At 72.0% G+C, this 55,990-nt stretch carries 53 protein-coding genes and 2 riboswitches (2 of these 55 cut by a window edge); of the genes, 21 read left to right on the top strand and 32 right to left on the bottom strand.

The features are described from left to right. Positions 1-1,142, bottom strand: partial view of an NAD(P)/FAD-dependent oxidoreductase gene (locus tag Sco07f_RS04880; protein WP_054103351.1) — the 5' portion only. Its footprint begins 136 nt before the window's first position; only the first 1,142 of its 1,278 coding nucleotides appear in the window; it begins with the start codon at positions 1,140-1,142; the stop codon falls past the left edge of the window. Positions 1,143-1,174: 32 nt separating this feature from the next. Further along, the gene (locus tag Sco07f_RS04875; RefSeq protein WP_054103350.1) at positions 1,175-1,525 is read right to left on the bottom strand and encodes an avidin-fold protein; all 351 of its coding nucleotides are present in this window, start codon (positions 1,523-1,525) and stop codon (positions 1,175-1,177) included. 52 nt (positions 1,526-1,577) lie between these two features. Further along, a riboswitch (TPP riboswitch) is annotated at positions 1,578-1,689 on the top strand. On the opposite strand from Sco07f_RS04875, the gene thiO reads away from it, so the two are divergent. The 5 genes from thiO (at position 1,687) to Sco07f_RS04850 (ending at position 7,060) form a co-directional block, all read left to right on the top strand. Then, positions 1,687-2,931 (top strand): glycine oxidase ThiO, encoded by a 1,245-nt coding sequence (gene thiO, locus Sco07f_RS04870; RefSeq protein ID WP_108987035.1) that lies wholly within the window; start codon positions 1,687-1,689, stop codon positions 2,929-2,931. It overlaps the preceding riboswitch by 3 nt. Next, positions 2,928-3,137 (top strand): sulfur carrier protein ThiS, encoded by a 210-nt coding sequence (thiS, locus tag Sco07f_RS04865; protein ID WP_007448519.1) that lies wholly within the window; start codon positions 2,928-2,930, stop codon positions 3,135-3,137. The genes thiO and thiS overlap by 4 nt, the downstream gene beginning before the upstream one ends. Positions 3,138-3,139: 2 nt before the next feature. Next, on the top strand, positions 3,140-3,934 hold the full coding sequence (locus Sco07f_RS04860; RefSeq protein ID WP_108987034.1) for a thiazole synthase: 795 nt from the start codon (positions 3,140-3,142) through the stop codon (positions 3,932-3,934). Between the two features lie 221 nt (positions 3,935-4,155). After that, positions 4,156-6,108 (top strand): Stk1 family PASTA domain-containing Ser/Thr kinase, encoded by a 1,953-nt coding sequence (gene pknB, locus Sco07f_RS04855; protein ID WP_167468011.1) that lies wholly within the window; start codon positions 4,156-4,158, stop codon positions 6,106-6,108. Between the two features lie 34 nt (positions 6,109-6,142). Further along, positions 6,143-7,060 carry a deoxyribonuclease IV gene (locus Sco07f_RS04850; protein WP_054103346.1) on the top strand — a complete coding sequence of 306 codons (918 nt, stop codon included), beginning with the start codon at positions 6,143-6,145 and terminating at the stop codon, positions 7,058-7,060. Between the two features lie 22 nt (positions 7,061-7,082). Here the strand turns inward: Sco07f_RS04850 and Sco07f_RS04845 are convergent, their stop codons facing one another. Next, complete coding sequence (locus Sco07f_RS04845; RefSeq protein WP_007448508.1) at positions 7,083-7,730, bottom strand: sulfite oxidase-like oxidoreductase; 648 nt, start codon at positions 7,728-7,730, stop codon at positions 7,083-7,085. A gap of 192 nt (positions 7,731-7,922) precedes the next feature. Here Sco07f_RS04845 and bfr point away from each other — a divergent pair, with 192 nt between their 5' ends. Next, positions 7,923-8,426: a bacterioferritin gene (gene bfr / locus Sco07f_RS04840; RefSeq protein WP_007448529.1), complete on the top strand. Its 504-nt coding sequence runs from the start codon at positions 7,923-7,925 to the stop codon at positions 8,424-8,426. A gap of 8 nt (positions 8,427-8,434) precedes the next feature. Here the strand turns inward: bfr and Sco07f_RS04835 are convergent, their stop codons facing one another. Both Sco07f_RS04835 and Sco07f_RS04830 read right to left on the bottom strand, forming a co-directional pair. Next, on the bottom strand, positions 8,435-8,668 hold the full coding sequence (locus Sco07f_RS04835) for a (2Fe-2S)-binding protein (RefSeq protein ID WP_030869393.1): 234 nt from the start codon (positions 8,666-8,668) through the stop codon (positions 8,435-8,437). 164 nt (positions 8,669-8,832) lie between these two features. Further along, positions 8,833-10,185, bottom strand: a complete 1,353-nt coding sequence (locus Sco07f_RS04830; RefSeq protein ID WP_042825976.1) for a class II 3-deoxy-7-phosphoheptulonate synthase — start codon at positions 10,183-10,185, stop codon at positions 8,833-8,835. Between the two features lie 169 nt (positions 10,186-10,354). Between Sco07f_RS04830 and Sco07f_RS04825 the strand changes: the two genes are divergently transcribed. The 3 genes from Sco07f_RS04825 to Sco07f_RS04815 all read left to right on the top strand — a co-directional run bounded on the left by Sco07f_RS04825 (position 10,355) and on the right by Sco07f_RS04815 (position 15,292). Then, positions 10,355-13,183 (top strand): N-acetylmuramoyl-L-alanine amidase, encoded by a 2,829-nt coding sequence (locus Sco07f_RS04825; protein ID WP_108987032.1) that lies wholly within the window; start codon positions 10,355-10,357, stop codon positions 13,181-13,183. 45 nt (positions 13,184-13,228) lie between these two features. Beyond that, on the top strand, positions 13,229-13,285 hold the full coding sequence (locus Sco07f_RS41220) for a trp operon leader peptide (RefSeq protein WP_071528813.1): 57 nt from the start codon (positions 13,229-13,231) through the stop codon (positions 13,283-13,285). Between the two features lie 102 nt (positions 13,286-13,387). Next, a complete protein-coding gene (locus tag Sco07f_RS04815) occupies positions 13,388-15,292 on the top strand; it encodes an anthranilate synthase family protein (RefSeq protein WP_108987031.1) in 1,905 nt (634 codons plus the stop codon). On the opposite strand, the gene Sco07f_RS04810 is transcribed toward Sco07f_RS04815, so the two are convergent. The 5 genes from Sco07f_RS04810 to Sco07f_RS04790 all read right to left on the bottom strand — a co-directional run bounded on the left by Sco07f_RS04810 (position 15,244) and on the right by Sco07f_RS04790 (position 20,220). Further along, entirely contained in the window at positions 15,244-16,239 is a 996-nt protein-coding gene (locus tag Sco07f_RS04810) for a 2-hydroxyacid dehydrogenase (protein ID WP_108987030.1), read from the bottom strand. The two genes, Sco07f_RS04815 and Sco07f_RS04810, sit on opposite strands and share 49 nt — an antisense overlap. A 96-nt stretch (positions 16,240-16,335) precedes the next feature. Further along, positions 16,336-17,364, bottom strand: coding sequence for a 6-phosphofructokinase (locus tag Sco07f_RS04805; RefSeq protein ID WP_108987029.1), 1,029 nt, complete (start codon positions 17,362-17,364; stop codon positions 16,336-16,338). A gap of 51 nt (positions 17,365-17,415) precedes the next feature. Continuing rightward, positions 17,416-18,063, bottom strand: coding sequence for a response regulator (locus tag Sco07f_RS04800; protein ID WP_054103423.1), 648 nt, complete (start codon positions 18,061-18,063; stop codon positions 17,416-17,418). A gap of 127 nt (positions 18,064-18,190) precedes the next feature. After that, positions 18,191-19,450: a MacS family sensor histidine kinase gene (gene macS, locus Sco07f_RS04795; protein WP_007448609.1), complete on the bottom strand. Its 1,260-nt coding sequence runs from the start codon at positions 19,448-19,450 to the stop codon at positions 18,191-18,193. Positions 19,451-19,476: 26 nt separating this feature from the next. Then, positions 19,477-20,220, bottom strand: coding sequence for a lysophospholipid acyltransferase family protein (locus tag Sco07f_RS04790; RefSeq protein ID WP_054103343.1), 744 nt, complete (start codon positions 20,218-20,220; stop codon positions 19,477-19,479). Positions 20,221-20,360: 140 nt separating this feature from the next. Between Sco07f_RS04790 and Sco07f_RS04785 the strand changes: the two genes are divergently transcribed. Continuing rightward, positions 20,361-21,164 (top strand): alpha/beta hydrolase, encoded by an 804-nt coding sequence (locus Sco07f_RS04785; RefSeq protein ID WP_108987027.1) that lies wholly within the window; start codon positions 20,361-20,363, stop codon positions 21,162-21,164. Then, complete coding sequence (locus tag Sco07f_RS04780) at positions 21,157-21,774, top strand: hypothetical protein (RefSeq protein WP_087791357.1); 618 nt, start codon at positions 21,157-21,159, stop codon at positions 21,772-21,774. Before Sco07f_RS04785 ends, Sco07f_RS04780 begins: the two co-directional genes overlap by 8 nt. A 14-nt stretch (positions 21,775-21,788) precedes the next feature. On the opposite strand, the gene Sco07f_RS04775 is transcribed toward Sco07f_RS04780, so the two are convergent. The 6 genes from Sco07f_RS04775 to Sco07f_RS04745 all read right to left on the bottom strand — a co-directional run bounded on the left by Sco07f_RS04775 (position 21,789) and on the right by Sco07f_RS04745 (position 27,172). Continuing rightward, positions 21,789-22,541 (bottom strand): endonuclease/exonuclease/phosphatase family protein, encoded by a 753-nt coding sequence (locus tag Sco07f_RS04775; RefSeq protein ID WP_108987092.1) that lies wholly within the window; start codon positions 22,539-22,541, stop codon positions 21,789-21,791. Positions 22,542-22,694: 153 nt separating this feature from the next. Continuing rightward, positions 22,695-23,648 carry an ROK family glucokinase gene (locus Sco07f_RS04770; protein ID WP_019327958.1) on the bottom strand — a complete coding sequence of 318 codons (954 nt, stop codon included), beginning with the start codon at positions 23,646-23,648 and terminating at the stop codon, positions 22,695-22,697. A 54-nt stretch (positions 23,649-23,702) separates the two neighbouring features. Beyond that, the gene (locus Sco07f_RS04765; RefSeq protein ID WP_108987026.1) at positions 23,703-24,311 is read right to left on the bottom strand and encodes a DUF5304 domain-containing protein; all 609 of its coding nucleotides are present in this window, start codon (positions 24,309-24,311) and stop codon (positions 23,703-23,705) included. Positions 24,312-24,374: 63 nt separating this feature from the next. Beyond that, positions 24,375-25,547, bottom strand: a complete 1,173-nt coding sequence (locus tag Sco07f_RS04760) for an ArsA family ATPase (RefSeq protein ID WP_054103338.1) — start codon at positions 25,545-25,547, stop codon at positions 24,375-24,377. Positions 25,548-25,793: 246 nt separating this feature from the next. Further along, a complete protein-coding gene (locus Sco07f_RS04750) occupies positions 25,794-26,234 on the bottom strand; it encodes an SRPBCC family protein (RefSeq protein WP_087791354.1) in 441 nt (146 codons plus the stop codon). Between the two features lie 140 nt (positions 26,235-26,374). Further along, entirely contained in the window at positions 26,375-27,172 is a 798-nt protein-coding gene (locus tag Sco07f_RS04745) for a metallophosphoesterase family protein (protein ID WP_063739968.1), read from the bottom strand. Between the two features lie 309 nt (positions 27,173-27,481). Here Sco07f_RS04745 and Sco07f_RS04740 point away from each other — a divergent pair, with 309 nt between their 5' ends. Next, entirely contained in the window at positions 27,482-29,278 is a 1,797-nt protein-coding gene (locus Sco07f_RS04740; RefSeq protein WP_087791352.1) for an AMP-dependent synthetase/ligase, read from the top strand. Positions 29,279-29,421: 143 nt separating this feature from the next. Here Sco07f_RS04740 and Sco07f_RS04735 read toward each other — a convergent pair whose 3' ends face one another. Next, on the bottom strand, positions 29,422-30,564 hold the full coding sequence (locus Sco07f_RS04735) for a glycosyltransferase family 4 protein (protein ID WP_108987024.1): 1,143 nt from the start codon (positions 30,562-30,564) through the stop codon (positions 29,422-29,424). Positions 30,565-30,695: 131 nt separating this feature from the next. On the opposite strand from Sco07f_RS04735, the gene Sco07f_RS04730 reads away from it, so the two are divergent. Further along, positions 30,696-31,964, top strand: a complete 1,269-nt coding sequence (locus Sco07f_RS04730; RefSeq protein ID WP_087793036.1) for a glycosyltransferase 87 family protein — start codon at positions 30,696-30,698, stop codon at positions 31,962-31,964. Here Sco07f_RS04730 and Sco07f_RS04725 read toward each other — a convergent pair. From Sco07f_RS04725 to Sco07f_RS04705, 5 genes are all read right to left on the bottom strand, one after another. After that, positions 31,921-33,114, bottom strand: a complete 1,194-nt coding sequence (locus tag Sco07f_RS04725) for a hypothetical protein (RefSeq protein WP_244941982.1) — start codon at positions 33,112-33,114, stop codon at positions 31,921-31,923. The genes Sco07f_RS04730 and Sco07f_RS04725 overlap by 44 nt on opposite strands. 310 nt (positions 33,115-33,424) lie before the next feature. Further along, positions 33,425-34,441, bottom strand: a complete 1,017-nt coding sequence (locus Sco07f_RS04720) for a C40 family peptidase (RefSeq protein ID WP_007448749.1) — start codon at positions 34,439-34,441, stop codon at positions 33,425-33,427. A 258-nt stretch (positions 34,442-34,699) separates the two neighbouring features. Next, complete coding sequence (locus Sco07f_RS04715; protein WP_007448751.1) at positions 34,700-35,743, bottom strand: C40 family peptidase; 1,044 nt, start codon at positions 35,741-35,743, stop codon at positions 34,700-34,702. Between the two features lie 231 nt (positions 35,744-35,974). Next, positions 35,975-37,318: an NYN domain-containing protein gene (locus tag Sco07f_RS04710; RefSeq protein ID WP_054103335.1), complete on the bottom strand. Its 1,344-nt coding sequence runs from the start codon at positions 37,316-37,318 to the stop codon at positions 35,975-35,977. Positions 37,319-37,380: 62 nt separating this feature from the next. Then, a complete protein-coding gene (locus Sco07f_RS04705; protein WP_007448755.1) occupies positions 37,381-37,620 on the bottom strand; it encodes a hypothetical protein in 240 nt (79 codons plus the stop codon). A 156-nt stretch (positions 37,621-37,776) separates the two neighbouring features. Between Sco07f_RS04705 and Sco07f_RS04700 the strand changes: the two genes are divergently transcribed. The 7 genes from Sco07f_RS04700 (at position 37,777) to Sco07f_RS04670 (ending at position 44,136) form a co-directional block, all read left to right on the top strand. Then, entirely contained in the window at positions 37,777-38,547 is a 771-nt protein-coding gene (locus Sco07f_RS04700; RefSeq protein WP_087791348.1) for a rhomboid family intramembrane serine protease, read from the top strand. Next, positions 38,544-38,825, top strand: coding sequence for an Lrp/AsnC family transcriptional regulator (locus Sco07f_RS04695; protein WP_007448778.1), 282 nt, complete (start codon positions 38,544-38,546; stop codon positions 38,823-38,825). The genes Sco07f_RS04700 and Sco07f_RS04695 overlap by 4 nt, the downstream gene beginning before the upstream one ends. Positions 38,826-38,978: 153 nt before the next feature. Next, positions 38,979-39,263: a hypothetical protein gene (locus Sco07f_RS04690; RefSeq protein ID WP_007448779.1), complete on the top strand. Its 285-nt coding sequence runs from the start codon at positions 38,979-38,981 to the stop codon at positions 39,261-39,263. Positions 39,264-39,321: 58 nt separating this feature from the next. Continuing rightward, on the top strand, positions 39,322-40,686 hold the full coding sequence (locus Sco07f_RS04685) for a sensor histidine kinase (RefSeq protein WP_108987091.1): 1,365 nt from the start codon (positions 39,322-39,324) through the stop codon (positions 40,684-40,686). Then, positions 40,683-41,345, top strand: coding sequence for a response regulator transcription factor (locus Sco07f_RS04680; protein WP_054103333.1), 663 nt, complete (start codon positions 40,683-40,685; stop codon positions 41,343-41,345). Before Sco07f_RS04685 ends, Sco07f_RS04680 begins: the two co-directional genes overlap by 4 nt. 84 nt (positions 41,346-41,429) lie before the next feature. Further along, positions 41,430-42,845, top strand: coding sequence for an SLC13 family permease (locus Sco07f_RS04675; RefSeq protein WP_167468010.1), 1,416 nt, complete (start codon positions 41,430-41,432; stop codon positions 42,843-42,845). A gap of 10 nt (positions 42,846-42,855) precedes the next feature. Then, positions 42,856-44,136, top strand: coding sequence for a glycerate kinase (locus Sco07f_RS04670; protein WP_108987022.1), 1,281 nt, complete (start codon positions 42,856-42,858; stop codon positions 44,134-44,136). On the opposite strand, the gene Sco07f_RS04665 is transcribed toward Sco07f_RS04670, so the two are convergent. The 6 genes from Sco07f_RS04665 to ctaE all read right to left on the bottom strand — a co-directional run bounded on the left by Sco07f_RS04665 (position 44,031) and on the right by ctaE (position 51,187). Further along, positions 44,031-45,458, bottom strand: coding sequence for an aminotransferase class V-fold PLP-dependent enzyme (locus Sco07f_RS04665; RefSeq protein WP_108987021.1), 1,428 nt, complete (start codon positions 45,456-45,458; stop codon positions 44,031-44,033). The two genes, Sco07f_RS04670 and Sco07f_RS04665, sit on opposite strands and share 106 nt — an antisense overlap. Positions 45,459-45,604: 146 nt before the next feature. After that, positions 45,605-45,721: riboswitch (SAM riboswitch) on the bottom strand. A 77-nt stretch (positions 45,722-45,798) separates the two neighbouring features. Next, entirely contained in the window at positions 45,799-46,863 is a 1,065-nt protein-coding gene (gene trpD / locus Sco07f_RS04660) for an anthranilate phosphoribosyltransferase (protein ID WP_007448760.1), read from the bottom strand. Between the two features lie 142 nt (positions 46,864-47,005). Further along, the gene (qcrB, locus tag Sco07f_RS04655) at positions 47,006-48,643 is read right to left on the bottom strand and encodes a cytochrome bc1 complex cytochrome b subunit (RefSeq protein WP_007448762.1); all 1,638 of its coding nucleotides are present in this window, start codon (positions 48,641-48,643) and stop codon (positions 47,006-47,008) included. After that, positions 48,640-49,695: a cytochrome bc1 complex Rieske iron-sulfur subunit gene (gene qcrA, locus Sco07f_RS04650; protein ID WP_108987020.1), complete on the bottom strand. Its 1,056-nt coding sequence runs from the start codon at positions 49,693-49,695 to the stop codon at positions 48,640-48,642. Before qcrA ends, qcrB begins: the two co-directional genes overlap by 4 nt. Beyond that, positions 49,692-50,501: a cytochrome bc1 complex diheme cytochrome c subunit gene (gene qcrC, locus Sco07f_RS04645; protein WP_108987019.1), complete on the bottom strand. Its 810-nt coding sequence runs from the start codon at positions 50,499-50,501 to the stop codon at positions 49,692-49,694. The genes qcrA and qcrC overlap by 4 nt, the downstream gene beginning before the upstream one ends. 65 nt (positions 50,502-50,566) lie before the next feature. Beyond that, complete coding sequence (gene ctaE / locus Sco07f_RS04640; RefSeq protein WP_108987018.1) at positions 50,567-51,187, bottom strand: aa3-type cytochrome oxidase subunit III; 621 nt, start codon at positions 51,185-51,187, stop codon at positions 50,567-50,569. 209 nt (positions 51,188-51,396) lie between these two features. On the opposite strand from ctaE, the gene Sco07f_RS04635 reads away from it, so the two are divergent. Beyond that, positions 51,397-51,798, top strand: coding sequence for a response regulator (locus Sco07f_RS04635; protein ID WP_108987017.1), 402 nt, complete (start codon positions 51,397-51,399; stop codon positions 51,796-51,798). 106 nt (positions 51,799-51,904) lie between these two features. On the opposite strand, the gene Sco07f_RS04630 is transcribed toward Sco07f_RS04635, so the two are convergent. The 4 genes from Sco07f_RS04630 to ctaC all read right to left on the bottom strand — a co-directional run. After that, positions 51,905-53,182 carry a L,D-transpeptidase gene (locus Sco07f_RS04630; RefSeq protein ID WP_108987016.1) on the bottom strand — a complete coding sequence of 426 codons (1,278 nt, stop codon included), beginning with the start codon at positions 53,180-53,182 and terminating at the stop codon, positions 51,905-51,907. Positions 53,183-53,312: 130 nt separating this feature from the next. Beyond that, positions 53,313-53,711 (bottom strand): cytochrome c oxidase subunit 4, encoded by a 399-nt coding sequence (locus Sco07f_RS04625; protein WP_108987015.1) that lies wholly within the window; start codon positions 53,709-53,711, stop codon positions 53,313-53,315. Next, positions 53,708-55,444 carry an aa3-type cytochrome oxidase subunit I gene (ctaD, locus tag Sco07f_RS04620; protein ID WP_108987014.1) on the bottom strand — a complete coding sequence of 579 codons (1,737 nt, stop codon included), beginning with the start codon at positions 55,442-55,444 and terminating at the stop codon, positions 53,708-53,710. The genes Sco07f_RS04625 and ctaD overlap by 4 nt, the downstream gene beginning before the upstream one ends. Then, positions 55,441-55,990: the 3' portion of an aa3-type cytochrome oxidase subunit II gene (gene ctaC / locus Sco07f_RS04615; protein ID WP_108987013.1), read on the bottom strand. The gene runs 410 nt beyond the window's last position; 550 of the gene's 960 nt are visible here — the last part of the coding sequence; its start codon lies beyond the right edge, outside the window — the gene reads right to left on this strand; the stop codon is at positions 55,441-55,443. The genes ctaD and ctaC overlap by 4 nt, the downstream gene beginning before the upstream one ends.

The raw sequence follows: 55,990 nt of genomic DNA, 5'->3' as shown, positions 1-55,990 counted from the left end.
AGGCGGCCCTCGCGCAGCCAGCAGACCGTCCAGGCCGGGCTCGCGGGATCGCCGCGCCACAGGGTGGTGTCGGCGGCCGTGTGGTGACCGGCGTACTGGACGAAGCGGCCGAACTGCTCGGACCAGAAGTACGGCACCGGGTCGTAGGCCGCCGGGGCCTCGCCGCCCGGGGTGCCGACGATGTCGGCGGCGACCGTGCGCGGTCCCTGGAGGGCGTTGTCCCAGTGGTGCACCAACAGCCGCTCGCCGTAGCGCGCGGAGGGGAAGGAGGCGCAGTCGCCCACCGCGTGGACGTCCGGCGCGGAGGTGCGCAGGCGGTCGTCGGCCAGGACCTCGCCGTGTGCGCCCAGGGCGATGCCGGAGCCGGCGAGCCAGCCGGTGGCCGGGCGGGCGCCGATGCCGACGACGACCGCGTCGGCGGGCAGCCGGGTGCCGTCGTCCAGGAGGACCCGGGCGGGCTCGCCCGGACCGCCCGGCTCGACGCGCTCCACGCGCGCGCGGGTGCGCAGTTCGGCGCCCGCGTCGGCGTACCAGGCGGTCATCGGCGCGGCCACCTCGGCGGGCAGCGCGTCGGCCAGCGGCCGGTCGGCGGCCTCCACCACGGTCACCGCGCAGCCCGCCTCGCGCGCGGCGGTGGCGAACTCGGCGCCGATCCAGCCCGCGCCCACGACCACGACGTCGTGCTGCCGGGCGAGCACCGGGCGCAGCCGTTCGGCGTCGTCCAGGGTGCGCAGCAGGTGCACGCCGGGCACGCCGTCGGCGCCGGGGAGCCGGACGGGTTCGGCACCGGTCGCCAGGACGAGGCGGTCGTACGGCACGGGGCCCCCGGAGGTGTCCAGGACGTGGTCGCCGGGACGGACGCCCAGGGCCTCGCAGCCCAGCCGCAGGGTGATGCGGAGGGCCTCGAAGTCGACGTCGAAGGCGGAGCCCTCGGCGGTGCCGAGCAGGACGGCCTTGGACAGCGGGGGGCGGTCGTACGGCTGGTGCGGCTCCGCGCCGATCAGGGTCACCGGGCCGGTGAAGCCCTGTTCCCGCAGGGCGACCGCGGTCTGCACGCCCGCCATCCCGGCGCCCACCACGACCACCCGGCGTTCCGCGTCCGCCGCCGGCCCCTGTCCCCGTTCCCGCGTCTGCTCACTCACCTGATCACCATAGACACCCGGCGTTCCGCCGGTCAGTGCCCGTGCTCGGTGAGCTGCTCCACAACGCTCGTACCGCTGCCCGGCCGCGACTCCCACTCCCAGGTCTCGTCCAGGCGCACCCGCCCGTCCGGCAGGTCCACGACGACCGACACGCAGTGCCCCGACGACGTGCTGCCGTCGGTCCCCAGCTGCACGTACCGGAAGTCGAGGCGGTCGCCCTCCCTGGTGCCCACCAGCCGGCCGCGGACGACGTCGCCGCCCGCGTACTCGGCCCACACGGCGCCGTCCTGCTCGTGGTAGGTGAACCGGGTGCGGGCGCCCACCTGGCCGGGCGCCTGGTCGGCAACGGGCGCGAGGACCAGACCGTCGACCGAACGTGCCATGGGTACGGGCTCCCTTACAGGTGCGAAGCTCTGCGGGCTAGGGTGGCCAACGTAAGGCACTCGCGGGAGCCCGGACGCACCGGGCTGAGAGGGAGGCTGGCGGCCTCCGACCGTACGAACCTGATCCGGGTCATGCCGGCGAAGGGAGGGGCTGGACGCCCATGTCGTCTCCACCGCACACGCCTCCGCACACGCCTCGTACGTCTCGAGCACCCGACGTCCTCGTCGTCGGCGGCGGGATCATCGGGCTCGTCACCGCCTGGCGGGCCGCGCGGCGCGGGCTGGTCACCGCCCTCGTGGACCCCGAGCCGGGCGGCGGCGCGGCCCAGGTGGCGGCCGGGATGCTGGCCGCCGTGACGGAGCTGCACTACGGCGAGGAGACGCTGCTCGCCCTGAACCTCGCCTCGGCCCGCCGCTACCCGGAGTTCGCGGCCGAGCTGACCGAGGCGACCGGCCAGGACCTCGGGTACCGGCGCTGCGGCACGCTCGCCGTCGCGCTGGACGCCGACGACCGCGCCCACCTGCGCGAGCTGCACGCGCTCCAGCAGCGCTGCGGCCTGGAGTCGGAGTGGCTGTCGGGGCGCGAGTGCCGGCGTCTGGAGCCGATGCTCGCGCCGGGGGTGCGCGGGGGGCTGCGGGTGGACGGCGACCACCAGATCGACCCCCGCCGCCTCGCCCGCGCGCTGGTGACCGCCTGCGAACGGGCTGGCGTCGTCTTCCACCGGGTGTGGGCCGCCCGGCTCGGCGTCGGGCGCGGCGGCGAGCGGGCCACGGGCGTCGTCACGGCCGACGGCACCGTGCTGGAGGCCGGGCGGGTGGTGCTGGCCGGGGGCAGCCTGAGCGGGCGGCTCGCCGGCGTGCCGGAGGCCGTACTGCCGCCGGTGCGGCCCGTGAAGGGGCAGGTGCTGCGGCTGACGATGCCGGGGGCGCACGGACCGCTGCTGAACCGGACCGTGCGCGCCGTGGTGCGCGGCAACCACGTCTACCTGGTGCCCCGGGAGAGCGGCGAGCTGGTCGTCGGCGCCACCAGCGAGGAGCTGGGCTGGGACACGACGGTCACCGCGGGCGGCGTCTACGAGCTGCTGCGCGACGCCCACGAGCTGGTTCCCGGCATCACGGAACTGCCGCTGACGGAGACCCGCGCGGGTCTGCGCCCGGGCTCCCCGGACAACGCCCCGCTGCTCGGCCCGACCGCTCTGGACGGCCTGCTGCTGGCCACCGGCCACTACCGCAACGGCGTCCTGCTCACCCCCGTCACCGGCGACGTCATGGCGCACGCCCTGACCACCGGGGAGCTGCCGGACGAGGCCCGCCCCTTCACCCCGCGCCGCTTCGGCGCCGCCCCCGCGGTACCGGAACTCCCGGACCCCCCGGCACCCTCGGATCTTTCGGAGCAGCCCGTATGAGTCCTGTCACCGTCTCCGTCAACGGCGAGCCGCGCGAGGTGGCTCCCGGCACGGCCCTGGACGCGCTGGTGGGCACGCTCACCGCGGCACCGTCCGGAGTGGCCGCCGCCCTCAACGAAACCGTCGTCCCGCGCGCGCGATGGGCCGGCACCCTCCTGACCGACGGCGACCGCGTCGAGGTCCTCACCGCTGTCCAAGGAGGCTGACCATGGCCGACGATCCCTTCGTCCTCGGCGGTACGTCGTACGGGTCCCGCCTGATCATGGGTACGGGCGGGGCGCCCAGCCTGGACGTGCTGGAGCGCGCGCTGCTGGCCTCCGGAACGGAGCTGACGACCGTCGCGATGCGGCGGGTGAACGCCTCGGTGCACGGCTCCGTGCTGTCCGTGCTGGAGCGGCTCGGCATCCGGGTGCTGCCGAACACGGCCGGTTGCTTCACCGCCGGGGAGGCCGTCCTCACCGCGCGGCTGGCGCGGGAGGCGCTCGGTACGGACCTGGTCAAGCTGGAGGTCATCGCCGACGAGCGCACGCTGCTGCCGGACCCGGTCGAGCTGCTGGACGCGGCGGAGACGCTGGTCGACGACGGCTTCACGGTGCTGCCGTACACGAACGACGACCCGGTGCTCGCGCGGAAGCTGGAGGACGTCGGGTGTGCGGCGGTCATGCCGCTGGGCTCGCCGATCGGGTCCGGGCTCGGGATCCGCAACCCGCACAACTTCCAGCTGATCGTGGAGCACGCGCGCGTGCCGGTGATTCTGGACGCGGGGGCCGGTACGGCGTCGGACGTGGCGCTGGCGATGGAGCTGGGGTGTGCGGGTGTGATGCTCGCCTCGGCGGTGACGCGCGCGCAGGAGCCGGTGCTGATGGCTTCCGCGATGCGCTCCGCGGCGGAGGCGGGGCGGCTGGCGCGGCGGGCGGGGCGGATTCCCCGGCGGCACTTCGCCGAGGCGTCGTCTCCTGCGGAGGGCCTGGCGGTGCTGGATCCGGAGCGGCCCGCCTTCTAGGCACCGGCGTCGCAGAGGGCCCGGGGGGGGTGGGCACGCAGCCCGGCGTAGCGGGGTGCCGCTGCGCCCACCCGTGCCGCCCTGGGGGTACCTCCCAGGCCGTTCAGGCACTGGGGGAGGCACGACTGCCCGCAGCTATGTACGTCACAGATGCGCTTCAGTACCGGCCCGAATCCGCTCGGCGACTTGGGGTGTCGGTGGCGGCTCGTAGACTCGCCTGCGTGGACACGACCCTTCAGGACCCTCTCGTCGGGCAGGTGCTCGACGGCCGGTACCGCGTCGAGGCGCGGATCGCGGTCGGCGGGATGGCCACGGTCTACCGGGCCGTGGACACCCGCCTGGACCGCGTGCTCGCGCTGAAGGTGATGCACCCGACGCTCGCGACCGACGCCACCTTCGTCGAGCGGTTCATCCGCGAGGCCAAGTCGGTGGCCCGGCTCGACCACCCCAATGTCGTCCAGGTCTTCGACCAGGGGGCCGAGGGGGCGTACGTCTACCTGGCGATGGAGTACATCGCGGGCTGCACCCTGCGGGACGTGCTGCGCGAGCGCGGGGCGCTCAGGCCGCGGGCCGCGCTGGACATCCTGGAGCCGGTCCTCGCCGCGCTCGGTGCCGCGCACCGGGCGGGCTTCGTGCACCGGGACATGAAGCCGGAGAACGTGCTGATAGGGGACGACGGCCGGGTCAAGGTCGCCGACTTCGGCCTGGTCCGCGCCGTGAACACCGTGACCAGCACCACCGGCGCCGTCCTCGGCACCGTCTCCTACCTGGCGCCCGAGCAGATCGAGCACGGCACCGCCGACCCGAGGGTCGACGTCTACGCGTGCGGTGTCCTGCTCTACGAGATGCTGACCGGCGACAAGCCGCACGACGGCGACTCGCCCGCCGCGGTGCTCTACAAGCATCTGCACGAGGACGTGCCGCCGCCGTCGGCCGCCGTGCCGGAGATGGCCTTCGAGCTGGACGAGCTGGTCGCCGCCGCCACGGCGCGCAACCCGGAGATCCGGCCGCACGACGCCGTGGCGCTGCTCTCGCGGGCCCGCGAGGCGCGCGAGGCGCTGAGCGCGGACCAGCTGGACGCGGCGCCGCCGCAGGCGCTCGCCGCGGAGCACGACAACGCCGAGGACCGCACCAGCGTGATCCCGCGCGCGCTGACGATGCCCCGTCCGCTGCCCGTCAACGAGGACGAGGGCGACGGCGCGCACGACGGCTTCCCCGCGGACGGCGTCCACCGCACCAGCCGGCTGACGGCTCCCCCGCCGGCCCCGCCCCGCTCCCGCCTGCCCCGCCCGCGCCGCGGTCCGCTGGCGATCGTGGTGGCCGTCCTGCTGGTGCTCGGGGTCGGCACGGGCGTCTGGTACATCAACTCCGGCCAGTTCACCAAGGTGCCTCCGCTGCTGTCCAAGACCGAGGCGCAGGCCCGGGACCGGCTGGACGACGCCGGTCTCGACGTCGGCAAGGTGAAGCACGCCTACAGCGACACGGTGGAGCGCGGCAAGGTCATCAGCACCGACCCCGGGGTGGGCGACCGCATCCGGAAGAACGACTCGGTGTCGCTCACGGTCTCCGACGGCCCCGACACCGTGAAGCTGCCGGACGTGTCGGGATACCGGCTGGACAAGGCACGGACGCTGCTGGAGGACGAGGGGCTGGAGCCCGGCATGGTGACCCGGGCGTTCAGCGGCGAGGTGGCCAAGGGCTTCGTGATCTCCACCAAGCCCGGATCGGGCACCACGGTGCGCGCGGGTTCCGCGGTCGCCCTGGTGGTCAGCAAGGGCAGCCCGGTCGACGTCCCGGACGTCACCGGCGACGACCTGGAGGACGCGAAGGCGGAGCTGACGGAGGCCGGCCTGGAGGTGAAGGTCGCCGACGGGCGGGTGAACTCGGAGTACGACAGCGGCCGGGTGGCCCGGCAGACGCCGGACCCGGGCGGCCGGGCGGCCGAGGGCGACACGGTGACGCTGACGCTGTCCAAGGGCCCCCGGATGATCGAGGTCCCGGACGTGGTCGGCGACAGCGTGGACGACGCCAAGCGGAAGCTCGAGGACGCGGGCTTCGACGTGGACGAGGACCGCGGGCTGCTCGGGCTGTTCGGCGACACCGTCAAGAAGCAGTCCGTGGACGGCGGGGACACGGCTCCGGAGGGGTCCACCATCAAGATCACCATCAGGTGACGGGGCACCGCCGGCCGCATGACACCCTGGATGGGTGAAGAGTCAACAGTCCGCCCCCTCCCCCACGGCCCCGTCACCCGCCGTCCGGACCGGCCTCCCCCGCAACCCCGTCGGCGGCCACGTCCCGGTGGCCGGCGGACTGCACTCCGTGGGGCTGTCCTACGCCCGTGAGCTGCGGGCGGAGACCGTGCAGGTCTTCGTCGCCAATCCGCGCGGCTGGGCCACCCCGGCCGGCAACCCGAAGCAGGACGAGGCCTTCCGCGAGGCCTGCGCGGCCGGGTCGATCCCGGCGTACGTGCACGCCCCGTACCTGATCAACTTCGGCTCGCACACCGGGGCGACGGTGGAGCGGTCGGTGGAGTCGCTGCGGCACTCGCTGCGGCGCGGGCGGGCCATCGGGGCGCTGGGCGTGGTCGTGCACACCGGGAGCGCCACCGGCGGGCGGGACCGGTCGGTGGCGCTGAAGCAGGTGCGGGAGCACATGCTGCCCCTGCTCGACGAGCTGACCCACGACGACGACCCGTACCTGCTGCTGGAGTCGACGGCGGGGCAGGGCGCCTCCCTGTGCTCGCGGACCTGGGACTTCGGGCCGTACTTCGAGGCGCTGGACGCCCACCCGAAGCTGGGCGTGTGCCTGGACACGTGCCACATCTTCGCGGCGGGCCACGACCTGACCGGCCCTTCCGGCATGCACCAGACCCTCGACCTGCTGGTGGACACAGTCGGCGAGGGCCGGCTGAAGCTGATCCACGCCAACGACTCCAAGGACGTGGCGGGGGCGCACAAGGACCGGCACGAGAACATCGGCGCCGGTCACATCGGTGAGGACCCCTTCCGGGCGCTGATGACGCACCCCGCGACCGAGGGCGTGCCGCTGGTCATCGAGACGCCCGGCGGCAAGGAGGGGCACGCGGCGGACGTGGAGCGGCTGAAGAAGCTGCGCGACGGCTGACCCCCGAGGGCGCCGCGACGGGTCACAGCTCGGGGCCGTCCCCGGGCTCCTCCTGGTAGGAGTAGCGCTGCTCGCGCCACGGGTCGCCGATGTTGTGGTAGCCGCGCTCCTCCCAGAAACCGCGCCGGTCGGCGGTCATGTACTCGATGCCGCGGACCCATTTGGGGCCCTTCCACGCGTACCGGTGCGGGACGATCAGCCGCAGCGGGAAGCCGTGCTCGGCAGTGAGCAGCTCGCCGTCCTTGTGGGTGGCGAAGAGGGTGCGCTCGGCGGCGAAGTCGGACAGCGTGAGGTTGGAGCTGAAGCCGTACTCGGCCCACACCATCACGTGGGTGACGGCGGGCGCGGGCGGGGCGAGGCCGAGGATGGTGGTGGCCGGGACGCCGCCCCATTCCGAGCCGAGCATGCTGAACTTCGTGACGCAGTGCAGGTCGGCGACGACCGTGGTGTACGGCAGGGCGGTGAACTCGTCGTGCGTCCAGGCGTGCTTCTCGTCGTCGGTGGTGGCCCCGAAGACCCGGAACTCCCAGCGCTCCGGCCGGAACTTGGGGACCGGGCCGTAGTGCGTGACCGGCCAACCGCGCTGGAGCCGCTGCCCCGGCGGGAGCTCGAACCGCGACGCTCCTTGCGAACCGTCTTCTCCCGATCCGTGTTCCACCGGCTGACCCATGCCTCCATCCTGACAGACCCGGACCGATGCCCCTGACCCGCCCCACTTACATTCGGGCAAACCGTCATCCATCACAACCAAAGCGACTAAGCCTGTACTTACTTACTAAGTCAACACTTACTGGACGATCTTCGAAGCCGGTGCAATCATGCCGCGCAACACGCCTGTTCCCGTTCGAAGGAGCGTCAAGCGATGCAGGGCGACCCGGAAGTCATCGAGTTCCTCAATGAGCAGCTGACCGCCGAGCTCACGGCCATCAACCAGTACTTCCTGCACGCGAAGCTGCAGGACCACAAGGGCTGGACCAAGCTCGCGAAGTACACGCGCGCGGAGTCCTTCGACGAGATGCGCCACGCGGAGGTGCTCACCGACCGCATCCTGCTCCTGGACGGCCTGCCGAACTACCAGCGGCTCTTCCACGTGCGGGTCGGCCAGAGCGTGACCGAGATGTTCCAGGCCGACCGGGAGATCGAGCTGGAGGCGATCGACCGGCTGCGCCGGGGCATCGAGGTGATGCGGGCCAAGCACGACATCACGTCGGCCAACGTCTTCGAGGCGATCCTCGCCGACGAGGAGCACCACATCGACTACCTGGAGACCCAGCTCGACCTGATCGAGAAGCTGGGCGAGTCGCTGTACCTGTCGACGGTGATCGAGCAGACCCAGCCGGACCCGTCGGGACCGGGATCCCTCTAACGGGAGGTCTAGGCCGCCTCGGGAAGCTCGGCGAGGACCGGCGCGCCCTGGTCGGCCAGCTGCCGGCGGGGGCAGGCGCCGCGGCCGAGCAGGGCCTGGATGCGGCGTACGCAGCCGCCGCAGTCGGTGCCCGCCTTGCAGGCGGAGGCGATCTGCCGGGGCGTGCACGCGCCGGCCTCCGCGTGGCTCTTCACCTGTTCCTCGGTGACACCGAAGCAGCTGCAGACGAACACGCGGTTCACCTCCCGGGCGGGGTACAAGGTCGTGCCGTACCGACGACCGGGGGGCCCGTTGATCGGTGAGGCAAACCTAACCTTACCCATCACGCAAGATCGACAAAAGGGAAGGGGGCGCGGATCGTGTGTGACCCGCGCCCCATTCACCGGCCCCGGGCGGGGGCCGGCCGTCACTGGTCCCGGTACATCTCCGCCACCAGGAACGCCAGGTCGAGCGACTGGCTGCGGTTCAGCCGAGGGTCGCAGGCCGTCTCGTAGCGCTGGTGCAGGTCGTCGACGAAGATCTCGTCGCCGCCGCCCACGCACTCGGTGACGTCGTCGCCGGTCAGCTCGACGTGGATGCCGCCCGGGTGGGTGCCGAGCGACTTGTGCACCTCGAAGAAGCCCTTGACCTCGTCGAGCACGTCGTCGAAGCGGCGGGTCTTGTGACCGGAGGCCGCCTCGTAGGTGTTGCCGTGCATCGGGTCGGTGATCCAGGCGACCGTCGCGCCGGAGGCCGTGACCTTCTCCACCAGCTCCGGGAGCTTGTCGCGGATCTTGTCCGCGCCCATCCGGACGATGAAGGTCAGCCGCCCGGGCTCGCGCTCGGGGTCCAGACGCTCGATGTACTGGAGCGCCTCCTCGGCCGTGGTGGACGGGCCGAGCTTGATGCCGATCGGGTTGCGGATCCGCGAGGCGAACTCGATGTGCGCGTGGTCCAGCTGCCGGGTGCGCTCACCGATCCACACCATGTGGCCGGAGACGTCGTACAGCTGCCCGGTGCGCGAGTCGACGCGGGTGAGGGCCGACTCGTAGTCCAGCAGCAGCGCCTCGTGGGAGGAGAAGAACTCGACGGTCTGGAACTCGGCCGGGTCCGTCCCGCAGGCCCGCATGAAGTTCAGCGCGTTGTCGATCTCCCGGGCGAGCTGCTCGTAGCGCTGGCCGGAGGGGGAGGACTTCACGAAGTCCTGGTTCCAGGCGTGCACCTGCCTGAGGTCGGCGTAGCCGCCGGTGGTGAAGGCGCGCACCAGGTTCAGTGTGGAGGCCGAGGCGTGGTACATGCGCTTGAGCCGCTCGGGGTCCGGGATCCGGGCCTCTTCGGTGAAGTCGAAGCCGTTGACGGAGTCGCCGCGGTAGGTCGGCAGCGTCACGCCGTCGCGGGTCTCGGTCGGCTTGGAGCGCGGCTTGGAGTACTGGCCGGCGATCCGGCCGACCTTCACCACGGGCACGGAGGCGGCGTAGGTGAGGACGGCGCCCATCTGGAGCAGCGTCTTGAGCTTGTTGCGGATGTGGTCCGCGGACACCGCGTCGAAGGCCTCGGCGCAGTCGCCGCCCTGGAGGAGGAACGCCTCTCCCTTGGCGACGGCCGCCATCCGGGCACGCAGCTGGTCGCACTCGCCCGCGAAGACGAGCGGCGGATACGACTCGAGGTCCGCGATCACTGCGCGCAGAGCCTCGGTGTCGGGGTACTCGGGCTGCTGCGCCGCGGGCAGGTCTCGCCAGGTGTTGCCAGCGCTCGGGCTGGTCTTAGCGTTCACGGTCACCCCTTAACACTACGGGGTCGCGCAACGCGGTTTTTCCCTCGCCCGACAGGTGAGACGGGACCCCGCCGCGGCCCGCCGCCGCAGGGTTGGTAACCTCACGCGCCTCCGAAGTTCACAGCACGGACGACGTTCATACATATTCATATCGAGGGCATACCGGGGTGGGGTTTTGAGCGCGGATCACCGAAGAGACCGCAAGAAGAAGAAACTGCTCGTCTACGGCATAGCCTCGGCGGTGGCCGTCGCCGCCACGGCCGGCGGCCTGGCCCTGGCCTCGCCGGGCCTGCTCGGCTCGGACGCCGCCCAGGCGGCCGTGGCCCCGGGCGCCCGGCTGCAGAGCGAGTTCGAGCAGGCCGCCGAGGAGTTCGACGTCCCGCAGAGCGTGCTGATGGCGGTCTCGTACCGGCAGACGCGCTGGGAGGACCACGACGGGCTGCCGAGTACCACCGGCGCGTACAACGTCATGGGGCTCACGGACGTCGACGCGGACAGCCTGGAGAACAAGGACGCGGCCGAGGAGCGCGAGCACCGGCTCGAGCACATGAACCGCAGCGGCGACCCGGTCGTCGAGAAGCACTTCGACGCCGACAAGGCTCTCGAGAGCCTCGACGAGGAGCCCGTCGACACCGACGACCCGCGGCTGCACACCCTGGACGAGGCGGCCGGCCTCATCGACGCGTCGGCCGAGAAGGTGCAGAGCGACACCGGCGAGAGCATCCGGGCGGGCGCCGCGCTGCTGGCCAAGTACCAGAAGGACGCGACCGGTTCGCTGCCCGAGGACCCCGGCGCCTGGTACCCGGCGGTGGCCCGCGCCAGCCAGGCCCCGGACCACAAGGGCGCGCAGCTCTTCGCCAAGCGCGTGTTCGAGTCGATCAAGACCGGTGAGAAGCGCGTCACCGGCGACGGCCAGTCCCTCACCCTGCCGGCCGACCCGGCGGTGAAGCCGAAGAAGACGACGGACCTGGAGCTGGCCGCGGCCTCCGCCGCCCCCACCCCCGAGTGCCCGTCCGGTCTGAACTGCGACTTCCGTCCCGCCGCCTACAAGCAGAACGGCGGCATCGACGACTGGGGCAACTACAACGTCGCGAGCCGCCCCACGGCCGGCCACGAGATCACCTCGATCGTGATCCACGACACCGAGGGCAGCTACAGCAGCGCCCTGGGCGTCTTCCAGAACTCGTACTCGTACGCCAGCGCCCACTACCTGATCCGCGCCTCCGACGGTCTGGTCACCCAGATGGTCGAGACGAAGAACGAGGCGTGGCACGCGGCCAACAAGACCCTCAACATGCACTCGATCGGCATCGAGCACGAGGGTTACGCGATCAAGGACGGCAGCTGGTACACCGAGCCGCAGTACGAGTCCTCGGCCGCGCTGGTGAAGTACCTGGCCGGCAAGTACGACATCCCGCTGGACCGTGAGCACGTCCTCGGCCACGACGAGGTCCCGGGCGTCCTGGACGGCAACGTGAAGACCCAGCACTGGGACCCGGGCCCGTTCTGGGACTGGAACCACTACATGGACCTGCTGGGCGCCCCCACCGGCGCCGAGGGACCGGGCGGCCCGTACAGGGCGGGCCAGGTGATCCGCGTCGTCCCGCCGTTCACCACGGCGAACCAGCCGAAGATCACCAACGGCGGCTCCTCGGTCCCCAAGCAGCCGGCGAACTTCACCTACCTGTACTCCTCGCCGTCCACCTCCTCGGCCACGCTCACCGACCCGTACCTGGGCAGCCAGTCCTGGACCGAGGGCTGGAACTGGGCCAACAAGGTCCTGGCCGGCGGCGAGTTCGTGGTCGCCGAGGCACGGCAGGACTGGACGGCCATCTGGTACGGCGGCAAGAAGGCCTGGTTCTACAACCGGGGCGGCCAGTTCGCCACCCCCGTCGGCACACCGGACGTGGTCACGGCCAAGGCCGGGGCGAGCTCCATACCGGTGTACGGGCGCGCCTACCCCGAGGACGGCGCGTACGCGGGCACCGGAGTGCCGGTCCAGAACAAGAACAACGAGTCGCTGACCAAGTACGGCGTCCTCGCCGGACAGAAGTACGCCCTGGCCGGCGGCGCCATGAAGGGCTCGTACTACAACAGCGGCAACATCGACGGTTCGGGCGAGGGCTCGCGCACGGTGGTCGTGGGCGACACCACGTACTACCCGATCCGCTTCAACCACCGCATCGGCTACGTCCGCACGGCCGACGTCCAGCTGGTCAAGGGCACCGCGCCCGACCCGGGCACCGACCGGTACGACATCCTCGGCCGGGACTCCTCGGGCGTGCTGTGGCAGTACCAGGGCACCGGCAGCGCGTCCTCGCCGTTCTTCGGCCGCTTCCGCATCGGCGGCGGCTGGAACACCTACAACGCGGTGACGACGCTCACGGCGCTGCGCGCCGACGGCACCGGCGACGCGGTGGCCCGCGACAAGAGCGGTGTGCTCTGGTACTACAAGGGCAGCGGCGACATGACGGAGCCGTTCGAGTCCCGCACCCGGGTCGGCGGCGGCTGGTCCGTCTATGACACGATCACCGGCGCCCGGGACCTCACGGGTGACGGCAGGCCGGACTTGATCGCCCGCGACAAGAGCGGCGTGCTCTGGCTCTACAAGGGCACCGGCAACACCGCCGCGCCCTTCGAGACCAAGTCCCGGATCGGCGGCGGCTGGTACGTCTACAACACGCTGACCGACACCGGCGACCTCACCGGTGACGGCAGGCCGGACCTCGTCGCCCGCGACAAGAGCGGCGTCCTGTGGCTGTACAGGGGCACGGGCAACGCGTCGGCCGTGTTCGAGTCCCGCACCCGGGTCGGCGGCGGCTGGTACGTCTACGACGTGCTGAACGGACCGAGCGACCTGAACCGGGACGGCGTGCCGGACCTGATCGCCCGCGACAAGGACGGCGTGCTCTGGTACTACCAGGGCACCGGCAGCGCCTCGGCGCCGTTCAAGGGCCGCACCAGGATCGGCGGCGGCTGGAACACGTACGGCATGATCATCTGAGGCAACCGCCGTCGACCCGGGCGCGGATGCGCTAGGGTCGACGGCATGTTCGCGCACTCGACCCAGAACTGGTGGTGGACCGCTCATCCGGCGGCCCACTGACTGCGCGCGACTCAAGACTCCGCGAAGGCCGCCCGAGGGGCGGCCTTCGGCGTTCTCCGAGCCGGGTCCGTTCCTCTCCGACAACCGAGAAGGACCCGGACCATGACACCGCTCGACGGCCTCCTGGCCGACCCCCGCCCGTTCGCCCTGCTCCGCCGCCGCGCCCCCGGTCACGACCACGACACCGTGGAACTGCTGCTCGGCCCGGTCACGGAGCACGACAGACTCGCCGGCCTGCCCGACGACGGTCTGGCGCTCGTCCCCTTCCGGCAGATCCGCGAACGCGGCTTCGACGTCCGCGACGACGGCACTCCGCTGCTGATGCTCACCCCCGAGGAGCGCCACGACATCCCGCTCGCCGAGGCGCTGGCGCAGCTGCCCGCGCACGAGGTGCGGGTCGAGGGCGGCGGCTTCGACGTCGGTGACGAGGAGTACGCGCGGATCGTCGGCCGGGTCCTCGACGAGGAGATCGGGCGGGGCGAGGGCGCGAACTTCGTGATCCGGCGGACGTACGAGGGGCGGATCCCCGGGTTCGGGCGGGCCGACGCGCTGGCCCTGTTCCGGCGGCTGCTGGAGGGCGAGCGGGGCGCGTACTGGACGTTCGTCGTGCACACCGGGGAGCGGACGCTGGTGGGCGCCAGCCCGGAGGTGCACGTGCGGATGTCCGGGGGCACGGTCGTCATGAACCCGATCAGCGGCACGTACCGCTACCCCGCCGAGGGGCCGACCCCCGAGCACCTCCTGGACTTCCTGGCCGACGGCAAGGAGATCGAGGAGCTGTCGATGGTCGTCGACGAGGAGCTCAAGATGATGTGCACCGTCGGCGACATGGGCGGGGTGGTCGTCGGCCCGCGGCTGAAGGAGATGGCGCACCTCGCGCACACCGAGTACGAGCTGCGCGGCAGGTCCTCCCTGGACGCGCGGGAGGTGCTGCGGGAGACGATGTTCGCGGCGACGGTCACCGGCTCGCCGGTGCAGAACGCCTGCCGGGTCATCGAGCGGCACGAGACCGGCGGGCGGGGCTACTACGCGGGCGCGCTGGCGCTGCTCGGCCGGGACCCGGGTGACGGGCCGGGGCTGCCGGGCCCGCAGACGCTCGACTCCCCCATCCTGATCCGCACCGCCGACATCGACGCGGCCGGGCGGCTGCGGGTGCCGGTCGGCGCCACGCTGGTGCGCGGCTCGGACCCGGCGGGCGAGGTCGCCGAGACCCACGCCAAGGCGGCCGGCGTGCTGGCGGCGCTGGGCGTACGCCCGTCCCGGCCGCGCGCGGAGGCGGGGCGGCCGGGGCTGGCCGACGACCCCCGGGTGCGGGCGGCGCTGGACGGGCGCCGCGCCTCCCTGGCCCCGTTCTGGCTGCGGATGCAGGCGCCGTCGGCCGAGCTGTCCGGGCATGCCCTGGTCGTCGACGCGGAGGACACCTTCACGGCGATGCTCGCGCACGTGCTGCGCTCCTCGGGGCTCGCGGTGAGCGTACGGCGGTACGACGAGCCGGGGCTGCGCGGGGCGGTGCTGGGGCACGAGGGCGGCCCGGTGGTGCTGGGTCCTGGCCCCGGGGACCCCTCGGACCCGGCCGACCCGAAGATGCGCTTCCTGCGGTCCCTGACCGCCGAGGTGATCGCGGGGCACCGGCACGGCGTCCTCGGCGTCTGCCTCGGCCACGAGCTGATCGCGGCGGAGCTGGGTCTGGACATCGTCCGCAAGGAGGTGCCGTACCAGGGGGCGCAGACGGAGATCGACCTGTTCGGGCGGCCGGAGACGGTCGGCTTCTACAACAGCTTCACCGCGCGCTGCGACGACGCGGCGGCCGCCGAACTGGCCGCGCACGGCGTCGAGGTGAGCCGTTCGGCGGGCGGCGAGGTGCACGCGCTGCGGGGCGCGGGCTTCGCGGGGGTGCAGTTCCACCCCGAGTCGGTGCTGACGCTGAACGGCACCGCGATCGTGCGGGAGCTGGCCGGTCAGCTGCGCGGGACGAGCACGTTCTCCGAGCGGCGGCCCTCCCGGTAGTCGAGGACGTTGCGCACCGTCGTGTCGACGATCTGGCCGACGGCGTCCTCGGTGTAGTAGGCCTGGTGGGAGGTGACCAGGACGTTCGGGAAGGTGACGAGGCGGGCCAGGGTGTCGTCCTCGACGGCCTCCAGGGACTTGTCGAGGAAGAACAGGCCCGCCTCCGCCTCGTACACGTCCAGGCCCACGCCCGCGAAGCGGCCCGCGCGCAGCTCGCCGACCAGGGCCGCGGTGTCGATCAGGCCGCCGCGGCTGGAGTTGATCAGGATGGCGTCGTCGCGCATCGCCTTCAGCGCGGCGGCGTCGATCAGGTGCCGGGTCTCGGCCATCAGCGGGACGTGCAGGGTGATCAGGTCGGAGCGGGCGAGCAGCTCGTCCTTCGGGACGTAGCGCATGCCCAGTTCGGCGCAGGCCGGGTTCTCGGCGACGTCCCAGCCGAGCAGGCGCATGCCGAAGCCGTGGGCGATCCGGGCGAAGGCCTCGCCGATCTTGCCGGTGCCGAGCACCCCGGCGGTGCGGCCGTGCAGGTCCCGGCCCATCAGGCCGTCGAGGCGGAAGTCGAAGTCGCGGGTGCGGTTGGAGGCGCGCACGATCCGCCGGTTGACGGCCATGGCGAGGGCCCAGGCGAACTCGGCGACCGAGTGGGGCGAGTAGTACGACACCCGGGCGACGGTCATGCCGAGCCGCTCGGCGGTGGCCAGGTCGACGTTGTTGAAGCCGGTGGAGCGCTGGGCCACCATCCGGGTGCCGCCGGCCGCGAGGATCTCCAGGACGTCCGCGCCGAGGTCGGCGTTGACGGAGGTGGAGACGATCTCGTAGCCGGCCGCGATGGGGGCGGTGTCCTCGTTGAGGAAGACGTCCAGGCAGCGGACGTCCTCGTGGTCGCCGAAGGCCCGCTCGATCAGGGGCTTCTCGTCGGCCTGGACGCCGAAGGCAAGGATCTCCATGACCGCTCCCGTCGTGGTGGGCTCCGGGCCGAATATACGGCCCTCGGCCCACCCTCGCCGGTCAGCGGCAGATCCCCGGGGACCGCCGGATCGGGGTCAGCCGAAGAAGACACCGACCTCCTCGTACAGCGCCGGGTCGACCGTTTTCAGCCGGGCCGTGGCCTCGGCGATCGGGACGCGGACGATGTCCGTACCGCGCAGGGCGACCATCTTGCCGAAGTCCCCGTCGTGCACGCAGTCGATGGCGTGCAGTCCGAAGCGGGTGGCGAGCCAGCGGTCGAAGGCGCTGGGGGTGCCGCCGCGCTGGACGTGGCCGAGGACGGTGGTGCGGGCCTCGTTGCCGGTGCGCTTCTCGATCTGCTTGGCCAGCCACTCGCCGACGCCGGACAGCCGGACGTGCCCGTAGGAGTCCAGCGACTCGTCCTTGAGCACCATGTCGCCGTCGCGCGGCATCGCGCCCTCGGCGACGACCACGATCGGGGCGTAGGAGGCCCGGAAGCGGGAGGTCACCCAGGCGCACACCTGCTCGACGTCGAAGCGCTGCTCGGGGATGAGGATGACGTTGGCGCCGCCGGCCAGGCCCGAGTGGAGGGCGATCCAGCCGGCGTGCCGGCCCATGACCTCGACGACCAGGACGCGCATGTGGGACTCGGCGGTGGTGTGCAGCCGGTCGATGGCCTCGGTGGCGATGCCGACGGCGGTGTCGAAGCCGAAGGTGTAGTCGGTGGCTGACAGGTCGTTGTCGATGGTCTTGGGGACGCCGACGCAGGGCACGCCGTACTCGTCGGCGAGGCGGGTGGCGACGCCGAGGGTGTCCTCGCCGCCGATGGTGATGAGGGCCTCGACGCCGAGTGCGGCGAGGTTGTCCTTGATGCGCCGGATGCCGTCCCGCTGCTGGAGCGGGTTGGTGCGCGAGGAGCCGAGGACGGTGCCGCCGCGGGGCAGGATGCCGCGGACGGCCGGGATGTCGAGCGGGACGGTGTCGCCCTCCAGGGGGCCGCGCCAGCCGTCCCGGAAGCCGGTGAAGTCGTAGCCGTACTCCTGGACGCCCTTGCGGACGACGGCCCGGATGACGGCGTTGAGCCCGGGGCAGTCGCCGCCTCCGGTCAGTACTCCGACCTTCATCGCACAACCCCTTTGCCAGGGTGGGTGGTTGAGGCCACTGTCCCGCGTGGGTCAGGCGTCGTCCAGACCCCGTTCGATCGCGTACCGCACCAGCTCCACCCGGTTGTGCAGCTGGAGCTTGCCGAGGGTGTTCTGGACGTGGTTCTGGACGGTGCGGTGGGAGATGACGAGGCGTTCGGCGATCTGCTTGTAGCTCAGACCCTTGGCGACCAGACGCAGCACCTCGGTCTCCCGGTCGGTGAGCCGGGGCGCGCCGGGGTCGTCGGTGCCCGCGGCGGGCGCCGGTTCGGAGGCCAGGCGGCGGTACTCGCCGAGGACGAGTCCGGCGAGGCCCGGGGTGAAGACCGGGTCGCCGGCGGCGGTACGGCGCACCGCGTCCCGCAGTTCCTCGGTGGAGGCCGACTTGAGCAGGTATCCGGTCGCGCCGGACTTGACCGCCTCCAGGACGTCGGCGTGCTCCCCGCTCGCCGAGAGGACCAGGACGCGCAGCCTCGGGTCGGCGCCGACGACCTCCTTGCAGACCTGGACGCCGGGCTTGCCGGGCAGGTTGAGGTCGAGCACGAGGACGTCGGGCGCGGCGGCCGCGGCCCGACGCACCGCCTGGTCGCCGTCGCCGGCCGTGGCGACCACGTCGAAGCCGGACTCGGCCAGGTCCCGGGCGACGGCGTCGCGCCACATCGGGTGGTCGTCGACCACCATGACCCTGATCGGTTCCGGTCGTTCGCCGTCCTGCCGTTGGGCATCCTGCCGTTGGGCATCCTGCCGTTGGGCATCCTGCCGTCCGGCGTCCTGCCGTCCGGCGTCCTGTCGTTCGGTGTCCTGTCGTTCACTCATGGTGCGCTGCCTTCCCCCGTGCCGTGCCACTGCTGCCGGTGCCGGCGGTCTTCTTCGGTGCCTTCATTTCGACCTCGGTGCCCTGTCCGGGCACCGAGATCAGCTCGGCCGTGCCGCCGAGGTCGCGCAGTCGCCCGCGGATCGACTGGGCCACGCCGAGCCGCCCCTCGCCCTCGGCCTCGGTAAGCCGCCCCTCCGGGATGCCGGGCCCCTCGTCGCGGACGGTGACGATCACCTCGTCCGGTTCGTCCTCGACCAGGATCCAGGCGCGGGCCCGCTCGCCCACGTGCTCGCGGACGTTGTCCAGGGCGGCGCCCACCGCGGCCGCCAGCTCCCGTGCGGCATCCGGGGCGAGGCGGACCGGGGCGCCCGGCTCGGCGAGGTTCACCAGCGAGCCGGCGTACGGGGCGAGCAGGTCGCGCAGGTCGACGGGGCCGTCCGGGTCCGTCCCGTCCCCCTCCGGTTCCTCGACCACCCGTACGACCGCGCCCTCGGCGGCGTCCTCCGACACGCGGGAGACGGGCACCAGGCCTCGGGAAACCAGGGTGCGCAGGGCCACCTCCTGCTCACCGGCGAGCCGGCCCAGCTCGGCCGCCTCGCCGCCGATGACGGCGCCCCGGCGCTGCACCATCGCCAGCACCTGGAGGACGCTGTCGTGGATGTCCCGGGCGAGCCGCTCGCGTTCCCGGGTCGCCGCCTCGATCTCCAGGGCGCGCGCGAGGGTGCGCTCGGAGGCGCGGGCGACCTCGACGACGTAGCCGATGGCGATGGAGGCGACCCAGACGAGGATGACGTTGTGGACGGTGTCGCGGGCCGGGGTGCCGCGTTCGACCAGGTTGGCGACGGCGACCAGGGTGGAGGCGACGGCGGCCCAGCGCCAGCCGCCCTTGATGGCGAAGGCCAGCACGGAACCGGCGGTCCATATCGACGGCAGGGTCGGGCCGCCGTCCATGACGCGCTCGTGGGCGTCGGCGAACGGCGTGAGCAGGATGCCGGTCAGCGCGACGGTGAGGTCGGCGGCGAGGAACCGCTTGGTGCAGTGCGCGGCGTTGGTGACCCTGGGGAGGGTGGCCAGGGTCCAGACGAAGAGGACGGCGTAGTAGGCGACGGCGAGCCAGGGGCGGGCGAAGCCGGAGTAGGCGGTGGCGAAGAAGCCGATCGCGTACAGCATGGTGAGCACGCGGTAGCCGGCGAGCGCGCGCCACAGCGGCAGCTCGACCGACATCCTCATGACTCTCTCGCGCCTGGCCATGTCCCCCCTCCCCGGGCCCTGCCGGGCTACGACCCGGTCCGGTCCTTCTCGGCCTTCGCGGCCTTGCCCGCTTCCTTCTCGGCCTTCGCCGCCTCCGCGAGCTGCCGCTTCATGGCGGTCGCGTACATGTCGACGTACTCCTGGCCGGAGAGCTTCATGATCTCGTACATGACCTCGTCGGTCACCGCGCGGAGCACGAAGCGGTCGTGCTCCATGCCCTGGTAGCGGGTGAAGTCCAGCGGCTTCCCGATCCGGATGCCGGGGCGCATCAGCTTCGGCATCACCTGACCGGGCGGCTGGATCTTCTCGGTGTCGATCATGGCGACCGGGACGACGGGTGCGCCGGTGGCGAGGGCCACGCGCGCGAGTCCGCCCGGTTTGCCGCGATAGAGGCGGCCGTCCGGGGAGCGGGTGCCCTCGGGGTAGATGCCGAACAGCTCGCCGCGCTCCAGGACCTCTATGCCGCTCTTGATGGCAGCCTCCCCCGCGCCGCGCGCGCCGGAACGGTCCACCGGGAGCTGGCCCACGCCCTTGAAGAACGCGGCGGTCAGCCTGCCCTTGACCCCGGGGGTGTTGAAGTACTCGGCCTTGGCGATGAAGGTCACCTTGCGGTCGAGGACGGCGGGCAGGAAGAACGAGTCGGAGAACGACAGGTGGTTGCTCGCCAGAATGGCGGGGCCGTCGGCCGGGATGTACTCCAGACCCTCCACCCAGGGCCGGAAGGCGAGCTTCAGCGACCCTCCGATGGTGACCTTCATCGTGCCGTACAACAACCGAGTGCCTCCTGGTATCTGTGGCTCAGACCTTAACCCGGGAGACCGTCAATGGCCCCGACGGCCCTGGTCGGTGTCAGTCCGGTCGCGTACGGTGAAAGACCCGCGAGTCCCCCCTGACGACAGGAGACCGAGACGTGCCGGTCCTGCCCGGAGCCGAGCCGTTCCGCCACGAGGGCGGGGAGGCCGGCGTCCTCCTCTGTCACGGTTTCACCGGTTCCCCGCAGTCGCTGCGCCCCTGGGCCGAGTACCTGGCCGCGCGTGGCCTGAGCGTGGCGCTGCCGCTGCTGCCCGGGCACGGCACGCGCTGGCAGGACATGCAGGTCACGGGCTGGCAGGACTGGTATGCGGAGGTGGACCGCGAGCTGCGCGCCCTGCGCGAGCGCTGCGGGCGGGTCTTCGTGGCCGGCCTGTCCATGGGCGGCGCGCTGGCGCTGCGGCTGGCCGCCAAGCACGGGGACGCGGTGCAGGGCGTCGTCGTGGTGAACCCGGCGAACCGGATGCACGGCGTCGCCCAGCACGCGCTGCCGGTCCTGCGCCACCTGGTGCCCGCCACGAAGGGCATCGCCAGCGACATCGCCAAGCCGCTCGGCCGGGAGCTGGGCTACGACCGGGTGCCGCTGCACTCGGCGCACTCGCTGCGCACCTTCTTCCGTCTGACCGACGGCGACCTGCCGCAGATGACCCAGCCGCTGCTGTTGCTGCGCAGCCCGCAGGACCATGTGGTGCCGCCGGCCGACTCGGCGCGAATCCTGGGCCGGGTGTCGTCGACGGACGTGACGGAGATCCTGCTGGAACAGAGCTACCACGTGGCGACGTTGGACCACGATGCGGACCGGATCTTCGCGGAGAGCGTCGCGTTCATCGGCCGGCTCGCGCCCGGTTCCGTCGGGGAACCGGAGCCCGGTCTCGGCAAGGAAGGGACGGCCGCAGGTGGCTGAGCACGACTCCGACCGTGAGGACCGCGAGGAGCGGGACCTGGAGCGGGAGCACCGCGAGGGACGGGAGCGCGCGGCGGACGGCGGGCCCGAGGCGCAGGGCACGCCCTTCGACGAGGACGCCGCCTGGGACGCGATCGTCGCCGGGTACGGGGAGGAGCCCCCGGACCCGCCGGGCGCCAAGCCGTTCAAGTCGGTCGAGGACCTGGCCCTGCTCGAGCCCGAGGTGAACGACCGGAAGCCCGAGGCGGACCGGCCCGCCTCGGACCGGCCGCTGGGCAGCTCCGTGGCGTTCGCGCCCGGCGTGGGACCCCGCGACCACACGCCCGCCGAGCCGTCCGACGACGACTTCGACGGGGACGACGAGGGCCACTTCGTGCCGCCCGAGCCGCCGCCGCTGCCCGACGCCGACCCCACGTCGAAGTTCGCCTGGCTGGGCGTGCTCGGCGGACCGGTGCTGCTCCTGCTGGCGGTGATGCTCGGCTGGGACATGACCTGGTGGCTGACGACGCTGAGCATCGGCGGCTTCCTCGGCGGCTTCGCCACCCTGGTCGTGCGGATGCGGACGGGCGACGAGGACGACGACGATCCGGGGCGCGGCGCGGTGGTGTAGCCGGCCGGCTCGGGTCAGGCGGGGGTCGCGGGTACGCGGAGGGCGGTCAGGACCGGGAGGTGGTCCGTGGCCGCCCTCAGGTCGTCCTCGGCCACCCCGGCCAGTCCCGACGGCACCCCGCAGCCCAGCACCTCGATGCCCTCGGTGACGAAGACCGCGTCGATACGGCGGTCCGGGGCGGTCGCGGGGAAGGTGTACTCGCCGCCCCGGGGCGCGGCGGTCCAGCAGTCGCGCAGCCCGTCGCCGAGCCGCCGGAAGGTGCGGCCGCCGGGGCGCTCGTTCAGGTCGCCGCCCGCGACGGCGTGCGGCACGCCCAGCGCTGCTACGTGGTCGAGGAGCAGGCCGGCCTGCGCGTGGCGCTCGTCCGGCCGCAGCGACAGGTGGGTGCTGAGTACGCCGATCCGGGCGCCGCCGATCCGGACCACGGCGGTGGCGATGCCCCGGCGGTGCTGGCCCGGGGTGAGCGGGAGCAGCACGTCCTCGGTGCGCTCCACGGTGGCCCGCAGGGAGCAGAGCAGGGCGGGGCCGGCGGCGGTGCCGCCACCGGAGAGGAGGACCAGGTCGGACGCCGCGGCGAGCCGGGTGATCTTCTTGCGCCAGCGGAAGAAGCGGGGGGCCTCCTGGAGGAGGACCAGGTCGGGCGCGCAGCCCTTGATGACGCGGGCGAGGGCGTCGGTGTCGTCGCGCAGCGAGCGGATGTTGTAGCTCAGGACGCGGATGACCGCGGAACCGTCGGGTTCGGTGCGGGAGTTGGGGAGCTGCTCCATGTTGATCAATGTACGCCCACCGGGTCGGGGCGCGGGGTTCGTGGGCGACTGCCGGTGGTACGTGGCTTGTCGCGCCCGCGGGGCGGAGCCCCGAATGGACTCCGCCCCGCGCCCCTTGGTGGGGACGGTTGCCGTCGCTCTGAAAAGTGACCGTCACATGATCGGGTCGGGCTCCCGGGCCAGGTCGGCCGCTCCGACCAGGCCGGCCTTGTTGCCGAGCCGGGCGGCGATCACGTCGGCGACCGGACGCCAGTTGCCGCCTACCAGCCAGCGCTTGTACGACTTGCGGATCGGGTCGAGGACCAGGTCGCCCTCGTCCGAGAGTCCGCCGCCGACGATGAAGGCGGACGGGTCGAAGAGCGAGGCCAGGTCGGCGAGGCCGGCGCCGGCCCAGCGGGCCAGTTCCCGGTAGGAGTCGACGGCGACCGGGCAGCCCTGGCGGGCGGCGACCGAGATGTGCTTGCCCTCGATGCCGTCGGGGGTCCCGTCGCCCAGCGCGAGCAGCACCTCGGCGCGCTCGGGGGTGGCGTTGGCGCGCTGCTTGGCGTACCGCACCAGCGCCCGGCCCGACGCGTACTGCTCCCAGCAGCCCTGCGAACCGCAGCCGCACAGCAGGCCGTCGGGCACCATGCGGATGTGGCCGAACTCGGCGGCCACGCCGAAGTGACCGCGGCGCAGCTTGTTGCCGATGATGATGCCGCCGCCGAGGCCGGTGCCGAGGGTGATGCAGATGACGTTGCGGTGACCCTTGCCGCCGCCGAACTTGTACTCGCCCCAGGCCGCGGCGTTGGCGTCGTTCTCCACGACGACCGGGAGGCCGACGCGGGCCTCGACCTTCTCCTTGAGCGGCTCCTGGCGCCAGTCGATGTTGGGCGCGAAGTAGACCGTGGAGCGCTGGCGGTTGACGTATCCGGCGGCACCGATACCGACCCCGACGATCTCGTGCCCCACGCGCGCGCCCTCCACCGCGGAGGCGATGGCGTCCACGATGGCCTCGGGTGTGGTGGGGGTCGGCACCTTGTGGGTCGAGAGGATGTTGCCTTCCTCGTCGACCACGCCGGCCGCGATCTTCGTGCCGCCGATGTCGACGCCGATGGTGAGTCCCATGAATCCCTCAGTTCGGTCGAGCCCCGCTAAGGGCAACCGTACCCGAGGCAGGGCTCAGTCCAGGTCGATGCGCTGTCCCGGGCCGGTGCCCCCGTCGTCCTCGTCACGGCCGTCGGCATCGCGTTCGTCCAGGTCACGGGGATCGCGCGGGTCCTTGGACGCGGTGTCGCCGGTGGTCCAGCGGCGTTCCTGGTCCTGGACGGCGGAGCGGTACGCGGCGAGGAGTTCGCCGCCGGCGGCGGCGAGGTGGTCGAACAGGTCCGGGTTGCGCTCGATGACCGGTTCGACGGCGGCCTTCGCCTGCTGGACGACCTGCCGTACGACCTGCTGGGCGGCGGGTCCGGCGACCTGGCCGAGCAGCGGGGACTGGAGGCCGGACAGCTTGTCGGCGACGGTGTCGACGAGGCGGCGCAGCTCCTCGGCGGCGGAGCCGGGCGGCGGTCCGTACTCGGCCCGGCGGCGGGCCTTCTCCGCCTCCAGGTCCTCGGCGCACGCCGTCGCCCAGGCGTCGTCGTCGGTCGCACGCGTCTCGTCGGCCGCACGTGTCTCGTCGGCCGCACGCGTCCCACCGGTCGCACGCGTCCCACCGGTCGCCCGTGCCTCGTCGACCGAGTCGGCCTCGTCGGGGCGGGGTGCCTCGGACGGGGGGAGCTCTTCGCTCATGACGGACTCCTGACTACGGTTCGTCCTTACGACGTTACCCGAACGGGCGCGGCCCCCGTCGGGTCATCGCCCCCGCGGCCACAGCCCCGGGTCCGGCGCGAACCGCACCGCGAGGGTGCCCTCCCGCAGCGCGGCCCCGTCGACGGTGCAGCGGCGCAGCGCGGACGGCAGTGGGACGGTGCGGCGGAACGGGCCCACCGCGACGACCAGTTCGTCCCCGCGGCGGACCAGGTCGAGTTCCTCCCGTACGGCGCCGGGCAGCGGGATGTGCCAGACCAGGACGCCGTCCTCGGCCGTCCGGTCGGTGACGGGCCACTCGACCGGGGAGGCGGCCGCGTTGACGCCCGGCACGTCGAGGGCGGCGAGGTCGTCCGTGCCGCGCGGGTCCCGGCCGAGGTGGGCGACGGCACGGACGTCGTACGTGCCCCGCCACTCCTCCAGCGTCTTGCGCTGCTGGGCGAGGGGGCCGCCGAGCCAGCTGTCCGCCGGGACGTCCTCGGGCAGGACGCGGTTGGCGACCAGCAGGTCGGTGCGCAGGCCGCGCAGGGCGAGGCCGAGGGCGGTGGCCCGGACGGCGTCCGCGCCGGCCGGTCCGGGTTCGGCGACCAGCCGTACGGTGGTGTTCCGGTCGGCCAGGACGGCCTCCGCGGCGGCGAGTTCCAGGTCCCAGCGGGCGGTCGCCTCGTACAGCGCCTCGGCGGGCATGGGGACGCCCGCGAGCCGGCCGAGGACCGGGCGCAGGGCGCGGGCGGCCTGCCGCTCGGGCGGGAGCAGGCGGCGCAGGCCGCGGCGCAGTTCCTCGGGCGCGGCGAGCAGGGCGAGGGCGCGCGGCGCGGGCGGGAGGTCGACGACGAGGAGGTCGTGCGCCTCGGCGAGGGCGGCCTCGCGCAGGGCGCGCAGCAGGGCGAGGTCGTCGGCGCCGGGGAGCGGGGTCAGCTCGTCGGGGTCGAGGCGGGAGGCGCCGAGGAGGTCGAGGGCGGAGGCGGCGCGGTCCTGGAGGGCGGCGAGCGCGTCCCGGAAGCCCTGGGCGGTGTCGGGGCGCCAGGCGGTGAGGCCGGGTGCGACGGGGGTCGGCTCGGGGCCGGTGGGTACGCCGAGTGCGGCGCCGAGGGTGTCGTCGCGGTCGGTGCCGAGGAGGAGGGTGCGGGTGCCCTCGCGGGCGGCGGTGAGCGCGGTGGCGGCGGCGACGGTGGTACGGCCGGTGCCGCCGGGACCTGTGATCAGGAGGGTGCGCATGGGGGTGAACGGTACCTGGGGGCTCCGCCGGTTGGGCTGGTGAACGGCGTGGGGGTGCGGGCCGGGTGGGGGGCGCGGCCCGGCGTTGCGGGGTGCCGCTGCGCCCACCCGTGCCGCCCCAGCGGCACGACTGCCCGCAGCTCGGGAGGGGCGGGCGACTGCCCGCAGCTCGGGGGGGGCCGGGGGGCGACTGCCCGCAGCTCGGGGGCGGGGGGCGACTGCCCGCAGCGGCGCGCCGGGGGGGGGCTACTTCGGGGCTGACTCCACGCGCTTCTTCAGGCCTGCCAGGGCCCGGTCGATGATGACCTTCTCCGCCTTGCGCTTGATCATGCCGAGCATGGGGATCTTGACGTCCACCGTGAGGCGGTAGGTGACCTCCGTGCCCGTGCCGGCCGGGCGGAGCAGGTAGGAGCCGTCGAGGGAGCGCAGCATCTGGGACTTCACCAGCGTCCAGGACACCTCGTGCTCACCGGTCCAGGTGTAGCCCAGCGTCTGGTCGTCCTTGATCGCTCCGGCGTCCATGACGAGCCGGACCTGCTCGGCACGCCCCTGCTCGTCGGTCGCGAGGACCTGCGCCTCCTTCACCTCACCGGTCCAGTCCGGGTAGCGCGCGAAGTCGGCGATCACCGCCATGACGTCGGCAGGTGCCGCCTCGATGGTGATGCTCGAGCTGGTGTGTTCCGCCATCGCCGTGGCTCCTCCGGATGCGGGCCGCTACTGAGGTCGTCCGTGCGCCCGTCGCGCGCACGTGTGTGCCGCGTGAAGGCTATCGCGCACGGGGACGGCGCCTGTCACCACCCACCTGCGCGGGCCCGCCGCGCCCGGGTTCACCACTCCAGCGCCCACGGCCGTCCCGTCGACGCGAAGTGGCCGACGTTGACGCACTCGGTCGCCCCGACGCGCATCCGCCGGGTCAGCGGCTGGTGGACGTGCCCGAACAGGGCGTAGCGGGGACGGGTGCGGCGGATGGCGTCGAGGAGCGCGCGGCTGCCCCGCTCGAAGCGCCGGGCCACCGTGTCGTAGAGCAGTTCCGGCACGTCCGGCGGGATGTGCGTGCACAGCACGTCCACCTCGCCGACGGCCTCGATCTTCGCGGCGTAGGCCTCGTCGCTGATCTCGTACGGCGTGTTCATCGGGGTGCGCAGGCCGCCGCCGACGAAACCGAAGACGCGGCCGCCGATCTCCACCCGCTCACCGTCGAGCACGGTGGTGCCGGGCCCGGCGTACTCGGGCCACAGCGGCGGCACGTCGACGTTGCCGTAGGTGGCGTACGTCGGGGTGGGGAAGGCGGCGAACAGTTCGGCGTACTGCTTGCGCACCGCCCGCTCGATCAGCTCGCGCGGTTCCCCGCCGGCCTCCGCCCACAGCCGCCTGCCGAAGTCCCGGGCCTCGTCGAAGCGGCGGGCGGTGCGCAGCGCGACGATGCGGTCGGCGTTCGCGACGCCGAACAGGTCGGGGAAGATGCCGCGCGAGTGGTCGGCGTAGTCGAGGAAGAGGACCAGGTCCCCGAGGCAGATCAGGGCGTCGGCGCCGTCGCCGGCCCGGGCCAGGTCGCGGGCGTTGCCGTGGACGTCGCTGACCACGTGGACGCGCGTGCTCGTGTTACGGGGCGGTGTGGGTGCCATGGCGATCAAGCGTAAGCAGCACGCGCGTGATGTGAACAGTGGCGGTCGGACCTGCGGTTACTGGCTGGTCGGTTGATCCGTCGACTACTGTGCGCAAAGCAAACCCCATCCGTGTGACGCAGCGAACATCTCGCGGGGACCCCCTGTCGGAGAACGCATACCGACGGGTAACGTCCGGGCAGTCCAGTCGTGCTCTGGGTTTCAACATGTGAATCCCGCATGAGTTTCCCGAGCACTTGCCCGAGCCTTGGACCGCACCGTCGCATCACACAGTGTCGTGGCGCCGGCGCCCTATGAGGAGCAGCAGTCTTGCGCGAGTTCAGCCTTCCGGCCTTGTACGAGGTCCCCGCGGACGGAAACCTGACCGACATCGTCCGCAGAAACGCCGCGCAGCATCCCGACGTCGCCGTCATCGCCCGCAAGGTGGGCGGTGCCTGGCAGGACGTGACCGCGCGCGCCTTCCTCGCCGAGGTGCACTCCGCGGCCAAGGGCCTCATCGCCTCCGGGGTCCAGCCGGGCGACCGGGTCGGTCTGATGTCCCGCACCCGCTACGAGTGGACGCTGCTGGACTTCGCGATCTGGAGCGCGGGCGCGATCACCGTGCCGGTGTACGAGACCAGCTCGCCGGAGCAGGTGCAGTGGATCCTCAGCGACTCGGGTGCCACGGCGTGTGTCGTGGAGTCGGCCGGGCACGCCGCCGCCGTGGAGTCGGTGCGCGAGCAGCTGCCCGCGCTCAAGAACGTCTGGCAGATCGACGCGGGCGCCGTGGAGGAGCTGGGGCGTCTGGGCCAGGACGTCACGGACCGGACCGTCGAGGAGCGCGGCTCGATCGCGAAGGCCGACGACCCCGCGACCATCGTCTACACCTCCGGCACCACCGGCCGCCCCAAGGGCTGTGTGCTCACCCACCGCAGCTTCTTCGCCGAGTGCGGCAACGTGGTGGAACGGCTGCGTCCGCTCTTCCGCACCGGTGAGTGCTCGGTCCTGCTCTTCCTGCCCCTCGCCCACGTCTTCGGGCGCCTGGTGCAGGTCGCGCCGATGATCGCGCCGATCAAGCTGGGCAACGTCCCCGACATCAAGAACCTCACCGACGAGCTGGCCGCCTTCCGGCCCACGCTGATCCTCGGCGTGCCGCGCGTCTTCGAGAAGGTCTACAACTCGGCGCGCGCCAAGGCGCAGGCCGACGGCAAGGGCAAGATCTTCGACAAGGCCGCCGACACCGCGATCGCGTACAGCAAGGCCATGGACACGGCGTCGGGTCCGTCCGTCGGCCTGAAGATCAAGCACAAGGTCTTCGACAAGCTCGTCTACAGCAAGCTCCGTACGGTCCTCGGCGGGCGCGGCGAGTACGCGATCTCCGGCGGCGCCCCGCTCGGCGAGCGGCTCGGTCACTTCTTCCGCGGCATCGGCTTCACGGTGCTGGAGGGCTACGGCCTGACCGAGTCCTGCGCGGCCACCGCCTTCAATCCCTGGGACCGGCAGAAGATCGGCACCGTCGGCCAGCCGCTGCCCGGCTCGGTGGTGCGCATCGCGGACGACGGCGAGGTGCTGCTGCACGGCGAGCATCTGTTCAAGGAGTACTGGAACAACCCGGGCGCGACCGCGGAGGCGCTGGCCGACGGCTGGTTCCACACCGGCGACATCGGCACCCTCGACGAGGACGGGTACCTGCGGATCACCGGCCGCAAGAAGGAGATCATCGTCACCGCCGGCGGCAAGAACGTCGCCCCGGCCGTCATCGAGGACCGCATCCGCGCGCACGCGCTGGTCGCGGAGTGCATGGTGGTCGGCGACGGGCGGCCCTTCGTGGGCGCGCTGGTCACCCTCGACGAGGAGTTCCTGGGCCGCTGGTGTGCCGACCACGGGAAGCCGGCCGGCTCGAGTGCGGTGTCGTTGCGGGAGGACCCGGATCTGCTCGCGGCGATCCAGGACGCGATCGACGACGGCAACGCGGCGGTGTCGAAGGCGGAGTCGGTGCGGAAGTTCCGAGTGCTGGGGGCGCAGTTCACCGAGGACTCGGGGCATTTGACGCCGTCGTTGAAGCTGAAGCGGAATGTTGTCGCGAAGGACTACGCGGACGAGATCGAGGCGATCTACGCCAAGTAGGGGCGCCTTCCGGGGTGCCGGGTTCGGTTCGTCGGCGGCTTCGCGTTCGTCGTGGTTGCTCGCGCCCACGCGGCGGAGCCGCACATGTCACAGCCCCGCGCCCCCGGGTATCTTCGGTCCGCGGTGCCGCGAAGGCGACCGCGTTACAGCAACGCCTTCAGGTGCTCCGCCAGCAGGTCCCAGCGCCACTTCTCCTCGACCCACGACCTGCCCCGCTCGCCCATCCTGCGGCGCAGGTCCGGGTCGGCGAGGAGGGCGGTGATGCGGTCGGCGGACTCGTTCGGGTCTTCGCCGTGGACCACCCAGCCCGTCTCGCCGTCGAGTACCGCGTCGGGGGCGCCGCCCGAGTCGCCGGCGACGACGGGCAGGCCGGTTGCCGACGCCTCCAGGTAGACGATGCCGAGGCCCTCCACGTCGAGGCCGCCCCGGCGGGTGCGGCAGGGCATGGCGAAGACGTCGCCGGCGCCGTAGTGGGCGGGCAGCTCGGACCAGGGCACGGGGCCGGTGAAGTGGACGGAGGCGGCCACGCCCGTCTCGGTGGCGAGGCGGCGCAGGTCCTTCTCGTAGGGACCGCCGCCGACGATCAGCAGGACGGCGTCGGGCTCGGCGGCGAGGACGCGGGGCAGCGCGCGGATCAGGGTGTCCTGGCCCTTGCGCGGGACCAGGCGGGAGACGCAGACGACGACGGGGCGGTCGGTCAGGCCCAGGCGGCCGCGTACCTCGTCGCCGCCGCTGGCCGGGTGGAAGGTCTTCTCGTCGACGCCGGGCGGAAGTTGCACCATCCGGGCGGCGGCCGCGGGCGTGAGCGCGCCCGCGATGCGGGAGCGGGTGTACTCGCCGAGGTAGGTGATCGTGTCGGTCGACTCCCCGATCCGGCGCAGCAGTTGGCGGGCCGCGGGCAGCTGGGCCCAGCCCGCCTCGTGGCCGTGGGTGGTGGCGACGAGGCGCTCGGCGCCCGCCCTGCGCAGGGCCGGGGCCATCAGGCCGAGGGGCGCGGCCGCCCCGAACCACACCGAGGTGCAGCCGTGCTCGCGCAGCAGGCCCACCGCCCGTCGGGTGGCGCCCGGCGTCGGCAGCAGCATCGTCGTACGGTCCCGTACGACCGTGAAGGGCTGCTCGGCGTCGAAGGCGGCGGTGGCCTCGGCGCCCTCGCGGCCGCGCTTCCAGGTGGAGGCGTAGACCACCAGCCGCTCGGGGTCCAGGCGCAGTGCCATGTTGTGCAGGAAGGCCTGGATGCCGCCCGGACGGGGCGGAAAGTCGTTCGTTACGATCAAGGTCTTGCGCACCCCGCCGACCCTACCGAACCGGCCGCCGGGTGCTGGGCCCGACCGCCTCCTGTGGCAGGCCCACAGGTGTCCGGGTCATCATGTCCGCACCGGCAGACACGGACCGGCGGGCACGGACGGGCAGGGAGCACGTGGAGACGAAGGACGCGGGGCGGTCACCGGTGTGGCTGCTGACGACCTGGGCCGCCTCGCGACTGGTGCTGATGCTGCTGGTGCTGAAGGTGCTGGTCTCGCCCGGTCCGGACGTCACGAGCGACGTGTCCGTCATCTACCGGGGCTGGTACGACGTCCTGCGCACCGGAACGTTTCCCCTGGACGACGTCACCTGGCAGTACCCGCCCGCCGCGGCCTTCGCGATCCTCTCGCCCGCCCTGCTGCCCTTCCTGGAGTACGCGACGGCGTTCTTCGTCCTCGTCTGTGTCACGGACGCCGCCGTTCTCGCGCTGCTGTGGCACGCGGGCCGGGGGGCGGGGCGCTCGTCGCGCGGGGCGTGGGTGTGGGTGGTGGGCGTACCGCTGCTGGGTCCGACGGTGTACGCCCGCTACGACGTGATGGTCACCGCCGTCGCGGTGGCCGCGCTGCTCGCCGCCGGGCGGCATCCGCGCGTGGCGGGGGGCCTGGCGGCGCTGGGGGCGCTGCTGAAGGTGTGGCCGGCGCTGGTGCTCCTCGGGATGCGGGGGCGGTCGCCGTGGGTCGCCGCCGTGCTGAGCGGCGTGGGGCTCACCGCGCTGTTCGCCGTGTCGATGCCCGGGACGTTCGCCTTCCTGACGTTCCAGCGGGAGCGGGGCATAGAGGTGGAGTCGCTGGGCTCGCTGGTCTTCCACGTCGCCCGGCACTTCGGCTGGGAGGGCGGGGTGCTGCTGAACTACGGCTCGATGGAGTTCCTGGGCCCGCACGTGGGCACGGTGGGCACGGTCTCGCTGGGGTTGAGCGCGGTGGCGTTCGGCTGGCTGCTGCTGTGGCGACTGGTGGCCGCGCGACGGCCGGCGGCCCCGCGGTTCGCGGCGCACACGGCGGCGGACGCGGCCTTCGTGGCGGTGCTGATGTTCACGGTGACGAGCCGGGTGATCAGCCCCCAGTACCTGGTGTGGCTGATCGGTCTCGGTGCGGTCTGCTGGTGCTTCCGGGCGAGCCGGATGCGGGTGCCGGTCACCCTGGTGCTGGTGGCGAGCCTGGTGACGGTGCTGGAGTTCCCGCTGCTGTTCGGCGACGTCGTGACGAGCACCCCGCTCGGCATCACGCTCCTGTTCGTCCGCAACGGCCTGCTGGTGGCCGCCTCCGTCGCCGGAGCCCGCGCCCTGTGGCGGGACACGGTGCGGCGCGGGGCCCCGGACCCGGCCGGGGAGTCCGGGCGGGTCAGCCGAGCCGCGTCCGCAGATACTCCCGCCAGCGCGCCGTGAAGTCCTCCGGCGTCGTCCCGAGCACGTCGTGCAGCGCGTCCTCGACGGCGCCGGCGCGCTCGTCGTGCGCGCCCACGGAGCGGTAGAAGGCGTTCAGCCGGTCCTCGCCCCACTGCTCGGCGATCATCCGGCAGGCCAGCCAGCCGCCCTCGTACGCCCGGGCCAGTTCCTCGGCGTCGGCGGTGAAGCCGAAGTCCTCGTCCGTCGGGAGCCGGACCGGCACCTCTCCCCCGGCGACCGCGGCGGCCAGTTCGGGGGCGGACTGAGCGGCGGGGCGTCCGCTGTCGCGGTAGCCGACCCAGTCGGCGTAGCCCTCGGAGAGCCACAGCGGGGTGGCGGAGGTGGTGTCGGCCCGGGTGGCGACGTGGGTCGCCTCGTGGGTGAGCACGACCTGCCTGCCGAGGTCGCCGAGGAGCCCGTACGCGTCGGGGTTGACGATGATCCGGTCCGCGGGCGCGTGTTCCCGGCCGCCCGTCTCCCCGGTGGTGACGGCGGCGATGCCCCGGTAGGACGAGGCGGGGGATCCGAGCAGGCCGGCCATGCCCTCCAGGGACCGGGGGACGACCACGACCACCCGGCGGACCCAGTCGCCGTCCCAGGCGTCCGAGACGGCGGGCACCGCCCGGTCGGCCAGGTCCGCGAAGCGGCGCAGGGCACCGGTGGACTGCCCGACGCCGAGGACGAGGCTGTGCGTGCCGCGGAGCACCTGGACCGCGCCCTGGTCCCAGGGCTGCTGTCCGGACTTCTCCGCGGGCCGGTCGGAGTCCACGGACCACCGTCCGCCGGTGCCGTCCCGGCTCAGCCGCACCGTGCGGCCGGTGGCGACCGCGCCGCGGTCGTAGCCCTCGACGCGGTAGCGCAGCTCGACGTCGGCGGTGGCCCGGTCGCCGGTGCGGTCCACGTCCCGCACCCGGTAGGACCAGGCGGCCAGCGGGATCGCGCTCAGGTTGCCGAAGCCGGTACCGGTGCCGGTGCGCGCGTAGGCGGCCGCGTCGTGGGCCAGGACGGCGGCCGCACGCCGGTCCAGGACCCGCTGGACGTCGGCCCGCGCGGGGTCGGCCACGCTCCGGCCGCCGCAGCCCACGAGCCCGACGAGCAGCAGGCACAGCACCGCCGCCGAGAACCCCGACACCCGCCTTCGACCAGCCACCTTCCCGATCGTACGGGCGAGCAGCGGCGGAAGGCACCGGGCGCGGGCGCCCGGGGCCGCGAGGCCACGAGGGCCTGCGGGGCCGGAGCCGCAGGCCCGCTGCGGGCCGGGGCCTGGGCCGAGCGGGCGGCCGGAGGTCGTGAGGGCCCGGGAGGCCGGGGCCGGGGCGCGTCGCCGTAGGGAGCCGGAGGCACCGCGGGCACCGGAGCGGCCCGGGCGGGCCGCTGGAGGGCAGCGGGGGCAGCGGGGGCCGCGCGGGGTGCGGGAGGGCTCAGGCCCGCTCAGGAGGCGGTCCGCGGGCCCTCGCCGGTCACACCCGGGTGATCGACGAGATCGGCATCATGCCGACCGGGTCGTAGCGCACCGGTGCCCCGGGGTAGGGCGCGTGGATCACCTGGCCGTTGCCGGCGTACATGCCGATGTGACTGGCGTCGTCGCGGTAGGCGACCAGGTCGCCGGGGCGTGCCTCGGACAGGGAGACGCGTCGCCCGGTGCCGGACTGGGCCTGGGAGGTGCGCGGGATGCCGACGCCGGCCTGGGCGTAGGACCACTGGGTCAGGCCCGAGCAGTCGAAGCCGGAGGGGCCGTTGGCACCCCAGACGTAGGGCTTGCCGAGGGCGGAGCGGGCGGCGGCGAAGGCGGCCGCGGCCCGGCCGGAGGCGGGGGCGGCGGCACCGGCGAGGGCGGTCAGGTCCTCGCGGCCGGAGCGGGACCCGCGCTGGTAGGCGGCGCGTTCGTCGTCCGGGAGGGCGGCGAGCAGTGCGCGGGCCTTGGCGAGCTTGCGCTCCACGGTCTTCTTGTGGGCGGCGACGGCCTTGCGGCCCTTCTCCAGCTCCGTGAGCTTGCGGGCCGCCTCGGCACGGTCCTGGGCGAGGTCGCGCATCGCCTGCTGGAGTTCCCGCAGCTCGCCCGCCTGACGGGTGGTGATGCGGTCCAGCACGGAGGCCCGGTCGAGGTAGTCGTCCGGTTCGGCGGAGAGCAGCAGCGCGAGGGACGGGTCGACGCCGCCGGAACGGTACTGGGCGCCGGCCAGCGAACCGAGCGCGTCCCGCATGGTGTTGATGTTCTGCTGCTGCCGGGCGATGGAGTCCTGCGCGGTCGCCACCTCCTCGCGCAGCCCCTCGGTGCGCGCGTCGGCCTTGTTGTAGGCCTCGGTCGCCTGCTCCGCCTCGGTGTGCAGCCGGTCCACCTCGGCCCGCCGGTCGTCGTGCGGGGCGGCCGTGGCCGGTACGGCGCCCAGGAGTGCGGCGGCGACGGAGAGCAGGCCGACGGCGGCGGTGGAGCCACGGTCGAACCCGGATGGTGCAAGGCGGCGATGGGACCCCACGGGAAGCCGCACTCCTTCCGCTGGCGGACGGGGAAACGCGGCAGACAGTAACCCCGCGGCGGGGCACCGGCCAACGACCTCCGGGGCCGCGCAGCGCGACGCCCCGCCGCTGACGCAGGTCACCGGCGGGGCGGGGGGTCACAGGACCCGGCCGTGATTCCCCCGAACGGGGGCACGGCAGGGGTGACTTCGGGCGGCGGGCGGGGCGTCGGTTCGGGCGCGTACGCCGAACCCGTCAGGCCCGGGTGCCGAACACGGTCAGACCCGCACTCCGAACATGAACGGGCCGCCGATGGTGCTCATCGACTCGTAGCGGACGTTCGTGCCGGTGCGCGGCGCGTGCAGGACCTGGCCGTTGCCGGCGTAGAGACCGACGTGGTGCAGGTCGCTGAAGAAGAAGACCAGGTCGCCGACCTGGAGCTGGCTCGCCGAGGAGATGCGGGTGCCGGCGCCCGTCTGGGCCTGGGAGGTACGCGGGATGCCGACGCCGGCCTGGGCGTAGGCCCAGGAGGTCAGACCCGAGCAGTCGAAGGAGGACGGGCCGGTGGCACCGTAGACGTACGGCGTGCCTATCTTGCTCTGGGCGGCGGCGAAGGCGGCGGCGGCCCGGCCGGAGGCGGGGGTGGACTTGCCGCCGGTGAGGACCTGGCGCTCGCTGGCGCGGTTGGCGCGGTTCTCCTCCTTCTGGAGGGCGGCCTTCTCCTGCGCGGTGAGCGTGTTGAGCAGCTTCTGCGCGGAGGAGAGCTTGCCCTGGACTTCCTTCTTCTTGTTGCCCAGCTCGGTGCGGGTGGCGGAGAGGTCCTTGAGCTTCTCGGAGGCCTCGGAACGCTGCTGCGCGAGGTCGCGCTGCTTGACCTGGATCTTCTTCAGCGCCTCCACCTGCTGACCGCTCAGCTGGTCGAGGGTGGAGGCCTTGTCCAGGTAGTTGTCCGGGTCGGCGGACAGGAAGAGCTGGAGGGAGGGGTCGATGCCGCCGGAGCGGTACTGGGCGCTGGCCATCGAACCGAGGCCGTCGCGCAGCTCGTTGAGCTCCTCCTGGCCGCGGGCGACGTTGTCCTGGATGGTGGAGATCTCCTTCTGGAGCTTCTCCTGCTTCTCCTTGGCGCCGTTGTACTTCTCGGTGGCCTGCTCGGCCTCCTCGTAGAGCTTGTCGACCTTGGCCTTGACCTCGTCCTTGCTCGGCTTCTCGCTCGGGGCGGCGTTGGCGGCCTGGGAGCTGAGAGCGACAGCGGCGGCGGCAGCGGTGGTGAGCACGGTCACGCGCGTGCGGCTCGGCTGCTTGGGACGACGGTGGGACGCCACGGAGACGAGCTCCTTCTTGAGAGGGATCACCCGTTCGAGGGTTCGAAGGGTGACCCTAGTGACCCACTCGTGATCAGTTCAAATCCTCCGCCGAAAAATCACGGTTACGCACCGCGCTATTTCCCACAACTCACCTGCAGTGACGTCCACCTGACACTACGTTGCGTGACGGTTCCGTCAATTCGGGCATAGAGCGCCTACGTTGCGGTTGGTACGGAAGTGAACGAGGGGCTAGGAAAGCCGCTTGAGGAGCACCGCGGACGCCACCGGGCGTGCGCCCGCGCGCGCCACTCCGTCGGCGACCTCGCGGTCGGTGGAGACGACGATGACCGGCCGGCCCGGCGGTTCGGCCCGCACCAGCTGGCGGATCAGCTCGTCGGCGGTGACACCCGGCTTGGAGAACAGCACCCGCACTCCGCGCGGCGGCGCGAGCAGCACCGGCGCGACGAGTTCGGCGCCGTCGAAGACGCAGGTCATCTCGGCGCCGGTCTGCGCGGCGAGCTGGGAGAGCTGGCCCAGCAGCCGCAGCCGCTGCTTCTCCAGCGGCATCTGCGGATAGCCGGTCTTGGTGACGTTGTAGCCGTCGACGACCAGGTGGGCCTGGGGCAGCGCCAGCAACTGGTCGAGGATCGCCGGGTCGTTCTCGGACAGGGCGCGGTTGGCGATGTCCTTCGGGGTCATCCGGCCGGGCTCGACCGCGTCCACGGTCTCGGCGGGCCGTACGGCCACCGGGGGCAGCGCCAGCTCGCGGCGCAGCCCCTGGGTGGCGTCCAGCAGGGTGTCCAGGAGCAGCCGGACGCGCATGTCCTCGACGCTGCGCCCCTCGCGAGCGGCCTTGCGGGTGGCCTCCAGCGCGGCCTCGGCCTCTCCCAGGCGTGTCTTGAGCCGCCGGGTCTCGCTCTCGGCGGCGGACACCTGGGTGTGCGCCTCGGCGCGGACGGCGTCCGCCTCTCCCCGGAGCTTGCGCAGCGCGGCCTCACCGCGCTTGACGTCACTGAGGGCCGAGCGCAGCTTGCGGTGCAGCGACTCGGTCTCCCGCTTCGCCGCGTCCAGCTCGGCGCGCAGCCGCTCGGTCTCGGTCCTGGTGTGCTCCCGGGCCCGGGCCAGCTCCTCGTGCAGCCGCTCCAGCTCCGCGCGGCTCTCCTCGTCGGCGCGTTCGGCGTCCGCGCGTTGCGCCTCCTCGCCGGCGGCGGTCACCAGCTTGACCCAGCCGTGCGGGCGCAGCACGTAGGCGGCGGCGGCCACGTCGAAGGGGTCGGCGGCCGGGGGCGCGGACCCGCTTTCCAGGGCGCCGGCCAGTTCCGGCTGGGCGTCACGGAGCTTCTCGCCGATGCGCTGCCGGAAGAGCGCGTCGGTCTCCACGGCGGCGGCCATGGCGTTGCCGGCGAACTTGGCGCGGCGGTTCGGGGCGAACCTGGCGTACTGCCTCAGCTGTGCGGGCAGCTCACCGAGGGTGAGTGAGCCGAAGCCGTCGGACACGATCTGCACGACCCGGCGGCGGACGCCGTCGGGCAGCGGGCGGTCGAGCACCTCAGCGGCGCCGTCGCCCGGCCCCCCGCCGTGTGTCTCCACCATCCGTCACCCCAATGTCTCAGGGCGATCCCGGACCGGGACCGCCTGGTGCGGGGCCGCTCCGCTCAGGAGGCGGCATCCGGCCTGTCCACGAGTTCCACCTGGTCCACGGCGTTGCACCAGCGGCACCGCACCGACTCGACGGTCTCACTGAGCACCTCGCGCTCCTCCACCGTCGGCTCGCCGGCCAGATCGAGGTGCACGTACTCGACGACCTTCGAGGCCCGGGTCACGTCGAAGCGGGTGAGGTTGCCGCAGAGGGTGCAGCGCCACCGCGTCGTGTCGGTCGGCAGGGGAACCGTCATCGTGGCTGTTCGCTCTCTTCCGGTGTCGGTGACGCGCCGGGCTCCCCCGGTGCGTGTGGCACGTAACCCTACGGCCTGGCGGGTACCCGACGCCCGCGTGTCCACGGCGGCGAGGCGCTATGGCCCGTTGCGCCCGTTACGTCATGCTCTGTATTCATGATCCGCAACTGGAGCACGGCGGCCCGCAGAGCGCTCGCGGCGGTCGGGAGGCTCGCCCCGGGCGGCCCGTCCCGGCGCCGGGCGGCGCCCGTGACGTACACGCTGATCACGCTGTGCTGCCTGCTGTTCCTGCTCAGCCCGGCGGCCGGCCTGAATCCGGTGTACGGCACCGGGGAGGAACTGCTGGCGGCGCAGCGCGCCCACTTCCGGCGCTGGGGCGTGATCCCCGCAGAACTGTTCGAGGACTCCCCCGGTTCGGCGCTCACCCCGGCGACGGCACTGTTCGTCCACGGCAGCTGGGTGCACCTGCTGGGCAACATGCTCTTCCTCTACGTCTTCGGCGCGATGACCGAGCAGCGGATGGGCCGGCTCCAGTTCGCCCTGTTCTACCTCGGCTGCGGCTACCTGGCCCTGGTGGGCTACGCGGGCGCCAACGCCCACTCCCAGGAGTCCCTGGTCGGCGCCTCGGGGGCGATCTCCGCGGTCCTCGGCGCCTTCCTGTTCCTCTTCCCGCGGGCCCGCGTGACCAGCCTCCTGCCCTTCCTGTTCTTCCTGCCGCTGCGCTTCCCGGCCTGGGTCGTGCTGCCGTTCTGGGTCTCCCTCCAGTGGCTGGCGGCGGGGCGGGCCGGCGACGGCCCGGGGGTGGCCTACCTCGCCCACCTGGTGGGATTCGGTCTCGGCTTCGCCTTCGCCTGGGTGCGGTTCGGGCGTACGACTACAGTTGGTGGCGTTCCAGTGGCGGCGCCCGAGGGAGAGAACCAGCCGTGATCAGCGCGATCGTCCTCATCAAGACCAGCGTGGACCGCATTCCCGAGATCGCGGAGCAGATCGCCGCGCTGGAGAGCGTCAGCGAGGTCTTCTCCGTCACCGGCACCTACGACCTGATCGCCATGGTGCGGGTGAGCAAGCACGAGGACCTGGCCGACGTCATCCCCGGCCGGATCAGCAAGATCCCCGGCGTGGAGGGCACCGACACCCACGTGGCGTTCCGCACGTACTCCCAGCACGACCTGGAAGCGGCGTTCGCCATCGGCCTGGACAACTGATCGCCCCGAGCGGGAGCGCCCCAAAGGGGCGCGGGGAACTGCGCGACCAGCCACGACGCAGCCGCAGGCGACGGACGGCCCGAGAAAGCAGATGAAGAGTTCTTCACGCCGTACTCATCCGGCCCGCCGGAAGACTCGCGCAGAATCAACGCCATGGTCTTCTCCCGCCGCATGGCGGCCCTCGCGGCCGTCGTCCTGATCCCCCTCGGCATCGCCGCGACCAGTTTCGCCCTGACCGACAACCCGCAGGAGCCGAAGGTCCCGGCCAGGGTGGAGCTGGAGAGCGGCTCCCCCACCCCGGCGCCGGCCTCCTCCTCGCCCGAGCCGACGCCCAGCGACCAGGTGGTGACGCGGCCGCCGGTCACCGACGGCCCTTCGGATGACGACGATGACGACGACCGGGGCCAGGACGCCGACGACGGCCCCGGCGACGGGTGAGCGCGAGCGCCGCCGGGTCTCGGCCCGGGTCCGCATCCTGCTGTGGCTGCTGCTCGTGATGGCGGTCGCGCTGGCCTCGGTCGCGGCGACCACCCGCTCGATCCTGCTGCGCGACACGGACCAGCGGATCAACGGCCTGCTCGCCCAAGAGGCCGGCGAGTTCGCCAACTTCGAGGAACAGGGCTTCGACCCCGAGACCGGCCGCCCGTTCACCGACCCGGGACGGCTGCTGCGGGTCTTCCTGGAGCGGCAGTACGCCGACCTGGACGAGGAGCTGGTCGGTCTGGTGGGCGAGGTCGGCAGCAGGCCCACGCAGATCATCCAGCAGCGGGAGATCCCGGTCGACCGTCCGCTGCACGAGGACGCCGACGCCCGGCGCCGCATCTACGCCTCCCCCGACTCCTCCGGCACCCTGGACCGGCCCGAGGGCGAGATCCGCTGGGCCAAGGTCACCGTGGCCCGCTACGGCGGCGAACCGGCGGCCGCGTTCGTGGTCGCCTTCCACCCGGGGCGCGAACAGGCCCGCGCCGACGAGGTGTTCCGCGTCCTGCTCGCCATCTCCGGCGTCGCCCTGCTGATGACGACCGGCATCGCCTGGGTGGTGGCGGGCCGCATCCTGAAACCGGTGCGGCTGGTGCGCACGACCGCGGCCCAGCTCACCGAGCAGGACCTGACCCGGCGCATCCCGGTGCACGGCCACGACGACGTGGCGGCGCTCGCCGAGACCTTCAACGCGATGCTGGACCGCCTGGAGCGCGCCTTCGCCACCCAGCGCCGGTTCGTCGACGACGCGGGCCACGAGCTGCGCACCCCGATCACCATCGTGCGCGGCCACCTGGAGCTGATGGGCGACGATCCGGCGGAGCGCGAGGAGACCGTCCGCCTCGTCACCGACGAACTGGACCGGATGAGCCGCATCGTCGAGGACCTGCTGCTGCTCGCCAAGGCCGAGCGCCCCGACTTCGTCACCCCCGAGCCGGTGCAGCTCGCCGAACTCACCGCCGACGTCTACGTCAAGGCCCGCACCCTGGGCGACCGGGAGTGGGTGCTGGACGGGGTCGCCGACCGGGAGGTCCTTCTCGACCCCCAGCGCATCACCCAGGCCATGGTGCAGCTCGCGCAGAACGCCGTGCAGCACACCACGGCGGGACAGCGGATCCGCATGGGGTCCCGCGCCGACGGCCCGCGCATCGAGCTGTACGTCGCCGACTCGGGACCCGGCGTCCAGCCGCAGGACACCGAGGTGATCTTCGAGCGGTTCCGGCGCGGCACCGCACGACGCGGGGTGCGCGGCACCGGCGCCGGGCTCGGGCTGTCCATCGTGCGGGCCATCGCCGAGGGCCACGGCGGCCGGGTCGGCCTGCGCCCCACCGAGGGCGGCGGCGTCACCTTCGTACTCACTCTGGAAGAGGCACGACCATGAACCGCATCCTCATCGTCGAGGACGAGGAACGCATCGCCTCCTTCGTCGAGAAGGGCCTGCGCGCCAACGGCTTCACCACCACCGCGGTCGCCGACGGCGACGCCGCCTACGAGTACGCCCTCACCGGCCGTTTCGACCTGGTCGTCCTGGACATCGGGCTGCCCGGCCGGGACGGCTTCACGGTCCTGCGCGAACTGCGCGAGTCCCGGGTGACGACCCCGGTGATCGTGCTGACCGCCAGGGACTCCGTACGGGACACGGTGGCCGGCCTGGAGGGCGGCGCCGACGACTGGATGACCAAACCGTTCCGCTTCGAGGAACTGCTCGCCCGGGTGCGGCTGCGGCTGCGTACGGCGGCCAGGGCGCCCGAGGTGACGGTGCTGCGGTCCGGCGACCTCTCCCTGGACCTGCGCACCCGCCGGGCCCGTGCCGGACAGCGGACGGTGGACCTGACGGCCCGTGAGTTCGTGCTGCTCGAACTGTTCCTGCGGCATCCGGGGCAGGTCCTGTCGCGGGAGCAGATCCTGTCCCACGTGTGGGGCTACGACTTCGACCCGGGCTCCAACATCGTGGACGTCTATGTGCGGGCGCTGCGCAAGAAGCTGGGGGCGCAGCGGGTGGAGACGGTGCGGGGCATGGGGTACCGGCTGCCGGGGTGAACGGCGGGATGACCGGCTTTCGTGTGAAGTTTCCTTCATGTCGGGCTCATTGAGGACTCACCGCCCGGGAGAACCCTCGAGGGCGTGACGTTGAACCTCCGCCTGGCGGCGGCCCTGTGTGCGGCGCTGTCCCTGTGCGCGCTGCTGGCGGTCCCCGCCAACTTCCCCGCCCTGGGCGGTGACGCGCGCCTCACCCTCGCCGTGTTCGCGCTGGCCACCTGCGCCTGGATCGGTACGCCGATCGACGACACGTACATCGCGCTGGGCGCCGGACTCGCGCTGACGGCGACCGGCGTGATCAGCAGCGACACCCTCTTCGGCACCCTGGGCGACGCCACGGTGTGGCTGCTGATCTGCGCGTTCGTGCTGGCGGCGGCGGTGGCCCGGACCGGGCTCGCGGGGCGGGCGGCCGCCTTCCTGGTCGGCGGGGCGCGCACCGTACGGCAGTTGACGCACCTGACGACGGCCGCGCTCGTCGTCACGGCCTTCGCAGTGCCGGCCACCTCCGGCCGGGCGGCGCTCGCGCTGCCCGTGTTCCTCGCCCTCGCCAAGGCCCTCGCGGACCGGAAACGACTGGTCGTGATGCTGGCGCTGCTCTTCCCGACCGTGATTCTGCTGTCGGCGGTGGCGACCCTGATCGGTGCGGGCGCACATCTGATCACGGTGTCGGTGCTGTGGGAGGCGACCGGGGACCGGATCGGCTTCACCCAGTGGCTGCTGCTCGGCCTGCCGCTGGCCGTGACCTCCTCCCATCTCGCCGCCGAGGCGGTCCTGCTGACGACCACGCGGCGGGCGGACCGCGCCGGTCCCGTCCACATCACCGCCGAGGAGATCCAGCGGCACAGCGACCGCCCGGTCACCGGTCCGTGGACGCAGGCGGAGAAGCGCTGCGCGCTGCTCCTGGCCACGGTGGTGGCCCTGTGGTGCAGCGAGCCGCTGCACCACGTGTCGCCCGCGGTCGTGGCACTGATCGGCGCGGTCGTCGCCTCCTCCCCCGCCCTGGGCACCGTGGGGCTCAAGGACGCGCTGAAGACCGTGCCGTGGTCGCTGCTGCTGTTCTTGGCGGCGACCATGGCGATGGGCGTCGCGCTCGCCGACTCCGGGGCCGCGCGGTGGCTGGTGTCCGGACTGCCCGGGCACGTCGGCCCTGCCGTCTTCCTCGGGGCCGTGGTGGCGGTGAGCACGGCGGCCCACCTGGTGCTCCAGTCCCGCTCGGCCCGCTCCTCGGTCCTGGTCCCGCTGGTCGTCGCCGCGGCCGTGGGCGCCGGGGTCAATCCGGTCACCGCCGCGCTCGCGTCCACTGCGGCGGCCGGCTTCTGCCACACGCTCCCGGCCTCCGCCAAGCCGGTCACGCTCTTCTCCGACGTCCCCGGCGTCCCCACCTACACCCCGCGCGACCTGCTGCGGCTGTCCGCCGTCCTGGCGCCGCTGACCGCCGCGCTCGTGCTGTTCTTCGCCGCCGCCGTCTGGCCGCTGCTCGGCGTACCCGTGACCCGTTGAAGGAGCTCGCATGCCCTCCGTACTGAACCGTGTCGTCGTGGCCCCCAGTGGCTTCAAGGAGTCCCTGTCCGCCCAGGCCGCCGCCGACGCCATCGCGGCGGGCGTCCGCCGGGTCCTGCCCGATGCCGAGATCGACCGGATCCCGCTGGTGGACGGCGGCGAGGGGACGGCCGTCGCGCTGGCCTCGGCGACCGGCGGCCGGCTGGTAGCGCTGGCCGCCACCGGCCCGGTCGGCGAGCCCGTCGGCACCCACTTCGCGCTGCTCGGCGCCGGGGACACGGCGGTGGTGGAGATGGCGGCCGTCGCGGGGCTGTCCCTGGTCCCGCGTGCCCTGCGCGACCCCGGCGCCACGACCACGTACGGGGTCGGCGAGCTGATCCGGGCCGCACTCGACACCGGCGTGCGACGCGTCCTCGTGGGCTGCGGCGACTCCGGTACGTCGGACGGGGGCGCCGGCGCGCTCCAGGCCCTCGGGGCCCGGCTCCTGGATGCGGACGGCCACGAACTCCCGCACGGCGGAAGGGAGCTGAGCCGCCTCGCCCGCGTCGACCCGTCCGGCCTGGACGCCCGGCTGAGGGACACCGAGCTGCTCGTCGCCTGCAACCCGTTCAACGTGCTGTGCGGAGAGCGCGGCGTGGCCCGGGTGTTCGGGCCGCAGAAGGGGGCGACGCCCGCGCAGGTCGAGCAGTTGTCGGCCGGCCTGGAGAACTGGGCGCGCGTCGTCGTCCGCGACCTCGGGGTCACCGGTACCGACCTGCGCCACGGCCCCGGCACCGGTGCCTCCGGCGGGCTCGGCGCGGGTCTCGCGGCGGTCGGGGCCCGGCTGCTGCCCCGCTTCGACGTGCTCCTCGACCACCTCGACCTGGACGCCCGGCTGGCCCGCGCCGACCTGGTCCTCACCGCGGAGGGTGCCCTGGACCACCAGACGCCGCGCGGCAAGATCCCCGCCGAAGTGGCCCGCCGCGCCAAGCTCCACGGCCGGCCCGTCCTCGCCCTGGCCGGCACGCTCGGCGAGGGCGCGCACGAGGTGCCGGGGGTGGACGCCTGCCACGGCATCCTGCCGGCGCCGATGGCCCTGGCGGACGCGCTGCTGCGGGCCTCGGAACTCCTCACGGACGCCACGGAACGGGCGCTGCGGATGATCCTGCTGGGGTCGCGGCTGCCCGGCCCGGCGGCCCGTGCCGCTCAGACGCCGGCGGCCGGGGCGGTGCCGGGGGCGGTGTCGGGGGCGGTGCCTGGGGCGGTGCCTGGGGCGGTGTCGGGCACGCACCGGCCGTCCACGGTGCGGTAGCTCCACCGGGCGCCGTCGCTCACCAGGTCCCTGACGGCGTTCACGAACCGCTCGACGTGCTCGTCCGGGGTGCCCGCGCCGAAGCTCACCCGGACGGCGTTGAGGGACTTCTCCCCGGGGGCCGCCTCGGGGGCGCCGCACTCGCCCTGCGCCTGCGGGTCGCTGCCGAGCAGGGTGCGCAGCAGCGGGTGGGCGCAGAAGAGGCCGTCGCGCACGCCGATGCCGTACTCGGCGGAGAGGGCCGCGGCGAAGTGCGAGCTGTTCCAGCCGTCCACGACGAAGGAGAGCACCCCGACGCGCGGCGCGTCGTCGCCGAAGAGGGAGAGGATCCGCACCTCGGGGACGTCCGCGAGGCCTTCCCGCACCGTCCGGATCAGGTGCTCCTCGCGGGCGACCAGCGTGTCGAACCCGGCCTCCATGAGCGCCTTGCAGGCGGAGGCGACGGCGTAGGCGCCGATGACGTTGGGCGAGCCGGCCTCGTGCCGGGCGGCGCTGTCGTGCCACTCGACGTCCACGCCGCCGTCGGCACGCCGGCTCACCCTGCGGCTCGCGCCGCCGCCGGCGAGGTACGGCTCGGCCTCGCGCAGCCAGTCGGCGCGCCCGGCCAGCACACCGGAGCCGAAGGGGGCGTACAGCTTGTGCCCGGAGAAGGCGACCCAGTCCACGTCCAGGTCGGTCACCGAGACCGGGTGGTGCGGGGCGAGCTGGGCGGCGTCCAGCACGATCCGGGCACCGTGCGCGTGCGCCGCGGCGGCCAGTTCACGCACCGGCCACAGCTCGCCGGTGACGTTGGAGGCGCCGGTCACACAGACCAGGGCGGGCCCGTACGGCTCACGGGCGGCCAGGGCCCGCTCCAGGGTCTCGACGGCCTGAGCGGGGGTGCGCGGGGCGTCCAGGTACGTCACGTCGGCCTCACGCCAGGGCAGCAGCGAGGCGTGGTGCTCGGTCTCGAAGACGAAGACCCGGCTCCCGGCGGGCAGCGCGGCGGCGAGCAGGTTGAGGGAGTCGGTGGTGGACCGGGTGAAGACGACCTGGTCGTCGTCCCGGCAGCCGAGGAACCCGGCGACGGTCTCGCGGGCGTTCTCGAACAGGTCGGTCGACAGCTGCGACAGGTACCCGGCACCGCGGTGGACACTGCCGTAGTAGGGGGCGTACGCGGCCACGTCGTCCCACACCCGCTGGAGCGCGGGCGCGCTGGCGGCGTAGTCGAGCGCGGCGTACGTGACCTCCCCACCGGTGACGAGCGGCACGGTGACGTCCCGGCCGAGGACGGGCAGCGGGGCGGCGACGGCGGTGGCGGAGGCAGGGGCGACTGCGGACATGACGGACTCCCGTGAGAACCGGCGCGGAACGACGCGCCGGGAAAAAGAAGAAAGAAGGTGTGCGGAGGCGGGGCTCGCGGCCCTATCGCATTCGCTGGTTCACGGGAGACTCCCTCGGACGACCCAGGACCCCTGGTTCCGCGAGGGGTCCGCGCTTGCCGTGGACCTTGCTGTCCACGACCTGGTCTTCACCCGGGGCACCCCGCCACGGACGGAGGGTTGCCGGACAGTCGGCCGGGGCCTCATGACTGTCACTCATGACCTGTCGAAAAACTTATGGCAAGTGATCGGCGTCCCGCAACCCGGGTCCGGATCGCGGGACGCACGTCACCAGCACTGCTCAGGTGTGGCTGGCGGCCACCCAGCGGTCGAGGACCTGCTTGGCGGCGCCCGAGTCGATCGCCTCGGCCGCCCGGTCCATGCCGGCCCGCAGCTGCTCGGCCAGCGGCCCGTCGCCCGGCGCCAGGGCCACCAGGGCCGCCGCCGAGTTCAGCAGCACCGCGTCCCGTACGGGACCCGTCTCGCCGGCCAGCAGGCGACGGGCGACATCGGCGTTGTAGGAGGCGTCGGCGCCGCGCAGCGCCTCGACCGGCACCAGCTCGAGGCCGACGTCGCGCGGGTCGAAGGACTCCTCGGTCACCCGGCCGTCCCGCACGACCCAGACCCGGGAGGTGGCGGTCGTGGTCAGCTCGTCGAGGCCGTCGTCGCCGCGGAAGACCAGGGAGGAGTGGCCGCGCTCGGCGAAGACACCGGCGATGATCGGCGCCATCCGGGCGTCGGCGACCCCGATCGCCTGGGCCCTCACCCGGGCGGGGTTGGTCAGCGGGCCCAGGAAGTTGAACACCGTGCGGATGCCGAGCTGGCCGCGGGCCGTCGCCACGTGGCGCAGGGCCGGGTGGAACTTCACCGCGAAGCAGAAGGTGATGCCGGCCTCCTCGGCGACCTCCGCCACCCGCTTCGGCGTCAGCTCCAGATTGACCCCGAGCTTCTCCAGGACGTCGGAGGCCCCGGACGCGGAGGAGGCGGCACGGCTGCCGTGCTTGACGACCTTCGCCCCCGTACCGGCCACGACGATCGCCGACATGGTGGAGATGTTGACCGTCTTGGCGCCGTCGCCGCCGGTGCCGACGATGTCGACGGTCTCCCCCGGCACCTCGATCACCTTGGCGTGGTCGTACATCGTGCGGACCAGACCGGAGATCTCCTCTACGGTCTCCCCCTTGGACCTGAGGGCCACCGCGAAGGCGGCGATCTGCGCGTCGGTCGCCTCGCCGCGCATGATGACGTCCAGCGCCCAGGCGGTCTCGTCCGCGGACAGGTCGCGGCCGTCCAGCAGTCCGTTCAGCAGGGCGGGCCAGGAGCGGCCCGCCGCGGTGTCGCCTCCAGCGGGGGTCACAGCGCTCATGAGCCGCTCCTGAATCGTGTGTGTCGTGAGAAGTGGTGGACGGTGGATCGCGCTTCCACCCTATCCAGCCCGGACACGGTCGAAGGGCCCCGTCCGCGGAACGGACGGGGCCCTTCGATCGTGGTGTGGCGACGCTGGAGGGTCAGTGGTGGCCGTGGCCGCTCGTGATCTCCTTGTACTCCTCGACGGTCGGCTTCGGAATCTGCGACTCCTCGCCGAAGTAGGCGCCGCTGAGCTTGGCGCGGAGCTTCTCGCTGCCCTTCACCTTGCGCTCGACGCCGTTCTCGTCGACCGTGGGGCCGATCTCGGCCGGCTCGTACTGCTCGTGCGCCGTGAGCGTGTGCAGCTGCTCCTGGCTGAGCGGCTCGTGGACCTCGATGAACTCACCGTGCGGCAGGCGCTTGATGATGCCCGACTCGCGGCCGTGCAGCACCTTCTCCTTGTCCCGGCGCTGGAGGCCGAGGCAGATCCGCTTGGTGACGATGAACGCGAGGACCGGACCGAGGAAGAACCCGATCCGCACGAACCAGGTGACCGCGTTGATCGACAGGTGGAAGTGCGTGGCGACGATGTCGTTGCCACCACCGATCAGCATGATCATGTACGCGGTGACCCAGGCGACGCCGAAGGCCGTACGGGTCGGGGCGTTGCGCGGCCGGTCCAGGATGTGGTGCTCGCGCTTGTCCCCGGTCACCCACGACTCGATGAACGGGTAGACGGCGATCAGCGCCAGGAAGACACCGAAGATCACCAGTGGGATGAGCACACCTAGGACCAGTGTGTGACCCCAGAAGTTGATCTCCCAGCCCGGCATGGCACGGACCAGACCCTCGGCGAAGCCCATGTACCAGTCGGGCTGGGCGCCGGTCGACACCTGGTCCGGACGGTAGGGGCCGATGGCCCAGATCGGGTTGACCGACACGATGCCGGCGATCGCCGCGATGACACCGAAGACCAGGAAGAAGAAGCCGCCCGCCTTCGCCATGTACACCGGCAGCAGCGGCATGCCCACGACGTTCTTGTTGGTCTTGCCGGGCCCCGCGAACTGCGTGTGCTTGTGGTAGAAGACCAGGATCAGGTGGCCGACCACGAGCCCGAGCATGATGCCCGGCAGCAGCAGGATGTGGATCGAGTAGAACCGGGCGACGAAGTCGGTCCCGGGGAACTCCCCGCCGAACAGGAACATCGAGATGTAGGTGCCGACGATCGGCATCGACAGGATCGCGCCCTGGGTGAAGCGGACACCGGTGCCGGAGAGCAGGTCGTCCGGGAGCGAGTAACCGGTGAAACCGGTGAACATGCCGAGGACGAACAGCAGGAAGCCGAACAGCCAGTTGATCTCACGCGGCTTGCGGAACGCGCCGGTGAAGAAGACGCGCATCATGTGCACGAACATGCCGGCGAGGAAGATGATCGCGGCCCAGTGGTGGATCTGCCGGATCAGCAGACCGCCGCGCACGTCGAAGCTGATGTCGAGCGTCGACTTGTACGCCTCGCTCATCAGCTGTCCCTGCATGGGGACGTACGAGCCGTGGTACGTGACCTCGTTCATCGACGGGTGGAAGAACAGCGTCAGGTACACACCCGTGAGGATGATGATGATGAAGCTGTAGAGGCAGACCTCACCCAGCATGAACGACCAGTGGTCGGGGAAGATCTTGCGCATGTTGGCCTTGGCCAGGGAGTAGATCCCCAGCCGGCCGTCGGCCCAGTCGGCGACACGTTCGCCGGCCGGTGCCTTCCCGCGAGAGCGGGGTGCGTCGTTGGCTGCAGTACTCATCCGCGCTCCCAGAATGCAGGACCGACGGGCTCGTCGAAGTCGCTGAGCGCCTCGAGATACCCCTCGTCGTTCACACCGATGCGCAGCTGCGGCAGCGGGTGACCGGCGGGACCGAAGATGACCCGGGCGCCGTCGGCAAGGTCGAAGGTGGACTGGTGGCAGGGGCAGAGCGCGTGGTGCGTCTGCTGCTCGTACAGCGAGATCGGGCAACCGACGTGGGTGCAGATCTTCGAGTACGCCACGATGCCCTCGTGCGACCACTCGAGCTCTTGCTTGTCCTTGATGGAGTCCGGCTCCAGCCGGATGATCATCAGGGCCGCCTTGGCGATCTCGTTCTGGAATCCCTCGTCGTGCTCCTCCAGGCCCTCAGGCTTGGCGAAGGTGAGGGAACCGACCCCGATGTCCGACGGACGCATCGGCTCGTTGGTGTTCATGTTGACGAGCAGCTTGCCCTTGGACCACAGGGTGTGGCGGAGCTTCGTCCCGGGCAGCGGGCCGAGGTCGCGCAGCAGGAAGACACCGGACAGCGGCATCAGCGTGAGCGCGCCCAGCATCGTGTTGCGGATCAGCTTGCGCCGGCCGATCACCGACTCCTTGGCGCCCTGCTTGAAGTCCGCGTGGACCTTCGCACGGGTCTCGGGCGACGCCTCGATCGGGTGGCGCTCGTCGGCGACCTCCTCGTCGGACATCAGGGTGCGCGCCCAGTGGACGGCGCCCGCGCCGATGGTGAACAGCGCCACGCCCAGCGTCAGGCCCAGCGCGAAGTTCATCGCGCTGATGTGCCCGATCGGGAAGACGTAGATCGACTTGTCCTGCGGGATCGCGACGAACGAGGCGATGAAGCCGATGGTGGCCAGCATGGACACCGTGAACAGCAGGGCGACCGTGCGCTCGGACCGCTTGGCGGCCCGCTCGTCGATGTCCTGGATCCGGTGCTCGTGGGGCGGCAGCCCCGGGTCCGCGAACGGGTTCTTGTCGTCCGCGGGCTTCGGCACGTGCGTGCCGCCCCGCTCAGCCGGCAGGGTCTCTTCTGGAATGTCTTGACTACTCATGACTTCTTGGCCTTTGCGGTCCGAGCGGCGACCCAGACGGCGACGGCGATGCAGAGACCGAGGCCGAAGATCCAGCCGAACAGGCCCTCGCTGACCGGCCCGAGGCCACCGAGCGACAGACCGCCCGGGTTCACGGTGTCGTCGCTGTTGACCGCGTCCAGGTAGGCGATGATGTCCTTCTTGTTCTGCTCCGACAGCGTGGTGTCGGGGAAGGAGGGCATGTTCTGCGGGCCGGTCTGCATGGCCTCGTAGATGTGCTTCGGGTCGACACCCTCGAGGCTCGGCGCGTACTTGCCGTACGTCAGGGCGCCACCCTTGCCGGTGAAGTTGTGGCACTGCGCGCAGTTGGTGCGGAACAGCTCACCGCCCTTGGCGATGTCCGCGCCCTCGGGGCCGTACTTCTCCGCCGAGGGGATGGCCGGACCGGCGCCCAGCGACGCGATGTAGGCCGCGAGCTGGTCGATCTCCGCCTGGGAGTAGATGACCTTCTTCTTCGGGATCTGCGCGCCGGGCTGCTGGGCCGGCATACGGCCGGTGCCCACCTGGAAGTCGACGGCCGCGGCCCCCACGCCGACCAGGCTCGGGCCGTCGGTGGTGCCCTGACCTCCGGTGCCGTGGCAACTGGCACAGCCGACGGCGTAAAGCTTCTTGCCCTCGTCGATGGCGAGGGACTGGGCGGTTTGATCGGCCTGCGCCTTGCTCGCGGGCGCGAACACGGCGTACAGCCCCCCGGTGAATGCCAGCGCGAGGAGTAGGACGACGAGTGCCGCCAGCGGGTGGCGTCGTCGTGCGGAGAGCTTTTTCACGGATTACCCCGGTGTCAGGATCTTCTGCGTCGATGCTTCTGGTGTTGGGCGGGTGCGTGCCGCGACTACTGGATCAGGTAGATCGTGGCGAACAGGCCGATCCAGACCACATCGACGAAGTGCCAGTAGTAGGACACGACGATGGCGGCGGTCGCCTGCTCGTGGGTGAACCTCCGGGCCGCGTAGGTGCGGCCGAGGACCAGCAGGAAGGCGATCAGTCCGCCCGTCACGTGCAGTCCGTGGAAGCCGGTGGTCAGGTAGAACGCCGAGCCGTACGCGTCGGAAGACAGGGAGATCCCTTCCTCCTTGACCAGCTCGGTGTACTCGAACACCTGGCCGCCGATGAAGATGGCACCCATCACGAAGGTGACGATGAACCACATCCGGAGCTTCTTCACATCCCCGCGCTCGGCCGCGAACACGCCGAGCTGGCAGGTGAGGGAGGAGAGCACCAGGACCGTGGTGTTCGTCGCGGAGAACGGAACGTTCAACGCGTCGGCCTTCCCGGACCAGAAGTCCGGGCCGGTCACCGATCGCAGGGTGAAGTACATCGCGAAGAGGGCCGCGAAGAACATCAGCTCGGAACTCAACCAGATGATGGTTCCGACGCTGGTGAGGTTCGGCCGGTTGACCGACGGGTGCGCGTGCCCGGTTTCTACTGTCGTTGCTGTCGCCACGACCGACATTATGTCGGTCGCTTATCCCGCCCTCACCCCGGGGGGTGCCGTTCGGTGTGTTCCCCCTGCTTGTACGGCCCGGATGGCCCATCGAACGGCCCGTCGGAGGCCTGTCGAAGGCCTGTCCGAACCAGTGCTGACGGGACGTTCGAGGGAGTAGCATCCGCCCCAACGGGCTACGACAGCCTTCACCGGTCTCACCGCGTATCGGAGGAAGCATGCAGGCGACCGCCACGGTGCTGGTCTACAGCGACGACTCCAACACCCGCGAACAGGTGCGGCTCGCGACCGGCCGCCGGCCGGCTCCGGACGTGCCCGTGGTCGAGTTCGTGGAGTGCGCGACCCCGGCCGCCGTGCTCAAGGAGCTGGACAAGGGCGGGATCGACGTCTGTGTCCTGGACGGCGAGGCCGTGCCCATGGGTGGCATGGGCATGTGCCGCCAGATCAAGGACGAGGTCTTCCAGTGCCCGCCGGTGCTGGTGCTCATCGCGCGGCCGCAGGACGCCTGGCTGGCGACCTGGAGCCGCGCGGAGGCCGCCGTGACGCTGCCGGTGGAGCCGGTGGAGTTCGCGGGGGCGCTGGCCGCGCTGCTGCGGGAGAAGAGGCTGCAGGGGGTTTAGGGGCGCCTTCTGGCTCGGGGCTGCGGGTGGTTCTGGCGGGTGCGGCGCCATCGTGGTTGTTCGCGCAGTTCCCCGCGCCCCTGTCGGCGCTCCCCCGAGGGCGCCTTCATGCGCTCTCCGGTCGCAGACGGGCTTGCTCGGCCGTACCGGACGTGTTGCCCGTGCCGCTCGTCAGGGCGCTGCCCGTGCGCCACTTGGTCCAGTCCATGTTCCAGTCGCCGAAGCCGTTGCCGAAGGGCTCCATCGTTTCGCCGTCCGAGTTGACGACCTCGACGACGTCGCCCTCCTGGACCGCGTTGAAGAACCACTCCGCGTTGTCGGTGCTCATGCCGACGCAGCCGTGGCTGACGTTGGCGACGCCCTGGGAGCCGACGGACCAGGGGGCGGCGTGCACGTACTCGCCGCTCCAGGTCACGCGGGTGGCCCAGTAGACCGGCAGGTCGTACGACTCCGAGGAGCCCTCGGCGATGCCGACGGTGCTGCTGCGCATGCGTACGAAGGATTCCTTGCCGAGGACGACCTTGACCCCGTTGCGGGTCTCGAAGCCGGGCTTGCCGGAGGTGACCGGCATCTGCCGGACCTCTTCGCCGTCCTTGTAGAGCGTCAGCGTGTGCGCGGCGGCGTCGGTGACCGCCACGACGCGGTCGTCCGTGGTGATCTTCAGGGGCTTGGCCTTGCCGCCCCACATCCGGTCGCCGATCTTGATGCCGTCGAGGGTGCTGCGGACCTCGATGGTGGCGTGGGCGGGCCAGTAGTCCTCGGGCCGGTAGTGGAGCTTCTTGTCGTCCACCCAGTACCAGGCGCCCTTCACCGCGGGCGTGGAGTCCACCTTCAGGGCGCGCTCCACCATGGCCCGCTGGGCCGGGTCCTTGACCGGCTGGCTGAGTTCCGCCGTGATGGGCTGGCCGACGCCGTACGCGCCCGCCTTGGGCCCGAAGACGACGTCCAGGGCCTTCTTGGCGCCGGGCTTCCCGGTCTCGAAGGTGAGCACCTTGCGGCCCGGCGCCCCGTCGCCGTCCTCGGTGCTGACGCGCACCGTGTAGCTGGCGTTGGCGGCCAGGGGCGAGGTGCTGTGCCAGCGGGCGCCGTCGGCGGACAGCTCCCCCGCGACGTGGCGTCCGGTCGCGTCCACGGCTGTGACGTCCGTGATGCGCCCGTCGGCGCCCTCGGCGACCACCTCCAGGGGTTTGTCCGGGTCGGCCTTCTTCCCGGCGTCCGTGGGGCCGTTGAAGGAGATCTGGCCGGCCGCGTCGTAGGGGGTGGCCGACAGCGGGTCGTCGGCGTCGCCGCTGCAGGCGGTGACGCTCGCGCCGAGGGCGATCACCAGCAGGGTGCAGCCGACGACCGTACGCCCCCGCGCCTGGAAGTGAACCGTGTTGCTCATGGGCTCACGCTAAGGAGAGACGTCAACAACGGCACGGTGGATAAGCCGGACGAGTGAGCGGCGGTACGACAGACGAAGGGGCCCGGACACCCCTGGCGGAGTGTCCGGGCCCCTTCGGGCCCGGCGCGTGCTACTGGGTGCGGTTCTCACCGCGGTAGTACTCGAAGACCCAGCCGAACAGGCCGATCAGCAGGATCGGGGCCGAGAAGTACATCAGCCACCAGCCGAGGGCGATGCCCAGGAAGGCGAAGGCGCCGCCGATGGCGAGCGCCAGCGGCTGCCAGCTGTGGGGGCTGAAGAACCCGACCTCGCCGGCCTCGTCCGCGACGTCCGCCTCGGTGTTGTCCTGCGCGCCCGCGTCGACCCGCCGCGCCGTGAAGGCGAGGTAGAAGCCGATCATGATGGACAGGCCGAAGGCCAGGAAGAGGGCCGTGGTACCGGCCGGCTCCCTGGACCAGTAGCCGTAGACGATCGCCACGGCGAGGATGAAGATGCTCAACCAGATGAACATCTTGCCCTGGATCTTCACTTCCCGGCCTCCTTGCCGCCAGTGAGGGCCTTCTCACCGTGACCGACGTTCTCCAGCTGGTCCAGCGCGGAGATCTCGGGGTGGTGCAGGTCGAAGGCGGGGGATTCACTGCGGATGCGCGGCAGCGTGAGGAAGTTGTGCCGCGGCGGCGGACACGAGGTGGCCCACTCCAGCGAACGGCCGTAGCCCCACGGGTCGTCCACCTCGACCTTCTTGCCGTACTTGGCCGTCTTCCAGACGTTGTAGAAGAACGGCAGCAGCGACATGCCGAGCAGGAACGAGCTGATCGTCGAGATCGTGTTCAGGGCGGTGAAGCCGTCGGCCGCCAGGTAATCGGCGTAGCGGCGCGGCATGCCCTCGGCGCCCAGCCAGTGCTGGACGAGGAAGGTGCCGTGGAAGCCGACGAACAGCGTCCAGAAGGTGATCTTGCCGAGGCGCTCGTCGAGCATCTTGCCGGTGAACTTCGGCCACCAGAAGTGGAAGCCGGCGAACATCGCGAACACCACGGTGCCGAACACCACGTAGTGGAAGTGCGCCACCACGAAGTACGAGTCCGAGACGTGGAAGTCCAGCGGCGGCGAGGCCAGGATGACACCGGTCAGCCCGCCGAAGAGGAAGGTGATCAGGAAGCCGGTGGACCACAGCATCGGTGTTTCGAAGGACAGCGAGCCCTTCCACATGGTGCCGATCCAGTTGAAGAACTTCACACCGGTCGGGACCGCGATCAGGAAGGTCATGAAGGAGAAGAACGGCAGCAGCACGCCGCCCGTGACGTACATGTGGTGCGCCCACACCGTCACCGACAGACCCGCGATCGCGATCGTCGCGCCGATCAGACCCATGTAGCCGAAGATCGGCTTGCGGGAGAAGACCGGGATGATCTCACTGACGATGCCGAAGAACGGCAGCGCGATGATGTACACCTCTGGATGCCCGAAGAACCAGAAAAGGTGCTGCCACAACAACGCGCCGCCGTTGGCCGCGTCGAAGATGTGGGCACCGAACTTCCGGTCGGCCTCCAGCGCGAACAGGGCCGCGGCCAGCACCGGGAAGGCCAGCAGGACCAGCACACCGGTCAGCAGCACGTTCCAGGTGAAGATCGGCATGCGGAACATGGTCATGCCCGGCGCACGCATGCAGATGATCGTGGTGATGAAGTTGACCGCGCCGAGGATGGTGCCGAAGCCGGAGAAGGCCAGACCCATGATCCACATGTCGGCACCGATACCCGGCGAACGCACCGCGTCCGACAGCGGCGAGTACGCGAACCAGCCGAAGTCGGCCGCGCCCTGCGGGGTCAGGAACCCGCCCACCGCGATGGACGAGCCGAACAGGTACAGCCAGTAGGCGAACATGTTCAGCCGCGGGAACGCCACGTCCGGCGCGCCGATCTGCAGCGGCATGATCCAGTTCGCGAAGCCCGCGAACAGCGGCGTCGCGAACATCAGCAGCATGATCGTGCCGTGCATCGTGAACGCCTGGTTGAACTGCTCGTTCGACACGATCTGCAGACCCGGCCGGGCCAGCTCGGCGCGCATGACCAGCGCCATCACGCCGCCGATCACGAAGAACGCGAACGACGTCACCAGGTACATCGTGCCGATCGTCTTGTGGTCAGTGGTCGTGAGCCACTTGACCACGACGTTGCCGGGCTGCTTGCGCCGTACCGGCAGCTCGTTCTCGTACGAGCCCTCCGCTGCCGAGGCACCCTGGGGTTGGTTGAGGATGCTCACAGGTTGTTCGTCTCCCGGTTCTTCTCGGGGTTCGTCTGAGCGATGCCCGCGGGAACGTAACCGGTCTGCCCCTTCTTCGCGAGGTCCTGGAGGTGCTGCTCGTAGCGCTCCGGGGAGACGACCTTGACGTTGAACAGCATCCGGGAGTGGTCCACGCCGCACAGCTCGGCGCACTTGCCCATGAAGGTCCCCTCCTTGTTGGGGGTGACCTCGAAGGCGTTGGTGTGGCCCGGAATCACGTCCTGCTTCATGAGGAACGGCACCACCCAGAAGGAGTGGATGACGTCACGCGAGGTCAGGACGAAGCGGACCGTCTTGCCCTTGGGGAGCCAGAGGGTCGGGCCCGGGTTGTTGGTCTGCGGGTTCCGTGTACCGGGGGTACCGCAGTCGTAGACACCGCCGGCGTTGGCCGGGAAGTCCTCGACGAACCGGTCCGGGATGGCGGCCAGTTCCTTGGAGGTCTTGGCGTCGCCGGTGGAGCCCGGGACGTCCTCGATGTGGTTGAAGCACCAGCTCCACTGGAAGCCGACCACGTTGACCGTGAGG

Origin of the sequence: Streptomyces coelicoflavus, from assembly GCF_003112555.1 — a bacterium.
Lineage (GTDB): Bacteria > Actinomycetota > Actinomycetes > Streptomycetales > Streptomycetaceae > Streptomyces > Streptomyces coelicoflavus.
Note: the sequence above shows the minus strand (reverse complement) of the source record. Positions and strands in the feature narration are given on the sequence as shown.

Coding starts and splice junctions, on each gene's coding strand:
- thiO (WP_108987035.1), top strand. CDS start 1,687: ATGTCGTCTCCACCGCACACGCCTCCGCACACGCCTCGTACGTCTCGA.
- Sco07f_RS04770 (WP_019327958.1), bottom strand. CDS start 23,648: ATGGGACTCACCATCGGCGTCGACATCGGCGGCACGAAGATCGCGGCC.
- Sco07f_RS04800 (WP_054103423.1), bottom strand. CDS start 18,063: ATGGTGGTCGACGACCACCCGATGTGGCGCGACGCCGTCGCCCGGGAC.
- Sco07f_RS04845 (WP_007448508.1), bottom strand. CDS start 7,730: ATGGGTCAGCCGGTGGAACACGGATCGGGAGAAGACGGTTCGCAAGGA.
- macS (WP_007448609.1), bottom strand. CDS start 19,450: ATGGCCAGGCGCGAGAGAGTCATGAGGATGTCGGTCGAGCTGCCGCTG.
- qcrA (WP_108987020.1), bottom strand. CDS start 49,695: ATGAGTAGTCAAGACATTCCAGAAGAGACCCTGCCGGCTGAGCGGGGC.
- Sco07f_RS04680 (WP_054103333.1), top strand. CDS start 40,683: ATGAACCGCATCCTCATCGTCGAGGACGAGGAACGCATCGCCTCCTTC.
- Sco07f_RS04745 (WP_063739968.1), bottom strand. CDS start 27,172: ATGGCACCCACACCGCCCCGTAACACGAGCACGCGCGTCCACGTGGTC.
- Sco07f_RS04685 (WP_108987091.1), top strand. CDS start 39,322: ATGGCGGTCGCGCTGGCCTCGGTCGCGGCGACCACCCGCTCGATCCTG.
- Sco07f_RS04760 (WP_054103338.1), bottom strand. CDS start 25,547: ATGCGCACCCTCCTGATCACAGGTCCCGGCGGCACCGGCCGTACCACC.
- Sco07f_RS04860 (WP_108987034.1), top strand. CDS start 3,140: ATGGCCGACGATCCCTTCGTCCTCGGCGGTACGTCGTACGGGTCCCGC.
- bfr (WP_007448529.1), top strand. CDS start 7,923: ATGCAGGGCGACCCGGAAGTCATCGAGTTCCTCAATGAGCAGCTGACC.
- qcrB (WP_007448762.1), bottom strand. CDS start 48,643: ATGAGTACTGCAGCCAACGACGCACCCCGCTCTCGCGGGAAGGCACCG.
- Sco07f_RS04750 (WP_087791354.1), bottom strand. CDS start 26,234: ATGGCGGAACACACCAGCTCGAGCATCACCATCGAGGCGGCACCTGCC.
- Sco07f_RS04635 (WP_108987017.1), top strand. CDS start 51,397: ATGCAGGCGACCGCCACGGTGCTGGTCTACAGCGACGACTCCAACACC.
- Sco07f_RS04765 (WP_108987026.1), bottom strand. CDS start 24,311: ATGAGCGAAGAGCTCCCCCCGTCCGAGGCACCCCGCCCCGACGAGGCC.
- Sco07f_RS04815 (WP_108987031.1), top strand. CDS start 13,388: ATGACACCGCTCGACGGCCTCCTGGCCGACCCCCGCCCGTTCGCCCTG.
- Sco07f_RS04710 (WP_054103335.1), bottom strand. CDS start 37,318: ATGGTGGAGACACACGGCGGGGGGCCGGGCGACGGCGCCGCTGAGGTG.
- Sco07f_RS04630 (WP_108987016.1), bottom strand. CDS start 53,182: ATGAGCAACACGGTTCACTTCCAGGCGCGGGGGCGTACGGTCGTCGGC.
- Sco07f_RS04665 (WP_108987021.1), bottom strand. CDS start 45,458: ATGTCCGCAGTCGCCCCTGCCTCCGCCACCGCCGTCGCCGCCCCGCTG.
- thiS (WP_007448519.1), top strand. CDS start 2,928: ATGAGTCCTGTCACCGTCTCCGTCAACGGCGAGCCGCGCGAGGTGGCT.
- Sco07f_RS04875 (WP_054103350.1), bottom strand. CDS start 1,525: ATGGCACGTTCGGTCGACGGTCTGGTCCTCGCGCCCGTTGCCGACCAG.
- Sco07f_RS04775 (WP_108987092.1), bottom strand. CDS start 22,541: ATGGAGCAGCTCCCCAACTCCCGCACCGAACCCGACGGTTCCGCGGTC.
- trpD (WP_007448760.1), bottom strand. CDS start 46,863: ATGAGCGCTGTGACCCCCGCTGGAGGCGACACCGCGGCGGGCCGCTCC.
- Sco07f_RS04705 (WP_007448755.1), bottom strand. CDS start 37,620: ATGACGGTTCCCCTGCCGACCGACACGACGCGGTGGCGCTGCACCCTC.
- Sco07f_RS04690 (WP_007448779.1), top strand. CDS start 38,979: ATGGTCTTCTCCCGCCGCATGGCGGCCCTCGCGGCCGTCGTCCTGATC.
- Sco07f_RS04670 (WP_108987022.1), top strand. CDS start 42,856: ATGCCCTCCGTACTGAACCGTGTCGTCGTGGCCCCCAGTGGCTTCAAG.
- Sco07f_RS04810 (WP_108987030.1), bottom strand. CDS start 16,239: ATGGAGATCCTTGCCTTCGGCGTCCAGGCCGACGAGAAGCCCCTGATC.
- Sco07f_RS04700 (WP_087791348.1), top strand. CDS start 37,777: ATGATCCGCAACTGGAGCACGGCGGCCCGCAGAGCGCTCGCGGCGGTC.
- Sco07f_RS04805 (WP_108987029.1), bottom strand. CDS start 17,364: ATGAAGGTCGGAGTACTGACCGGAGGCGGCGACTGCCCCGGGCTCAAC.
- ctaE (WP_108987018.1), bottom strand. CDS start 51,187: ATGTCGGTCGTGGCGACAGCAACGACAGTAGAAACCGGGCACGCGCAC.